The sequence below is a fragment of the Pseudaeromonas sharmana genome (assembly GCF_042649925.1).
In the GTDB taxonomy this organism is placed as follows: Bacteria; Pseudomonadota; Gammaproteobacteria; order Enterobacterales; family Aeromonadaceae; genus Pseudaeromonas; species Pseudaeromonas sharmana.
In genome coordinates this window covers 836545-894215 of the sequence record NZ_JBHSAF010000014.1, presented here as the reverse complement: position 1 = coordinate 894215, position 57671 = coordinate 836545, and the positions used below count along the sequence as shown (strand labels likewise).

Here is a 57671-nt window from a genome sequence, read left to right as displayed (position 1 = left end):
GGGCCACGTTTCTTGTCCAACACCATGTCGGTGCCAATGTAACCCAAGCCAGACATCTCGTAGCAGCTGGCTGCCAGATTCAACAGCTTGAGCCAGTGTGGTACCTCCAGCTCGAACAGATCCTTGTTGGTATCCGGATGATAGCGAATGGGCTCGTTGTACTGGACGGCCCGTACGGCGCGCCCGGTACGCAGGCAGATACCGACACCGACAGCGCCCTGGTGCAGGTTAGCCTTGCCGTCAGAGGCCGCAGTGGAAAGCCGCATCATCGACATCACAGGAAAGCCCTTGAAAATGATGACGCGGGTATCCGGCACCCCTTCAAACGAGTAGCCATCGAATACGTTGTCGAAATGGATCAGATCTTCAACCATGACAAAGTCAGGCTTACCGCCCAGCGAGAAGAGTCCGGCGAGGATATTCGAGATGTGGCGTTCCAGATCCGCAGCTGAGCTCGGGCTACCATTGGGTTTGAAATACTGGCCATCTTCCTGACGGACAATGACCAAAATGCCTTTACCACCCGAGCCACGCGCTGGTTTGATGCAGAAGCCTGGCCAATCTTTGACCATTTCGGCGATCTTGCCGACTTCATGCTGCTGGGTGATGGTACCGATCAGTTTCGGTACCGTTACCCCCGCCGCCACGGCGATATGTTTAGTCTTGAGCTTGTTATCTACCAACGGGTAGAGGCTACGCGGGTTGTAACGCCCGATATAGTTCACATTCCGCTGGTTCATGCCCATGATGCCCAGGCTGCCCAGCTTGAAGGGTGAGGTATAGCGTTCCCAGAGCCACATATTACTTCTTCAACTCGTCAGCCAGAGGTTTGAAACGCTTCAGCTCGGAGATCCGGTAGCCTGTGTAGTTACCCATCACCAGGACGGCAGCCATGATGATCAGCTGCAAGCCGAGGAAGTTGAACGTCAGGTGCTGGATCAAACCACTGTTCATTGCCAGATAGGCCAACACGGCAACCAGCAAGGAGCCACCACCCTGTTTGACCACCTGCTTGGGACCCTCTTCTTCCCACAGAATGGACATCCGTTCGATGGTCCAGGAGAGAATGATCATCGGGAAGAAGGTAATGCGCATGCCTTCACTCAATCCGAGTTTGTAGGTCAGCATCGACAACATACAGATGATGCCAATGACCGTGATGATGACCGCGGAAATCCGCGACACCAGCAACAGATTCAGGCGCGATAACCAGGAGCGAATCACCAGCCCGACACCGACGATGGACAGGAAGCCAAGCAGGCCGACGACCAGGTTGGTTTGCAGGAACGCGATGGCGATCAACACCGGCATGAAGGTACCAGAGGTCTTGAGTCCAACGATAACACGCAGGAATACGACGACCAGGACCCCGATTGGAATCAGCAAGATCCCCTTGAACAGCGCCTGTTCTTCTACCGGCAAGGTATCGACCGAGAAGTTCAGCATATTGGTGTGTTCAAACTTGGCGCTCAGGGCCTTGGCAACCGCGACCTGCTTTTGAATGATGGAGTAGGTGACACGGGATTTGCTGCCGCCGGTGACATCCAGCAGCGGCTGAGAGTTGTACTCCCACAGCATCAGACGCTCAGGGCGTCCTTGCAGGCCGGTGTTCGGGTCGAACAGGTCATAGCTGTCACCCTGGAATACCTGGATATAGTCGGTCAGATTTTGGCGGCGGCGACCATCTTCCATCGTCAGTGCACGCACCACGCGAGCCGGGATATCCGCCTGGTTCAGCATGTCGACGACGAGCTGGGCACGGGACTTATGGCCGCGCAGCAGTTCGGCATTCTGGTTCTGGTTGCTGAACTCTTTGAGGATTTCACGCGTCAAGGTATAGGCATCTGCCGAACGCTCCTGAGCCCGTGCCAGCAGCTGGCTCATCGCCGTGGCGAAGGGCTCCTTCTCGATCGCTTTCTCGATGGTCGGCACTGTCGCCGGCGCGGAACGGGCGTACGGGTCAGACATCATATCGACACGGTAGTACAGTTCCTGATGGCCCTTGGCATTGCGGATTGACCATTCGGCTCGAGTGGTGCCGTTCTTGTCAACAAACGACAACCCATAACCAGGGCTCGCGGCGGACTCATCGACCAGAGTAAAGCCAGGCTGCGTCGCCGGAATGGCCAAGGAGGCTAACACCGGCTGATCGTCGGCATCAAATTCGACTTTGGCTTCTACCGACCAAATTTGGCGATATTCGCCAGGCAGCCAAGGCACATCGAAGGCCATATGGCGGTAAATCATCAGCCCCAGTCCGAAGATGAACAGCAGGGCTACAACGATGTAAAACGGGCGACGGGAGACCATGGCTTATTGCGCATCCTTGGCTGGTTCGGTCTGTGCGACAGGTTTCTTGACGCTGCTGGTATCACTCTTGGCGCTGTCAGCTTTGCTATCGCTCTTCTTGGCCTCGGCCTTCTTGGCGTCGGTCTTCTTGGATGAAGCTTTCTTGGTTTGCTCGGCCTTCTTGGCTTCAGCCGCTTTCTTCTCTTCCTCGGCTTTCTTGGCCGCTTCCGCCGCTTGTTTCGCCGCCTTCTTGGATGCGACATTCAACGCAGCGTCCGGCTTGGGCTGCACAAACTCACGAGCGACATCAACGACGGCCACGTCCTTGATGAATTCACGACCCAGCAGCACTGAGAAGTCCATCTCTGAGCGATCCTTGAGGCTGAATTCGGCCTTTTCGGTCATGGAGCCAATTTGCATGGTCAGGCGGACAACCGGGCGACGGTCTGACGATTCGGCAGAGGCTTGCTTGATTCGGACATAACGAACAAATGGTGCTTCAATGTCCAGGCTCTTGCCGCCATCGATCGGCATCTTGAACTTGACCCAACGTTTGCCTTCGCGCTCAAACACTGTGATGTCTGTGGCACTGATGGATGACGTCGCCGCACCGGTATCGACACGGGTCTGGAAGGCGCCATTGGCCTCATCAATATAGACCCACTCGGATTCACCGAGAATCAGTTTACCATCTTGGGTCGTCAGGCCGGGTTCGATGATGGGGCAATTACCCTTATCTTCACTGCTCATGGTGCCTCTCACCACTTGTTGCATCTGCTTGCTCAATTGCTGTTGTAAGCTCTTGAGCTCCTGGATTGACTGACGGGTCTTCTCCTGCTGGGCTTGCAGCAGTTTGAGCTCGTTATCCATCTGATAGCCATTATCAAGCAGCTTCTGCTGGCCCTGAATGACAGTTTGCTGGATTCGGCCTTCGCTGCCGACAAGTTCATTTTTCAATTGTTCGGCGGTGATGTCAGCAAGGGCATTACCGGAGAGCAGAAGCAGGGGAAGCAAGGCACTGCGAGTAAAGGTCATGTTAGTCATGGACGTCGTCTGTTGGGGTTAAAACAAGTTAAGGTCATTGTATCCCAGTCGCATGAGGACGGACTAGCCATCGGCTCGACGGGTAGCGATAATTACGGCTCGTTTCGGCGCCGGATGCCCTTCAATAGTAAGGGTTGAGTCCGTCGGGTCAAGGAATTCAGCAAGGGAATCATTGCGCATCCAGGGTGTTCTTCGCTGTTCTTCCACTGTGGTCACCGATTCATCGACGATGCGAATGTGATCGAAGCCACATTTTTCCAGCCAGATGCTCAGCGCGGCTGCGGATGGAATAAACCAGACATTCCGCATCTGGGCATAACGATCTGGCGGTACCAGCACATCGTTGGCTCCGCCATCGATAATCAGGGTCTCCAGTACCAGCTCACCGCCATCGCGCAACTGATCGCGAAGTTGCAGCAGGTGATCGATGGGCGATGGCCTGTGGTAGAGCACTCCCATAGAAAATACCGTGTCAAAGGCCTCGAGTTTGGGCAATGCCTCAATGCCTAATGGCAGGAAAAAGATATCCTCGGGCCGGCCAGCCAGTTGATGTATGGCGGTAAACTGGCACAGGAACAGCGCGGAGGGATCAATACCCACGACCAGACGGGCCTCTTCGCCCAGCATGCGCCACATGTGGTAGCCACTGCCACAGCCTACATCCAGAACGTGTCGTCCTTTGAGTGGCGAGATATGCGGTATCAGGCGATCCCATTTCCAGTCGGAGCGCCACTCGGTATCGATGTGGATGCCAAACAGGTCATAGGGGCCTTTGCGCCAAGGATGTAACTGTTGCAGCAGGTTTTCGAGTTTACGGCGCTCACCTTCGCTGATCTCGTCGGCACGACCCAGGGTGACGCTCTGCTTGAGCTCGATGCTCTGAGCCTGCAAACCGGCAAACTTGGCCAAGGCCCGTTGCCAGCGTGGAAAATCGCCATGCCGTTGTTCGTTCATCCAGGCGTAGAGTTGCGCCGGCAATACATGCAGCCAGTTTTGTAGTCGGTCTTTGGCAATGCGTTGATAGAAGGGGGCAAAATCGATCATGCAGCAGCCTCATGCGACTTGATCGCAACCAGAGAACCGAAATTGAAGCACTGGAACCATAACTCGGCGTGCTCAAAACCGGCACTGCCCAGTCGTTGCTTGTGCTGGGCGACGCTATCGGCCCGGAGCACATTTTCCAGCAGTGTGCGCTTTTGACTGATCTCGAGCTCGCTGTAGCCATTAGCACGCTTGAAGTCGAGGTGCAGATCGACGATCAGATCGCTGCTTGGCTGGTCATCAAAGCGGAATTTTTCGCTCAGAATCAACAATCCGCCCGGTCTTAACCCCTGATAGATGCGTGTCAGCAGGGCCAGGCGTTGCTCGGGCTCAATGAACTGCAAGGTGAAGTTCAGTACCACGACAGAGGCATTCACGATCTCCGTCTGGCAGATATCGCCCTGGCGTATTTCAACCGGAACCGGTGATTTATAGCCACTGATATGGTTGCGGCAACGTTCCACCATGGCTGGAGAGTTATCGACACCGATGATCTGGCAATCAGAGTAAGGCACGTGGCGGCGCATCATCAAGGTGGCGGCACCGAGAGAGCAGCCGAGGTCATAAAGCACGCTGCCTGGCTGGGCAAAGCGTTCTGTCATCATACCGATGGCTGAGAGGATGTTCGAGTAACCGGGAACAGAACGCTGGATCATGTCCGGGAAGACTTCGGCCACCTGCTCGTCAAAGCAGAAGTCACCCAGTTGGGCGATAGGGGCGGCGAAGAGCTGATCTTTCTTGTGCATGGTTGATGAAGACCCGATGCTGGAAATGCGGGGCGTCAAGGACGAGCGTCGGTGACGCGGAAAGTGGCGGCATCTTACCAGAAATCGGCTGTTTGCACAGAAAATGTGACAGGCATGGCGACTCAAGCGCGCATTTCGTGACACCCGGCCCGGGGGTGTTATCACGACGCCAGATTTATCCTATAATGGCCGCCCTTTGTTTCCGAGTACCATGAATTCAATTCAGTTCGTCTCATGCCAATCTACGAATACGAGTGCCAGCAGTGTGGCCAGCAAATTTCGCGTCTGCAGAAGTTATCTGATGCGCCGTTGGCGGACTGCCCGGTTTGTCAAAGACCGGCGTTGAAGAAACTGCTCTCGTTACCAGGCCTTCGTTTTAAAGGCAGCAGCGGGTGTGAGACCGGCTTTAAACTTGATACTCACCAAAATCTGGCCAAATGTGGCGCCGGCGGCAGCTGCCCAGGCTGTCCAGCCAGCCGATAAATTATGTTAAGGAGTGCTTGATGCGCACTATTTATTGCGGACAGGTCAATGCTAGCCATATTGATCAGCCAGTAACGCTGTGTGGCTGGGTTCATCGTCGTCGCGACCTCGGTGGCCTGATCTTTATTGATATGCGGGATCGTGAAGGTATCGTTCAGGTGTTTTTTGACCCCGATCGTCCCGAGGCCTTCGCGCTGGCCTCCGAGTTGCGCAATGAATTCTGCATTCAAATCACGGGCCTGGTACGTGCACGTCCGGCCTCTCAGGTCAATGCCGACATGGCAACCGGAGCCATTGAGGTGTTCGCGCACCAGCTTGAAATCATCAACCGTGCCGAGCCGCTGCCTCTGGATTTCAACCAGAACAATACCGAAGAACAACGTCTGAAGTACCGTTACCTGGATCTGCGTCGTCCGGAGATGGCGCAGATGTTGAAAACCCGCGCCCGCATTACCAGTTATGTCCGTCGTTTCATGGATCAACATGGTTTCCTCGATATCGAAACCCCGATGCTGACCAAGGCCACGCCGGAAGGGGCTCGCGACTATCTGGTGCCAAGCCGTGTCCACAAGGGCAAGTTCTATGCGTTGCCTCAGTCGCCGCAGCTGTTCAAGCAACTGCTGATGATGTCCGGCTTCGACCGCTACTACCAAATCGTCAAGTGCTTCCGCGACGAAGATCTGCGTGCCGACCGCCAACCTGAATTTACCCAGATCGATGTGGAAACCTCCTTCATGAGCGCCGAACAGGTACGAGCCGTGATGGAAGAGTTGATCCGGGGTCTGTGGCTGGAGGTGGCCGGTGATGATCTGGGCCAATTCCCGATCATGACGTTTGATGAAGCGATGCGCCGTTATGGTTCGGATAAGCCCGATCTGCGCAACCCGATGGAGCTGGTCGACATTGCCGATCTGGTCAAGAGCGTCGAGTTTGCCGTGTTTGCCGGCCCGGCCAACGATGTCAAAGGTCGAGTCGCAGCACTGCGTGTCCCGGGCGGTGCCCAACTGACCCGTAAGCAGATCGATGAATACACCCAGTTTGTCGGCATCTATGGTGCCCGCGGTCTGGCGTGGATGAAGGTCAACGACGCTGCCAAGGGTATCGAAGGCGTTCAGTCGCCGGTAGCCAAGTTCTTGAACGATGACATCGTGCGTGAACTGCTGTCCCGTACGGCCGCGACCGATGGTGACCTGATCTTCTTCGGCGCCGACAAAGCCAAGGTAGTTTGCGATGCCATGGGCGCTTTGCGCCTCAAGGTCGGCCGTGATCTGGCATTGGTCGAGCAGTGCTGGAAGCCGTTGTGGGTGATCGACTTCCCGATGTTTGAGGAGGACGGTGAGGGCGGTCTGGCGGCCATGCACCATCCCTTTACCGCGCCAAAGGATCTCTCTGCGGCTGATCTGGCCCAGAACCCCATTTCCGCCTACGCCAACGCATATGACATGGTCATCAACGGCTATGAAGTGGGTGGCGGCTCGGTGCGTATTCACCGCGGCGACATGCAGCAGACCGTGTTCAGCATTCTCGGCATCAACGAACAAGAGCAAAAAGACAAGTTCGGCTTCCTGCTGGATGCTCTGAAGTTCGGTACGCCACCCCATGCCGGTCTCGCGTTCGGCCTGGATCGTCTGACCATGCTGCTGACCGGTACGGACAACATTCGTGACGTAATTGCCTTCCCGAAGACCACCGCAGCGGCCTGTTTGATGACCGATGCCCCGAGCTTTGGCAATCCGGCATCGCTGGCAGAGCTGGCGATTCGCACCACGGTAGAAGCCTGATTGAAGGCCGACGGCCTTCTCGAATTATGATGACCTGTGAACGCACAGGTCATGACAACCATGTTGATGGAGAGACTCTATGGCAGGTCACAGTAAATGGGCCAACATCAAGCACCGCAAAGCGGCTCAGGATGCCAAGCGCGGTAAGATATTTACCAAGTTGATCCGCGAGATCACGACTTCGGCGCGGATCGGTGATCCCGATCCGGCATCAAACCCGCGCCTGCGTGCCGCCGTGGCGGCCGCCCTGTCGAACAATATGACCCGCGATACCATCAATCGTGCCATTCAGCGTGGTGCCGGTGGTGGCGATGGGGCTGAGCTGGAAACCATTATTTACGAAGGCTATGGCCCGGCAGGTACGGCAGTGATGGTTGAGTGCATGACCGATAACCGCAACCGGACTGTATCTGAGGTTCGGCATGCCTTCAGCAAGTGTGGCGGTAATCTGGGGACTGATGGTTCGGTTGCCTATCTGTTTACCAAGAAGGGCGTGCTGACCTTCAACAGTGCCAACGAAGATGCGCTGATGGATGCCGCCTTGGAAGCCGGTGCAGACGATGTGGTCACCAATGACGATGGCAGCATTGATGTCTACACCACGCCGAACGAATTCGGTAACGTGTTGGATGCGCTGGAATCAGCCGGCTTGAAGCCGGATAACGCCGAAGTGACCATGATTGCTTCTACGGAAGCAGATCTGGATGTCGACACAGCACCTAAGCTGTTGCGTTTGATCGATATGCTCGAAGATCTGGATGATGTGCAGGATGTCTATCACAACGGCGCCATCTCGGACGAAGTGGCTGCCACCCTGTAAGGCACCCGCATCACTGATGTAAAGGGAGCTGCGGCTCCCTTTGTTTTATCGATACCGGAGGGCAGTTGTGAGCATAGTGCTAGGTATTGATCCCGGATCGCGAGTGACCGGATATGGTGTCATCCGTACTTTGGGTGGCCGTATTGAATATCTTGGTTCGGGCTGCATTCGTATGCGTGATGGTGATCTTGGTCCTCGTCTGAAGCAGATTTATGACGGTGTCAGCGAAGTGATACGACAGTTTTCACCGGATCTTTTCGCCATTGAACAGGTTTTCATGGCCCGAAATCCGGATTCGGCCCTCAAGCTGGGCCAGGCGCGCGGTGCAGCCATTGTCGCGGCGGTGAATGCCGGGCTGGAGGTGGCCGAATATGCAGCGCGGCAGGTTAAACTGTCGGTGGTGGGGACCGGTGCGGCGGATAAAGAACAGGTGCAGCACATGGTGCGCCAGATTCTGAAGCTGCCGGGTAATCCGCAAGCCGATGCTGCCGACGCCCTGGCGGTCGCCTTGTGCCATGCCCATACCTTGCAGAGTCTGGTGCGCATGGCGGGGCGGGGAGCGGGAGGCGTCTGCGCCAAGACCGGCCGTTCGCGCTAGCAAGACTGGATACTTATCCAGTTATTCATTATGCTAGCGCCATTATTTATGTCAGGGAGTCGGCACTGTGATTGGACGTTTACGTGGGACTATCATCGAGAAGCAACCACCGGAAATCCTGTTGGAAGTGCATGGTATCGGTTATGAGCTGCAATTGCCGATGACCTGTTTTTATGAACTGCCGGTAGTTGGCGAAGAGGTATGCCTCTATACGCATTTTGTCGTCCGTGAAGATGCCCAGTTGCTGTATGGCTTCAACGACAAGCGCACCCGTACCCTGTTCCGCGAATTGTTAAAAGCCAACGGTGTCGGGCCTAAGTTGGCATTGGCCATCTTGTCTGGCATGTCGGCTTCGCAATTCGTAACCACGGTAGAACGTGAAGACATCAGCAGCCTGATCAAATTGCCTGGCGTGGGCAAGAAAACGGCTGAACGGCTGGTAGTTGAGATGAAGGATCGCCTGAAAGGCTGGAGTGAAGGGGCATTGTTCACCCCTTATACCGATGCTGTTTCCGTGACGGCAGCCAACCAGCCATCTTCTGCATCAGGCGTCGAGGAGGAAGCCATCTCCGCTCTGCTGGTGTTGGGCTACAAGCCGCAGCAAGCCAGTGCCGCCGTCAGTCGCGTCTACCAGGCTGACATGAAAGTGGAAGCGGTGATCCGCGACGCATTGCGAAGTATGGCCTGAGTAAACAACGATGATCGAAGCCGACCGCCTTATCAACACCGCCGAGACCCGAGAGGATGAACTCCTGGATCGGGCGATACGCCCTCGCCAGCTCGCTGATTATCAGGGGCAGGATCATGTACGCGGCCAGATGGAAATATTTATCGAAGCGGCGCGCCGTCGCGGGGAAGCACTGGATCACCTGCTCATCTTCGGCCCTCCAGGGCTGGGGAAGACCACGTTGGCCAACATCGTGGCCAATGAAATGGGAGTCAACATCAAAACGACGTCAGGACCTGTGCTGGAGAAGGCCGGGGATCTCGCGGCGTTACTGACCAATCTCGAGCCCAATGATGTGCTGTTCATCGATGAAATCCATCGTTTAAGCCCGGTCGTTGAGGAGGTACTCTATCCGGCAATGGAGGACTACCAGCTCGATATCATGATTGGCGAAGGCCCGGCGGCGCGTTCTATCAAGTTGGAACTTCCCCCCTTTACCCTGATCGGGGCAACCACCCGTGCCGGCTCGTTGACTTCGCCATTGCGCGATCGCTTTGGCATCGTGCAGCGGCTCGAGTTCTACAAGGTCGAAGATTTAGCAGAGATTGTCTCTCGCAGTGCCCGTTGTCTCGGTCTATCGATGGTGCCGGCTGGGGCGACAGAAATTGCGTGCCGTGCACGCGGAACCCCGCGGATTGCCAACCGCCTGTTGCGCCGGGTGCGTGACTATGCGGAGATCCGCGCGGATGGTCATATCAGTGCTGAAGTTGCAGCCAGCGCGCTGGACATGCTGGATGTGGATCAGCAGGGTTTTGACTACATGGATCGCAAGCTGTTGCTGGCAGTTATAGACAAGTTTATGGGTGGTCCCGTTGGCCTGGACAATCTGTCAGCGGCAATCGGCGAAGAGAAAGAGACGATTGAGGATGTAATCGAGCCTTTTTTGATCCAGCAAGGGTTCTTGCAACGTACCCCAAGAGGGCGCATCGCAACCCAACGTGCTTACCAGCATTTCGGCCTATCCCGCCCCGACAGCCTCTAGAAGGTGGCGCTGACAAGCTGGTCAGCGCGTACGCGTGTCATCGGGCTAGCTGATGCGACGTTGGCCAACTGGCGTGCTCTCACAGCCTGATGCCATACACGAACAATCCAAACGGGATTTTCGATAAAAAAAAGCCTGCCGACGAGGCAGGCGACACTTCAAAGTTGTGAGTTCACGTCTGTGAATAACAAACAGGATAATCCGTTAATCTCAGCACTGGGGTAATTCTAGGTACTCGGCCGCCGTGGAACAAATGATATAAATCACGGCTTATCAATTAGAAAAACTAATATGGTTTTTTTGACGGCCGTTACCAAGAGATGTGACCTGGAATAAAACAGCATAAGAATTAGGGTTATAATATCTAAGTGGTTGCAAATTATTAACATTTGTCACTCACTTGTGATCAGATGTCGGGTACGCTTTATTGCAGCGGTAACACCCAAAATGGTATAAAGTTACCGTTAAAATACAGCTTTAGAGATTAAATGTTGTAATTTTGTTGCATTTGATCTGGTCTTGTTAATGCGTTGTTAATTTCGGCTTGTGCGAGACCATACCAATGCATGGAGGCGGTATTCCTGAGAGTGGGGTACCAGAGGTAGCAATCGGTGAGGACAAATCATGATTAATGAGACTGTGGTCGAACTGTCGCGGATCCAGTTTGCCGCAACAGCGCTCTATCACTTTTTATTCGTGCCCCTGACGCTTGGCATGACATTCCTGCTGGCGATCATGGAGTCGGTCTATGTGATGACCAACAATCCTATTTACAAGGACATGACTAAATTTTGGGGCAAGCTGTTTGCCATCAACTTTGCGCTGGGGGTGACGACCGGCCTGACGATGGAATTCCAGTTTGGTACCAACTGGTCCTATTACTCTCACTACGTAGGCGATATCTTTGGTGCACCGCTGGCGATCGAAGGGTTGATGGCCTTCTTTCTAGAATCAACCTTCGTTGGCATGTTCTTTTTTGGCTGGGATCGCATGACCAAGGTGCAGCATCTGGGGTGTACCTGGTTGATGGCCATCGGTACCAACTTGTCAGCACTGTGGATTTTGGTGGCGAATGGCTGGATGCAGTTCCCGGCGGGTGCTGAGTTCAATTTTGAAACCATGCGTATGGAGATGGTCAGCTTTGGCGAGCTGATTTTCAACCCGGTAGCACAGGTCAAGTTTGTTCACACCGTCGCAGCTGGCTATACCACAGGCGCCATGTTTGTGTTGGGGATCTCCTCCTACTACCTGCTTAAAGGCCGTGATATTCCATTCGCTCGTCGCTCTTTTGCGATTGCTGCGGCATTTGGCATGGCATCGATTCTCTCCGTACTGGTGCTGGGCGATGAGTCAGGCTACGAGATCGGCGACTTGCAGAAGGTAAAACTGGCCGCGATTGAAGCGGAATGGCATACCGAAGAGGCACCGGCAGCGTTTACTGTCATCGGTATTCCAAACCAGGAAGCGATGCGTACTGACTATGCCATCAAGATCCCCTATGTGATGGGCATCATCGCGACTCGCTCTCTGGATAAGCAAGTGACTGGCCTGACTGATCTGGTCAAGCAGCACGAAGAGCGTATTCGTAGTGGCATGCAGGCCTACGATTTGCTGAACAAATTGCAAAGTGGTGACAAATCTGAGGCGACGGTTAACGCATTCAATGCAGTAAAGAATGATTTGGGCTATGGGCTCTTGCTCAAGCGTTACACCGCTAACATCAGTGATGCGACTGACGAACAGATTGCGCTGGCGGCCAAGGATAGTATCCCGAATGTCGCACCTGTGTTCTTCTCGTTCCGCATTATGGTCGGCGTAGGCATCCTGATGCTGGTGCTGATCGGCATCGCTTTCTATGACAGCACCCGCCATCGTATCGGTGAACGCAAGTGGTTGCTCAAGGCACTGTTGTGGGGGATCCCGTTACCGTGGATCGCTATCGAATGTGGGTGGTTCGTCGCTGAGTATGGTCGTCAACCTTGGACTATCGCAGAGGTATTGCCCACGTTCATGTCGGCATCAACCTTGACCGAGGCAGATCTTTGGTTCTCCTTGATCGGCATTTGTACCTTCTACACCGTACTGCTGGTCGTCGAGATGTACCTGATGTTCAAGTTCGCCCGCAAGGGACCAAGCAGCCTGAAAACAGGCAAGTATCACTTCGAAACTCATAGCGCATAAGGAAAGCAGACATGTTGGACTATGAAGTATTACGCGTGATCTGGTGGGTCCTGGTTGGTGTCCTGCTGATCGGTTTCGCCGTCACTGATGGTTTTGATATGGGGGTTGGCGCCCTGTTGCCGGTAATCGGCAAAAACGATACAGAGCGTCGCGTGATCATCAACACAGTGGCTCCCCATTGGGATGGTAACCAGGTTTGGTTAATCACCGCTGGGGGCGCTATTTTTGCCGCTTGGCCAACCGTCTATGCCACGGCGTTTTCGGGCTTTTACGTAGCCATGGTATTGACGCTGATGGCCCTGTTCTTCCGGCCTGTTGGTTTTGACTACCGTTCGAAAATCGAAGATCCGCGCTGGCGCACGACGTGGGACTGGTGCTTGTTTATTGGTGGTGCTGTTCCGCCGATCGTCTTCGGTGTGGCATTCGGTAATCTGTTGCAAGGTGTACCGTTCTCGCTCGACCAGTATCTGCGCTCAAGCTACGAGGGCAATTTCTTCGGTTTGTTGAACCCGTTTGGCTTGTTGGCCGGTTTCGTCAGCCTGTTCATGATTGTCACTCAAGGGGCTACTTGGCTGATGATGAAGACCGAAGGTGATGTGCTTGCCCGTGCGCGCAATGTCGCCTCCATCACAGGGTTACTGACGGCCATTCTGTTCGCCGCTGCGGGCTATTGGGTGGCGAATGGTATTGATGGCTACGTTATTACCGCGTTCCAGGGCGTTGATGCGGTCTCCAACCCGTTGCAAAAGAGCGTGGTGGTTGAGGCTGGCGCGTGGTTGCAGAACTATGAAAGCTATCCATGGATGATGGTGGCGCCAGTGTTGGGTGTCGTTATGGCCCTGTTTACGGCGCTGTTTGCCCGCTTTGGTAAAGGAGCCTTGGCATTCACAACATCGTCTCTGTCTATTGCTGGCATCATTTTGACCGCGGGTTTCAGCATGTTCCCGTTCATTATGCCTTCTAGCCTGAATCCGGCGCAGAGCTTGACCGTATGGGATGCCACCTCATCGCAAAATACCTTGTCGGTGATGCTGGTGGCGGCGGTGATTTTTGTACCCATCATCCTGGCCTACACCCTGTGGACCTATTACAAGATGTTTGGTCGCGTCAACAAGCAGTTCATCGAAGCGAACAAGCATTCTGTTTATTAAGGAGCGACAACATGTGGTATTTCACCTGGATCCTTGGCCTGTTGCTGGCTTGTGCCTTCGGGATTATTAATGCTCTTTGGTTGGAGCATACGGAAAATCTCGATCGCAAGCTCGATTGATTTCCATGCCATGCAGGCCACTTCGGTGGCCTGTTTTTTTTATATCACTATCTGCTAGTGAGGCAGATCACCTTCTTTCCCAATTTTACCTGCGGTACACTAGGCGCACTTTTCCAACGGTGGAGTGTGTTCCCCCAAATGCAACCAGCAGATTTTAGGTACCCGGTCCGCGTCTACTATGAGGATACGGATGCCGGTGGCATCGTCTATAACGCCAACTACCTGAAATTTCTGGAAAGAGCTCGCACTGAGTGGCTTCGGGAACGTGGTGTGGAACAAGATGAATGGTTACGCCAAGACGTTGCCTTTGTCGTTCGCCATATCGATATCGATTTTCACCGTGCCGCACGTTTTAACCAGATGCTCTCGGTTACCTGTGTTATTCAGGAACTGAAACGAGCATCGGTCATTTTTACGCAACAAATCCAAGATGAGCGCGGCCAGCAACTGGTGTCTGCCAGGGTAACCATTGCCTGTGTCAGCCTGAGTCAGATGCGGCCAACCGCTTTTCCAGAAGTGATTAAGGGAGTTTTTAGCAGTGGAACCCACTCAACTGTCGTTTACTAATTTAATTTTCGAAGCCAGTCCCCTGGTACAGATCGTCATGCTGATTTTGTTGAGCATGTCGATTGCCTCTTGGGCCATCATTGTGCAGCGGACTCGTTTGTTGCGTGAAGCGCGCTCAACCTCTGAACAATTTGAAGAGCGCTTCTGGTCTGGAATTGATCTGAATCGCTTGTATCAGGAGTGTTCATCGCGCCGTGATGAGTTGAGTGGGCTGGAGCAGATCTTCTTCTCCGGCTTCAAGGAGTTTGCTCGTCTACACAACACCGGGTTGCGCAGCCAGGAGATGGTTATGGATGGTACTTACCGTGCCATGCGTGTCTCACTCTCGCGTGAGGTTGATGATCTGGAGACCAGTCTGCCGGTCCTGGCCACCATTGGTTCCATCAGCCCCTATATCGGTCTATTTGGTACTGTGTGGGGCATCATGCACGCCTTCGTTGCCTTGGCTGCGGTCAAAAATGCGACGTTGGCGATGGTGGCTCCGCCTATTGCTGAGGCGTTGATCGCCACCGCGATGGGGCTGTTTGCCGCTATCCCGGCCGTGGTCGCCTTTAACCGCTTTAGCACCAAAGTCGAGAAGCTGGAAAACGCCTATATCAATTTCATGGACGAATTTTCCACTATTCTCAACCGCCAGTTGGTCAACAAGGGTGAGTAAACATGCAAGTGCATCAACGCAGCAAGAAGCGGGCTGTCGCCGAGATTAACGTCGTTCCGTATATCGACGTCATGCTGGTCTTGCTGATCATCTTTATGGCTACCGCGCCCGTGATCATGCAAGGGGTGACAGTGGATTTGCCGCAGGCTGATTCACAACCGATCGATGAGGACATGAAGACCCCTGTCGTGGCCTCGGTGGATGCGACTGGGCGTTATTTCCTTGATATCGGTGATACCCATAAAGAGACGCTGGACTTGGTCGACCTTGCTGGACAGGTTGCGCAGTATCTGAAGATGAATCCAGAGTCACCCGTGGTCGTCCAGGGGGATGCCAAAGTTCCCTACGACGCTGTAGTTCAGCTGATGGCTGCCTTGAAAGAGGCGGGCGTCCCTTCAGTTGGCTTGATGACAGAACCTGTCGGAAAGAAGAAGTAATCGGAGTAGTCAGACGGTGAAACGCAGTATGACCGGTCCGGTCGTGGTGTCTCTGGTATTGCACGCCTTGCTGATCCTGGCCTTTGTCCTGAAATGGAATCTGGATAAACCCAAGCGTCCAGGAGGCGGCGGTGGCGGCGGTGTTGTTCACGCTGTGGTGATTGATGAACTGCAATTCAAGCAACATGCTGAGTTTGTCAAACAACAGAAAGTGCAACAGCAACAGGAGCAGCTCCAGAAGCAGGAAGAGCAAAAAAAGGTATTAGAACAGACTCGTCAGCTGAAGGAACAGGAAACCATTCGTTTGCGTCGTGAAGAAGAGAAGAAGCAGGCGGAAAAAGAGGCGGTTCGCAAGAAAGAGATTGAGCGGCAAAAGCTGGAAAACGAAAAGAAGATTGCACTCGAGAAGAAAAAGCTCGAAGAGAAAAAACAAAAAGAGCTCGAGCAAAAGCGCCTTGAAGAAGAGCAGAAGAAAAAACAGGAAAAGGAGAAACAGGATGCCGAGAAGAAGCGTCTTGATGATCTGAAAAAGAAAGAAGAAGAGTTGAAAAAGAAAGAAGAAGAGCTGAAAAAGCAACAGGAATTGAAGAAACAAGAAGAGCTGAAGAAAAAGCAGGCTGAAGAGAAGAAAAAGGCGGAAGAGCAGAAGCAAGCGGCGGCAAAGAAGAAAGAAGAAGAGAAGAAAAAAGCCGAGTTGAAGCAAAAAGCCGATGCAGCCGCGCGTAAAAAGGAAGCCCAGCAGCTGGAAGAGGATCTCTTCAGTGATCTAGACAGTGACACTCCGGGCTCCGCCGGTAATAAAGCTGGGCCTGGTAGTGGTAACGGAGACGATCAATACAGTGGTCTGGTTGCCGACATGGTTAAACGCAACATGCTGATCGACCGAACCATGTTTGGTAAGACAGCAGTACTGAAAGTGCGGATCGCACCCGATGGCCTGGTGATCTCCGCAGGGCCTTGCGATGGCAATCCGACAATCTGTAATGCCGGTATTGCTGCGGTAAACCGGATAGGGAAGTTCCCGAAGCCGCCACAAGATTACGGCGTTCTTTCGTTAACGCTGGATCCTGGTGGTCAGTAAGGTGAATAGCAAAGGGTGCAGCGGTGTTGTCTGCACCCAGGCTAAAGTGTGTACACAGCCCCGGTTTCAGGTGTTAGGCTGGGGTCGTTTAAATGGGTATCGAAATCTCCCTGTCTTGTCGGGGGATGGATTCAATTTTTGTTACTCACGTTGCAACCTGGAAAGTAGGTGAAGATGAAAAAACTGATTGGTGCCTTGTTGGCTTATCTGGCATTAAGCCAGTCGGCCATGGCCGAATTACAGATACTGGTAACAGGTGGTATCGATAGCGGCCGTCCTGTCGCTGTTCCGCAATTCAAGTCCTCAGCGTCTGGCTTACCCGAAGATGTAGCCAATGTCATCAGCTCGGACCTGATGCGCAGTGGCAAGTTTGCCCCTTTGGCTCGAACCCAGATGCCGCAGTCTCCTTCTACGGCTACCGAAGTCAATTTCCCGATTTGGGCAAATATGGGCATCGAAGCCATGGTGATGGGACAGGTCGAACCTGCCGGTGACGGTCAATACAAAGTCAGCTTTGAGCTGGTTGATGTCATGAAGGGCAAGGCGGGTGATGCCAATACCGTGCTGACAGCAGGTAGTAGTGTCGTTCCTGCCAAGAAATTGCGTCAATTTGCGCATCGTATCTCGGATATCGTCTATGAGAAGCTGACCGGTGAGCGTGGCGCCTTTTTGACCCGTATCAGTTATGTTTCCTTCCATCCGGGAACTCAGTATCCGTACCATCTGATGGTGGCAGATTACGATGGTTACAACGAGAGTGTATTGTTGCGTTCTCCCGAACCATTGATGTCACCCTCTTGGTCACCGGATGGGCGCAAGCTGGCATACGTCAGTTTTGAAAAGCGTACTCCAGCCATTTATGTCCAAGGCATCTACGATCGTTCCCGCACCATGGTTGCCTCCTATCCTGGTATCAACGGTGCTCCTGAGTGGTCACCCGATGGCAGCAAGCTGGCGTTGGTTCTTTCCAAGGATGGTCAACCGGATATTTATGTTCTGGACATCGGTAGTCGTCAATTGACACGTGTTACTGCCGATCGGGCCATCGATACCGAACCCTCCTGGGCACCTGACGGCCGGAGCCTGGTGTTCACCTCCGAGAGGGGTGGCAAACCACAAATTTATAGAGTAGATTTGGCCTCAGGTCAGACCCAGCGTCTGACGTGGGAAGGCGATATGAATCTGGCGGCATCCATGAGCCCGGACGGTAAGTCAGTGGTCATGGTCAGCCGGGTGAATGGGCAATACCGTATTGCCCGGCAGGATCTGGAGTCAGGTGCTGTCTATGTGTTGACCCAGACATCACTGGACGAATCACCGAGTGTGGCTCCAAACGGAAGCATGATTATTTATAGCACCATCTACCAAGGTAGAAAGGGATTGGCTTTGGTTTCGGCCGACGGTCGTTTCAAGGCAAATCTACCTTCTACCAATGGAGAGGTTCGCGCGCCAGCTTGGTCGCCGTTCCTGAACTAACCCTCAATAGAATATGCAAGGACATAAGATGCAACTCAACACTCTGCTGAAAAGCTTGATGATCGCTCTGCCGATGTTCACACTGGCTGCTTGCTCTAGCACCGAAGATTCCGGTGCTGGTGTACAAGAACAAGGTATGGAAACATTGGGTACTGCTGATCAAGGTTTGTCCGCTGATGAGCAAATGCGTCAGAAGTATGAAGCTCTGCGTCAAGAGAACACTATCTACTTCGGTTTCGACCAAGATGCTATCGAAAACCAATATGCAGAACTGCTGCAAGCTCACGCCAATTTCCTGCGTGAACATGCCAACATCAAGGTATTGGTAGAAGGCCATACTGACGAACGTGGCACCCCGGAGTACAACATCGCTCTGGGTGAGCGTCGTGCTAAGGCTGTTGCCAAGTATCTGCAGAACCTCGGCGTTGATGCCATGCAGCTGTCCGTTGTCAGCTATGGCGAAGAGAAGCCGGCAGATCCTAACCACTCTGACGATGCGTTCGCCAAGAACCGTCGCGCTGTTCTGGTCTACTAAGGTTTAGCGGTTGATGAATACCGTAATGATAAAAGCGGCCGTTATGGCCGCTCTTTTTTCATGTGGCGTGTCTTGGGCTCATGCAGATGATCTATCTGTTGAGGAACGCCTTGATAAGCTCGAGAAGTTAGTCAATTCCCGCAACATGATGCAGAATGATTTGCAGCAACAAATTGACTCCCTGGCTGAAGAAGTCCGTCAACTTCGAGGTAGCCTCGAGGAAGCCAATTACAAGTTGCAACAGGCTACTGATCGCCAAAAAGGGTTGTATCAGGAGCTGGATAAGCTCAAGAGCTCACCACCGACAGCAGTAGCCAGTGGTGCGGGGGCAACCGCTGCTAACACCACCGCCTCGGCTGCATCGCCACAAACCACAGTAACTCCAGCGCCTGCAACGAAACCAGCGTCAGCTGAAGAGACACAAGCGTATGAAGCGGCTGTAAATCTGGTGATGAAGGACAAAGACTTTGCGAAAGCCGTTCCGGCATTTCAAAGTTTCATCAGCAAGTATCCAGACTCCAGTTTGGCTTCAAATGCGCACTATTGGCTGGGTCAACTGCTGTATAATCAGGGTGACAAGGATGGAGCCAAGACCAACTTTTTAGTCGTGGCTCAAAAATTCAAAGATTCCGCCAAGCGGCCTGAGGCTCTGCTCAAATTAGGTATGATCAGTTTGAGTGAAGGTGATAAGGATAAAGCCAGTAAGTTCTTCCAACTGGTCATGAAGCAGTATCCGGACACCCCGTCGGCGCAACTTGCGCAAAAAGCACTCAATGCGAAGTAGAACGCTGCTGGATTGAGCGAAAAATAGCAGTATTGGATGAAGCCTGACCAAACAGACAAAAAACTTGAAGTTTCTGTTGCGTCAGGCAGTCAAATCCGTAATATAAGCCGCCGTCAGCGCCAGGAAGCGAAAGCGGAAAAGTGGTGACAAAATGAGTGGGTCGTTAGCTCAGTCGGTAGAGCAGTTGACTTTTAATCAATTGGTCGCAGGTTCGAATCCCGCACGACCCACCAGATATTCCCAGGTCGCTTAGCTCAGCTGGGAGAGCACCTCCCTTACAAGGAGGGGGTCACTGGTTCGATCCCAGTAGCGACCACCAGTTTCAAAATGGGTTGTTAGCTCAGTTGGTAGAGCAGTTGACTCTTAATCAATTGGTCGAAGGTTCGAGCCCTTCACAACCCACCAGATATCCCAGGTCGCTTAGCTCAGCTGGGAGAGCACCTCCCTTACAAGGAGGGGGTCACTGGTTCGATCCCAGTAGCGACCACCAGTTTTAAAATGGGTTGTTAGCTCAGTTGGTAGAGCAGTTGACTCTTAATCAATTGGTCGAAGGTTCGAGCCCTTCACAACCCACCAGTTTAGTGTGTTAACAAAAACACAGTGTTGTCGGAGATGAGTTCGCGGCGCGAACCATTTACGCAACCCACTAGTTAGTCCCAGGTCGCTTAGCTCAGCTGGGAGAGCACCTCCCTTACAAGGAGGGGGTCACTGGTTCGATCCCAGTAGCGACCACCAGTTTTAAATGGGTTGTTAGCTCAGTTGGTAGAGCAGTTGACTCTTAATCAATTGGTCGAAGGTTCGAGCCCTTCACAACCCACCAGTTTAGTGTGTTAACAAAAACACAGTGTTGTCGGAGATGAGTTCGAGAAGCGAACCATTTACGTAACCCACTAGTTAGTCCCAGGTCGCTTAGCTCAGCTGGGAGAGCACCTCCCTTACAAGGAGGGGGTCACTGGTTCGATCCCAGTAGCGACCACCAGTTTAAGATGGGTCGTTAGCTCAGTCGGTAGAGCAGCGGACTTTTAATCCGTTGGTCGAAGGTTCGAATCCTTCACGACCCACCATCATATCAAGGGTTGTTAGCTCAGTTGGTAGAGCAGTTGACTCTTAATCAATTGGTCGAAGGTTCGAGCCCTTCACAACCCACCATTGAAAAGGCCCGCAGCAGCGGGCCTTTTTGTTATGCGGGCAGGTCAGGTTCTGAGTCTGCTGAGTTGTTGCTCCAGGCGACGGACCTGATCTGCAAGGCCATGACCGCCACTACTGGCACGACGAGCCAGCTGAGCCAAGTCGGTCGCGGCATCACCTATACGGGTCAGATTTTGGTTGATCTCCTCACTGACGGAGCTCTGCTCTTCTGCGGCTGTTGCAACTTGAGTAATGTGATCGTTCATCCCCTGAATCTGGGCAACCACCTCCATCAATAATTCGTAGGCTTGGTTGGCGCTGCTGACGGTTGTGCCTGTTTTGGTCACGCCGGAATTGATAATACCGGTCGTTTTGTTGACCTCTTGTTGCAGGTCGCTGATCAGATTGCCAATTTCGTCTGTTGACGCGCGAGTTTTATTTGCCAATGCTCTAACTTCGTCTGCAACGACCGCAAAACCCCGTCCCATGTCACCGGCTCTGGCAGCCTCAATGGCGGCATTGAGTGCCAATAGATTGGTTTGTTCAGCAATGTTGCGGATAACTTCAAGGATATGATTAATGTTATTACTGCAGGCGGCAACTTGACCGATTGCGGCATTGGCGGTGTTCATATCGACGGCCAATTGTTCAATCTGGCCACGTGTTTCAGCCATTGCTTGTTGAGAACCATGTGTCAGTGCTGTTGCCTTGTCAGATTCGGATGCAGCCTCCGCAGCATAACAGGCAACATCACGGGCAGTCGTACTCATTTGATGCATGGCGGTAACAACATTATCAACCTCCCGGTGTTGCATCTCGACACTGGCATCGATCTCGATGGCAATTTGACTGACCTGTTCAGCCTCCTGAGACACATCCTGTTCAATGTGTTTCAATTCGAGCACCATGACGCGTAGTTTATTAATAAACTGATTCAAGCTATTAGACAGCGCGATCAACTCAGCATGGCTGTGGACCGTAATCTGGCGGGTCAGATCACCTTCTGCAGAGGTCAGTTCGGCAACGTGCTGGGTAATTGTTCGGATTGGTGAGGCAATGCTGGCTAGCAGAACCATCAAGACAATCAGTGACATGACAGTAATTGTTGCACCGATCAGGATCTGCCTGCTGCCAACACCGGTCACTAATGTATCCAGTTCGGTCGCGATCTTATTGGCCTGCGCCAGAGCCTCTTGTTTGGGGACAGAGACCAACAAGGTCCATTGTTGCGAGGAAAACGGGATCGTGACGGGATATTGGGCAAAAAGCCTATCCGTGGATTGCCACTGTGTTTTTTGGGAATCAAGGCCTGCAGACCAGGCTGCCTGTTCCTCAGCTGGCAGCTCGCGGAATGGTCGTCCCAGTTTGTCCTTGTGGTCGCTACTGGCCACAATGAGCTTTTTGCTGCTCAATAATAACACCTGACTTTTACCCTGATAGAGGGAGCCAGCGAGCTGTTCGGTCAATGATTGGAAGTTAGGCAGGTTCAGGTCGACCCCCGCGACGCCAACAAATTTGCCAGTGCGTAGAATGGGCACCGTCAGACTGGTCATCAGTTCGCTGTAGCCTGGACTAATCTCGTATAAATAAGGCTCCATCAAGCAAGGCCTGAGGGTGTCTTTTGCACAGAGATACCATTCGGCATTTCGGATACCAAACTCATTGAGGCTGGTGTCGTATTTTGCCGCACTGGTTGCCTCATCAATCGCCTGTTGCACCACTGCGCCTTCACGGTCGTGGATGAAGTAAATCTCCAGGGATCCTTTACCAGATACCGAATGAGAGGTATCACCAGCTAGCCACTGCTCGTCCTTATCGATATAGCCATTAGCCTCAAACTGGGTATAAATAGAACTGATAGTCGGATTGCCGGTAATGATTCCACGAAGCTGATTTTCCAGCTGTGGTCGAGACAGGGCCAATTCCGGTACCGCAAAACCTTGAGCTAGCGACTGACTTACCATCATCGGAACTTGATAGGCCTGGTTTATGAATGTCGCTATTTGTTCCCCATAAATTCCGCTCGTTCCTACCAAACTGTTATTAACTTCCTGGGCCTGAGCCGTGGTTACTGTAGTAACAATCTGTGTATTGGCTTTATGAAGTGATTGCCAGAGGATGGCGGTGGTAATTGCGCTGCTAAGCAACAGAATCAGCGTTACAAACAGGAATAATTTGGTTCTCAAGGATAGTTCGCGCATTGCCACCTCCGCTGTTTTTATCAGCGTAGTTGATTCTGTTCTTGTTGGTGGGCGCGGATGCAATGTTTGGGGATCTCAAAGGCTATCGGTATAATCAGGTCAGAAAAAGCTTTTATGGACGTTGGAAGATGAGCAGTATTGAAGTCTCCGCCTTGGATTACCCATTTCCCCCAAAGCCAATCCCGTTATCCACTGAGCAGCAGGATGACTACAAGGCCAGGATCCGGGCATTATTGGGACAGCATAATGCTGTTTTGATCGCTCATTACTATACCGACCCAGAGATCCAGGCCTTGGCTGAGGAGACCGGTGGTTTTGTCGGTGACTCTCTTGAGATGGCTAAGTTTGGTCAGCAGCATCAGGCTGATACCTTGATCATCGCCGGTGTTCGCTTCATGGGAGAAACCGCCAAAATTCTCAGTCCTGAGAAACGAGTGTTAATGCCAACACTCAAGGCGGAATGTTCACTGGATTTAGGTTGTCCTGCTGAGGCCTTCTCTGCCTTTTGCGATGCACATCCAGATCACACTGTGGTTGTCTATGCCAACACCTCGGTTGAGGTGAAAGCCCGCGCGGATTGGATTGTCACTTCGAGTATTGCTGTTGAGCTAATTGAGCACCTGGATGCTGAAGGTAAGCAGATCATCTGGGCTCCCGATCGTCACCTCGGCGCGTATATCGCCAAGAAGACAGGGGCAGACATGCTGCGCTGGCAGGCGGCCTGTATCGTCCATGATGAGTTTAAGTCGCGGGCACTGCTCGAATTAAAGGCTCGCTACCCTGATGCCGCTGTGTTAGTGCATCCCGAGTCGCCTGAGGCGGTTATAGCCATCGCCGATGCTGTCGGTTCAACCAGCCAACTTATCAAGGCCGCTCAAGTTTTACCGCACAAGACACTGATTGTGGCCACAGACCGCGGTATTTTTTACAAGATGCAACAAGCCTGTCCAGACAAGGTGATGATAGAAGCTCCGACAGGGGGCGATGGCGCCACGTGTCGCAGCTGCGCGCACTGCCCATGGATGGCAATGAATGGGCTGGTAGCTATTCATTCGGCATTGAGTGAAGAGGGTGGACACGAAATCTTTGTTGAAGAGTCGGTACGTCAACGCGCATTGGTGCCCCTGCGTCGTATGTTAGATTTTGCGGCCCAATTGCAGCATAAGGTCAGCAGCAATATTTAAAAGGCCCATCAGGGCCTTTTAACTTGGTATCGCTCAACCGTTGCGCTTGATGGTCACGCCCAGCAAGTGCTGTTCATCGGGGGCGACCTCGACACCATCGGCCGCAGTGATGGCCGTTTCCACGCAGATCATCGTTTTCCAGCCCTCGTTATCGAAGTCTACCATGCCAGCTGCGCCCTGGTGCCACGGGTTCCAGACGACAATGGAGTCTGCATTGTGGTTATCCAGTAGGAGGTCGGTTGTGCCAGTGCGAAGGAGTACCTGGTGCTCGGGGTGCAGATAGACGCGATCTACCGGTCCCGTTAGAGCGAATGCCTGCTCTTCGCACTGTTTTCCTTGCTGCAGCTTGTCGGCATAGATAGCGCCGATGCCATCGATGTGAACCTGCTCGGTAGCGACTGACTCAAAATAGGTGTGTAGCGCGCCGGAATAACACCATGATGTGCTATCTGTGTTGATGGAGTTGAGCAGCAGTGTGAGTTCGTTACTGATGCATATATCCAGTTCGAGCGTAAAGTTATGAGGCCAGATAGCACGGCTTTCGTCGCTTGCGTGCAGTGACATATGCAGCAGGGTGCTCTCTTGTAGATCGTTGATGCCGTCCAGTTGCCAGTGCATGCTCCGGGCAAAGCCGTGTTGGGGTTTACCTGCGCCCACCCGTGCAGGTGCCGGACCGAACCAGGGCCAGCAAAGAGGGATGCCACCGCGAATACCGCGACTGCCATCAAGAATGGCGTCCTTGCTCAGCCAGAGCCAGGGGCTTTCACCAGCAGGGGCATAATGCAGCACGTGCGCGCCAAACAGACTGATGATGGCTTCGCTTTCCTGACGCTTGACAACGAGGAACTCCATTCCCGCAGCATTGCGTGCGAGAGTGACAGAGGCGGTGAGTTGACGCAGGGTAGTCAGTTGTAATTGTTCTTGCATGTCTCTACTCCACAAACAAAAAAGGCGGCCAATTGGCCGCCTCTATGAGTATGTCTCTCTCAAACTCCAATTACTTGGAGATGTGAGCGATCAGCTCCAGAACCTTGTTTGAGTAACCGATTTCGTTGTCGTACCAAGATACAACCTTAACGAAAGTATCGGTCAGCTGGATACCAGCCTTGGCATCGAATACAGAGGTGCAGGTTTCGCCGACGAAGTCATTGGAAACAACTTCATCAGTGGTGTAACCCAGAACACCCTTCATCGCGCCTTCAGAAGCAGCCTTCATTGCAGCACAGATGTCTTCGTACTTGGCGGGCTTCTTCAGGTTGACGGTCAGGTCAACAACAGAAACGTCCGGAGTCGGAACACGGAAGGCCATGCCAGTCAGCTTGCCCTTCAGTTCAGGGATAACTACGCCAACAGCCTTAGCAGCGCCGGTAGATGACGGGATGATGTTTTGAGCCGCGCCGCGGCCACCACGCCAGTCCTTAGCGGACGGACCATCAACGGTCTTCTGGGTAGCAGTGGTAGCGTGAACAGTGGTCATCAGACCGGATTCGATACCCCAAGTGTCGTTCAGAACCTTGGCGATCGGAGCCAGACAGTTGGTGGTGCAAGAAGCGTTGGAGACGATGTCTTGACCAGCGTATTCGGTGTGGTTAACACCCATTACGAACATCGGGGTAGCGTCCTTGGACGGACCAGTCATGACAACCTTCTTGGCGCCAGCAGTGATGTGCTTGCGAGCGGTAGCGTCGTCCAGGAACAGACCAGTACCTTCGGCAACAACGTCAACACCGATAGCATCCCACTTCAGGTTAGCCGGGTCACGTTCTGCAGTAACACGAACGGTCTTACCGTTAACGACCAGGTTGCCATCCTTAACTTCTACGGTGCCCTTGAAACGACCGTGAGTTGAGTCGTACTTCAGCATGTAAGCCATGTACTCAACGTCGATCAGGTCGTTGATACCGACAACTTCAATGCCCAGATCTGCACGCTCGAAAGAAGCGCGGAATACGAAGCGACCGATACGGCCGAAACCGTTAATACCTACTTTGATAGTCATAGTTGTACCCAACGTTTGTTGTTCAACAGAAAAAATCCGCTAGTAAATTTACAAGAACCGGGGTGTGAGTCAACTGTAAACCCGGTCTAAATTGCGCAATATCATAAAAAGAGCGAAAGATATTTCCGTCAATTACATCTGTTTGAAAATTCATGACAGAAGTGACCAGGCCTTAGTCGAGATAGTGCGCATTGATTATTGTGCACTAATTGAACACTTGTGGTTATTTTGTCTCCACTTGAGCAAAACGGGCTGTTGTGAGTGTCTGCGAGGTCACATTCGTTCAAGGGTTCTTGTGAGAAAATCGAAAACAGGGATGTAATGGGCCATCTTTTTGCAGCGCAATTGCACTGTGCTGGCCCGCCATCCTGATGTTGGAATGGAAGTTCTGGATTCAATACTCAATCAAAAAAGCGTAACAGCGGGAAAATACCAATATGACAACTTTGATTGAACAGTTGGCGGCTGCCAAAGGCATTGCCAACGAATATGTAGATGCCTGGGGTAACCCGGCCGAAGTCACTTTGGAAAGCAAGGCTGCGATGCTTGCAGCCATGGGTTACAAAGTTGACGACGAAACTGCCCTTCAAGCTCAGTTAGAACAAGAAAATCATGCTCTGTGGCAACGTCCGCTTGACCCTGTGTTAGTGGTTCGTGCAGGCGAAGTTATTGGTTTTGATCTACGTTTGCCGATTACTTTGGTGAACGATGAACTGGTTTGGGAAGTCAAGACCGAGGCCGGAGACACTGTCAAGGGAACCTTGGTTGCTGTGAACGGTGAAATGGCTGCAGTGGCTCATATCAACGATGTTGAGTACCAGTCATATCGCGTTAGCATCGAAGCCGAGTTGCCATTGGGCTATCACGAGCTGACAGTGAAAAAAAGCGCCCGCCAGGCGTTGGGTTCGCTGCGATTGATCGTTGCTCCTAAGGCCTGTTACAAGCAGGAGCCGTTTGTTAATGGTCGCAAGGTTTGGGGCCCAAGCATTCAGCTGTACTGCCTGCGGAATGAAAGCAACTGGGGGATTGGTGACTTCACTGATCTGGGCATACTGGTCGAGAATATGGCGCAATGGGGGGCTCATTTCGTTGGTTTGAACCCGATTCATGCTCTTTATCCGGCTAACCCGGAAAGCGCCAGCCCGTACAGCCCGTCATCCCGCCGCTGGCTCAATGTCATTTATATCGATGTCGAAGCCGTTCCGGAATACCAGCAAAATGCAGCGGTCAAAGCTGAGGTTGCTACCGTCGAATTCCAGCAGCAACTGGCACAGTTGCGCGCCAAGGAGTGGGTGGATTACACCGGCGTGACGCAGACCAAAGTAAGTGTTCTGCGCAAGGTGTTTGATGGTGCCAAGCTCGGCAAAAACACCAATCGTGGCAAGGCATTTGCTGCCTTTATTGCCGCTGGCGGCGAGAGCCTGAAGCAACAGGCGATCTACGACGCCCTGCAGGCGGCTTTGTATGGTCAAGGCATGAATGCATGGGGCTGGCCGGCATGGCCGGAAGAGTATCGTGAGTATCACAAGCCTGCCGTGGCTAACTGGGCGGCTGAGCACGATGCGGATGTGCGTTTCTACATGTACTTGCAGTTCCTGGCTGACGAGCAATTGGCTAACGCCGATGCCAAGGCTAAGTCTTCTGGCATGATCATGGGTATTTACCGTGACCTCGCGGTGGGCGTTTCGGAAGGTTCAACAGAAATTTGGGCCAACAGCGAACTCTATTGTCCTAAAGCCAGTGTTGGTGCGCCACCGGATGTGCTTGGCCCGTTAGGTCAAAACTGGGGTCTGCCTCCCATGGATCCAGCCAAGTTGCTGGAAGCCCAGTATCAACCGATGATCGATCTTTTCCGTTCGAATATGCGTTCCTGCGGTTCGTTACGCATCGATCATGCCATGGCCTTGTTGCGTCTGTGGTGGGTACCGCCTGGAGCCTCAGCGGCGAAGGGGGCTTACATCTATTATCGCGTAAATGACCTGCTGGGTATCCTGGCGCTGGAGTCTGTGCGCAACCAGTGTCTCATCATCGGTGAGGATCTGGGCACAGTGCCAGATGGTATGGATGTGCTGCTGAAGGAAAATGGTGTGCACTCCTACCGTATTTTCTTCTTCGAGCGTTCGAAGACGGATGGCGGATTTATCTCTCCGGCTCACTATCCTGAGCAGGCTATGGCGGCGTTGACGACACACGATATGCCGACGCTGCGTGGTTACTGGCATTGTGATGACTTGACGTTGGGTCGTGAGCTGGGTCTCTATCCTGACGATGCCGTGCTCGACAGCTTGCGCGCAGATCGCCACCAGGCCAAGCAACGCATCCTCGATAGCTTGCATGGCCACGGTGTACTGTCAGATTCGGTGCCGCGTGATGTCAACTGGGCAGGCATGAGCCGTGAGTTGAACCATGGCATGCAGATTCACATGTGCCTCGGTAATTGTGCGTTGTTCAGTACCCAGCTTGAGGATTGGCTCGAGATGGACAAGCCTGTCAACGTTCCGGGTACCAGCACTGAGTATCCAAACTGGCGGCGTAAACTGACTCGTAACCTGAGCGATATTTTTGCCGATCCGGCGCTGGCTGAACTGGCCAAACGCATGACCGACGCTCGCTATAAGGCTGGTAGTCACTAACGTTTTTTTGTCAGTGACAATGTCTGGCCCGGTTCGCCGGGCCAGACGATAACAACAAATAAAATAGCAAAAAAAAGGGTGTAGGCATGCTGATAAAAGAATTGACTGGAGCCCGTTGCGGGCAACCGTTTGATCATCTGGGGCTAATGGCCAATCCACAAGGTAATGGATTAGTGCTTCGTGCCTGGTTACCTGGCGCCTTGACTGTTGATGTCAAAGAACTCGGAAGCGACAAGGTCGTGGCGAGCCTGACCTGTGTCGATAAGCTTGGTTTGTTCGAAGCCCAATTTCCCCGTCACAAGAAGCTTTTTCCCTATTCCCTCTCCGTTCAATATCCTGATACCAGCACCACTGTGATCGATCCTTATCAGTTTAGGGATACCGCCTATGCTGGCCTGGCTGAAATGACGCAGGATGCGGCGAATCTGTATCGCACGCTGGGTGCGCAACTGGTGACTGAGGTTGTGAATGGAGTAGAGGTTTCCGGCGTTCGTTTTGCTGTATTCGCGCCGAGCGCCTCGGCAGTGAGCCTGATTGGCGATTTTAATTTTTGGGATGGACGTCGTCACCCGATGCAGCGCAGTTTGTGCGGTCATTGGGTTCTTTTTGTTCCGGGCCTGACGGCCGGAGAGCGTTATAAGTATGAATTGAAAGATCCGATGGGTAACCGCCTGCCACATAAAGCGGATCCGGTCGGTTTCTATTCGGAACAATATCCGTCATTCGCTTCGGTAGTCTACGATCAGAGCCAATTTGAATGGCATGATGAGTCTTGGCGTGTTTCACAGCTGAATGACAAGCTTGAACAACCCCTGACTATCTATGAGCTGCACTTTGCCTCATGGAAGCGTCACGATGACGGTGCCTCGCTGAGCTATCGAGAGATGGCGGCGGAACTGATTCCGTATGTCAAAGAGATGGGGTACACCCATATCGAGTTGATGCCGATTTCCGAACATCCATTCTCTGGCTCATGGGGTTATCAACCTGTTGGAATGTTCGCGCCGACCAGCCGTTTTGGCTCCGCGGATGACTTCAAGTACTTTGTCGATCAATGTCACCTGGCGGGCATCGGCGTTATTCTGGACTGGGTTCCAGCGCACTTCCCGTCGGACTCTCATGGTCTGGCGCGATTTGATGGTACCCCCCTGTATGAATATGAGGATCCTCGCCGTGGCTGGCACCCGGATTGGAACTCTTACATCTATGACTTTGGTCGGGATCATGTGCGCCAATTCCTGGTGGCTAGTGCTTTATATTGGCTGGATCACTTCCATATCGATGGTCTGCGGGTAGATGCTGTCGCCTCGATGCTTTACTGGGATTACTCTCGCAAAGAGGGCGAGTGGGTACCGAATATCCACGGTGGTAACCACAACTATGAGGCTATCAGCCTGCTGCGCTGGTTCAACGAAGAAGTCTACAAACATTATCCGCACGCCATGACAATCGCCGAGGAATCAACCGCCTTTGCCGGTGTCTCGCGCCCGACGTTTACTGGTGGGCTTGGATTCGGATTTAAATGGAATATGGGGTGGATGCATGACTCGCTGGAGTACATGAAAAAGGATCCCCTCTATCGCCGTTATCACCACAACGAATTGACGTTCTCGATGGTGTATCACTACGACGAGAACTTCATTCTGTCGTTGTCCCATGACGAGGTCGTACACGGCAAACACTCATTACTCTACAAGATGCCGGGTGATGAGTGGCAACAGGCGGCCAACCTGCGCGCTTATATGGGCTACATGTATGCTCATCCTGGCAAGAAGCTGAACTTCATGGGCACCGAATTCGGTCAGTCTAATGAATGGAACCATGACGCCCAATTGTCATGGTGGTTGTTGCAGTTTGACAAGCACAAGGGCCAGCACAATCTGATCAGGGATTTAAACCATCTCTACCGCAGTGAGACGGCGCTATTCGAAACGGATTACCAACGCGGGGGTTTCAGCTGGCTGGATCACAATGACAGTGAGCGTAGCACGTTTGTCATGCTGCGCCGCAACAAGGATGCGTCAAGCCAAATCCTGATCGTCAGCCATTTCACGCCGACGCCCGTAGCAGGTTACCGTCTGGGTGTGCCTGAAACAGGCACCTACCAAGTGGTGCTGAATACCGACAGCCAGTATTACTGGGGCAGCGATTATGACACCGGTGGGCTGGCTTTCCACAGCCAGGATGTACCGGCGCATGGACAAGCGCAGTCAATCGTGCTTAATCTACCTCCGTTAGCTACCGTATTTATCAAGCGTATCGGGGATTGATGCATGGGCGCGAGCTACACGCTGTTGCCTGGAAGAGAGGCCCCTTTAGGGGCCTCTCTTGATGAGGGCGGTTGCAATTTTGCACTCTGGGCGCCAGATGCCTCGGCAGCCTGGCTGTGCTTGTTCGATGCCGCTGAGCGAGAGATTCAACGCTTTAGCCTGCACGAGCGGCGTGGTCAGGTTTGGTACGGGTATGTTTCCGGAGTTAAAGCCGGGCAGCGTTATGGCTGGCGCCTTGAAGGGGTCAATGATCCGGCGCAAGGACTCCTGTTTGATGTCAACAAGTTGCTGTTGGATCCCTACAGCCGGGCATTGAGTCGGCCGCTGATCTGGAATCATGTTTTGTATGAGGGTGATAGCCAGCAGATGGTCAGCAAGTCAGTCGTAACGGCAGAGGACTTTGACTGGCAAGGCGTGGCTAAACCCGGATACAGCGATGCCCAGACGCTGCTGTATGAAACGCACGTTAAAGGCTTTACCCGGCTGCACCCCGAGATACCCGAGACCCTGCGTGGGACCTATTTAGGCTTGTCCCATCCTGTGGTCATTGCTTACTTGAAACAGCTTGGGATCACCACGCTGCAGCTGATGCCGATTGCCAGTTTTATGAGCGAGCCAAGGTTGGTCGACATGGGGCTGGTCAACTATTGGGGCTACAATCCCATCTGTTTTATGGCTCCCGATCCACGCTACGCCGTCCGTGATGCCGTTGTCGAATTCAAAACCATGGTCCGCGAGTTACACCGTGCCGGCATCGAGGTCATTCTGGATGTGGTGTTCAACCACACGGCTGAGGCGGGGGCAGGTGGGCCAATTCTCTGCTTTAAGGGAATTGATAACCGTAGCTACTATGCATTTGAAAATGGTGGCCACGGCCCTGATTATCAGCGCTATCTGAACGTCGCAGGTTGTGGCAATACCGTCAATGTGGATCATCCAACGGTATTGCGTTTGGTGATGGACAGTCTTCGCTACTGGCTGACCGAGATGCAGGTCGACGGATTCCGATTTGACCTGGCCGTCACATTGGCCCGTGAAGGCAATGAGTTTGACCCCTGTGGCGGCTTCTTCAAAGCGATCATGCAAGATCCGGTTATCAGTCGTGCCAGGTTGATTGCCGAGCCCTGGGATATTGGTCCCTTTGGTTATCGACTGGGACAGTTTCCAAGCCAGTGGCATGAAACCAATGATCGTTTTCGCGATACGGTGCGTTCGTTTTGGCGTGGTGACACGGGGCGCATGGCTGACTTTGCAACCCGATTGCTGGGTTCACGAGACGTGTTTCCCAAGTCACACCGCTCAATTCACTCCAGTGTGAATTTTCTGTGTTATCACGACGGCTTCACGCTGGAAGACCTGGTCAGCTATAACCAGCGTCACAACCAGCCGAATGGTGAGGAAAATCGGGATGGTCACGGTCATAACCTATCGGCCAACTATGGTGTCGAGGGGCCGACCGCTGATCTGCGGATTAGCACCATGCGTCAGCAGCAAAAGCGCAATTTGCTGACGACATTGTTTCTGGCCCAAGGGATACCCCATATGCTGGCCGGAGACGAGATCGGCCGCACCCAGATGGGCAACAACAATGCATATTGTCAGGACAACCAAATCAGTTGGCTCAGCTGGGAGTTACGCGAGGAAGATGAGCGTCTGCTCGAATTTGTGCGCAAATTGATTCAGATCCGGCAGAGCTCCGATGTGTTTTCCGGGCTCAAACTGGTGGATGATCACTATTTGGGTAAACAAAATGCCGTACATCAGGTCGTCTGGTATCACCCGGATGGCCATATTTTGTCAGATAGCGACTGGAACTCGCCGGTATCGCAAGTGTTTGTCATGGATATTGGTGATTTGAGCCATGGTGGGGAGCGCTGGTTGGTAATGTTCAATGCCAGTGGCTATGACATCCATTTCCGCTTACCCGCGGCGGCCGCAGGGATGGAGTGGGAAGAGGTCATTGATACCGCCTGCCATGATGGCATGCCATTTTTACCGGATGATGTCAGTGTGCACATGACGTTGGGACGGGCACATGCAGTCAAGTTGCTACGTCAGCGAAAATGTGAGCCTGGTGTGGTTTCTTCTGCCAAGGCGTGAGTCTATTTCATCGTTAAGGTATGATTGTTACAACTTGATAACATGAGTTGTAACCATGGTAACAAATGAGCATTCTGTGTGGCGTGACAAGCTCAGCGATGAGGCATATCACGTTTGCTGGGAAAAGGGGACTGAAGCGCCGTTTTCAGGCGCCTTGCTGCACAATCGCCAAAGTGGTGATTACCTTTGTATCTGTTGCGGGAACGTGTTGTTCGATTCGGAACACAAATTTGATTCCGGCTGTGGCTGGCCCAGTTTTGATGCGGCGCGTCCTGGTGCCGTGCGCTATGAGCGGGATCGTTCCCATGGCATGGTTCGCACCGAAATTCTCTGTAATGAGTGCGGAGCCCACTTAGGTCATGTGTTTGATGATGGCCCGACACCGAGCGGTCTGCGTTATTGTGTCAACAGCGTTGCGATGCAGTTTAACCAAAAAGAGCCTTAGTGATGCGCAGTGCTGTTGAGGGCGGGGCCTCAACGGGGGCGCGATAGCCCCCTAACCACTTGTGGTGGTGCATCTGCTATCCTGCGCTGAATGGTGAGCCGTTGGATACTCGCTTGAGCATATGGGGAGCCGGATGATGGCTATGCCGTCAGCTCGCCACGCAACGATTGCTGCATCAACATGCGGATCTGATCGCAAGGCAACGGCTGGCTCAGCAAGAAGTGCAGCTTGGCCAACACCGCTTCAGTTGTCATATCATAACCGGAGATGACGCCTGCTTCGGCCAATGCATTGCCCGTGGCGTAGCCCCCCATATTGACCCTGCCGCGCAGGCATTGGCTGAGATTGACAATGATCACGCCGCGTCCCGAGGCCTCACGCAACTGACTCAGTAATCTGGGATCCTGCGGTGCATTGCCTACGCCGTAAGTCAGCAGGATCAATGCTTTGACCGGTTGCTGCAACAAGTTGGCGATGACCTCAAACGATATCCCCGGATAAAGGGTAACCACCCCGATCGGTTGCGGCTGGATAGAGTGCAATTGTAATGGTCGGTTGCTGGCTTGTCCGAGTTCACCTGCGTGCAGTTCAATGTGAATGCCGGCCTCCAGTAACGGGGGAAAATCCGGCGAATCAAATGCCTTGAACCCGTCGGCATCGACCTTGGTCGTGCGATTTCCCCGAAACAGCTGGTTATTGAAGAACAACGTCACTTCATGGATCGGATAGTTGGCTGCCAGATACAGGGCGTTGAGCAAATTCTGCTGTCCGTCCGAGCGCAACTCGGCCAACGGAATTTGAGAGCCTGTAATGATAACCGGCTTGCTCAGGTCTTCCAGCATGAAGGAGAGTGCGGAAGCGGTGAATGACATGGTGTCGGTGCCATGCAGGACGACAAAACCATCAAAGTCGGCATAGTGATCACGGATATCTTCGGCAATCCGTTGCCAGTCTGCCGGTGTCATATCAGAAGAGTCGATCAGCGGTGCATATTCATGAATGACGTAGTCAGGCATTTCAGGGCGATGAAATTCCGGCATGGCCGCTAGAGATTGCTGCATGAAGCCGGCTGCCGGTACATAGCCTTGCTCGGAGCGCTGCATGCCGATCGTGCCGCCAGTGTAGGCGATGTAAATACGCTTTCTGTTCACCCTGTACTCCACAGCGAGAGGTCATTTGACGGTGATTATACGAAGGGGCGACTAACCGACCAAGCGATGTCTAGATTCTTCTGATGGGTATGAGTTGCGGTAATCCGTGTCGCGTGCTGTTACCTTGCTGGTGAGGTCGGCGCTAACCACGTTAGCGGCGCCGGCTGTCGTGAGCAGGCTGATCCGCCGCATCCTTGCGGCTGGTTTTCACACAGGGTCCTGTAGCGAGTCGTGGATGAGATCACCAGAAGTGAGACGTGAGCAGGGCGGAGGCCTGGCCTCCGCCCTGTGTCAATCAGGGGGCTGTTATCGGAGCAATCAGGTATTGGCCCTGCGGATCATCCAGGCTCTGAATCTGTTTCAGTGCTGGTGAGCCAAATTTCAACCATTGCGCAAGCCAGCGTTCACTATCGGATCCGAACATCCAGGCGCCTCGTTGCAGCAGTTGGCGCATCAATTTTTGCGCCGGCGGCAGTTCTGCCTCGACATTGACGACATCGTAATCATCCAGTTTTGCCAACCGTGCGGCGGCGGCCATGGCATCCTCAACGCTGCCTAACTCATCGACCAGTCCCAGCGCTTTGGCGTCACTCCCGGTCCAGACATGCCCTTGCGCGACCTTGTCGACGGCGGCCACAGACATCTTGCGACTGGCGGCAACCAAGGTAATGAAACGCTGATAGGTGTTGTTGATATTCATCTGAATAACTTGCTGCACGTGCTCTGGCAATGGGCGGCTGGGATCGATCCCGGCAAAATCTGTGCTGGCAACGCCATCACTGTGAATTCCGACATAGGCCAACGCATTTTCGATGCTGGCAAATAAGCCAAAAACACCGATAGAGCCGGTCAGCGTGGTCGGTTCGGCAATGATGCGATCCGCAGCCGTGGCCATCCAGTAGCCGCCTGACGCTGCCAGGCTGCCCATGCTGACGACGACGGGCTTGCCTTTTGCCTTGATGGCATCGAGTTCAGTTCGAATTTGTTCAGCAGCAAAGGCACTGCCGCCAGGACTGTCGATACGCAGCACCAGGGCTTTGATGCCATCATCATTGGCAACCTGACGCAGCAGGTCGCTCAAGCTGTCACCGCCTATGCTGCCTGCGGGCTGCTTGCCGTTCTGAATGGAACCAGAGGCAACAATCCAGGCGATCTGCGGTTTATCGTGCCGAGCATAAGGGTCCGGCAACTGTTGGAGGTAATCGGCAAACAGGACATGGCGAAATCCCGGCTCTTCATCGCTGGCTCCGGCAAATTTCACGATCTCGGCGATGCGTTCAGCGCGGACAGCCAGTCTATCCACCAGTTTTTGCTGGAGCGCATATTGTGCCGCGTTACCTTCGGCTGCGGCCAATCTGGTCAGCAGTTGTGATTTGTCCGGTGAAACCACATCGGCCTCGAGATGGCGGGCCTTGGCAACATCGCTGACAAAATACTGCCACAACTGATTCAGCCAGCGGCTATTGGCTTCTCGGGCCTCCGGTGACATGTCGTCTCGCGTGAACGGTTCGACGAACGACTTGTAGGTGCCGACGCGAAACACATGCGGTGTGACATTGAATTTCTCAAGTGCAGATTTGTAGTAAAGGTTATAAAGGCCAAAACCTTGAACCATCACGGCTCCTGCCGGGTCAAGCAAGATGCGGTCGGCATGGGCGGCCAGTAAATATTGATGTTGCTGGAAGTAGCTGCCGGTCGCGATAACCGGTTTGCCGCTTTGGCGGAATTGGTCGAGGGCGTCGGCGATGCGCACCAGTTTACCCAGATTACTGGTCTGTAAATCCTGCAGAGACAAGACGACCCCTGTAATCCGGCTATCGGTACGCGCCGCATCCAGGGCGCGAATCACATCGGCGACCAGTGTTTCCTGAGGCGGTTCATCGCTGGCTAACCAACTGCGCAGCATCTGGCTGGAGGCCTCTTCTTCACTCAGCTGATCTACCAGCTGGCCTGAGAGATTAAGCACCAGGGCTCCCGCTATCGCCGGCTTTTGTTCTTCGTGGTTCAGGGCAATGACAAGGAGTAATACCAGTAGTAAAAACAACAGGTTCAATACCAGTAGCCGGGTAAAATTCAGCAGTTTCCAGCAGCTTTGCAGCAACCATTTGAAGGGGCGTATCAGGGTCGACATGGGGGATCCTATCATCACTGGATGAGCGCTCATTATGCGATGGCACAGCGCAAATACCAAGGATGCGTTTGCGACTCATCCTGGCTGCAAGCGGCGGGGTATTCGTAACGCGTTGCTTCCTAGCGCTGAGGTGGCTTGGTTTTGGGTCTGGTCAGCCAGTGTTGCAACAGGGCGATGCAGCGTTCCGGTTGCTGAGCAAACAGCTGGCGCAGTAGCGCCGGCCCTGTTGCGGCGTCGACCTGTTGCTTCGATGTCGTTTGTCCGCCGGGCATTTTCTTGCCGTTGGGTTTCATGGATACTGCACCTGTTAGCAAAATGTGAATGTTAGCGTCAGCTCAGGAGAATCAGGATGGATGCATTGACATTATTACTGCAACGGCAGTCGGTTGGCCAATTGAGCTCTCCAGCTCCGCAAGGCGAGGTGTTGCAGAGGATTCTGCAAGCCGGACTGCGTGCACCGGATCATGGCGCCCTGCACCCCTGGCTGTTTCTGATTGCCGAGGGCGAGGGGCGAGCTCGGCTGGGTAACATGCTGGCCGAGGTGGCCACTGAGCGTAATGAGAGTGCTGAGAGTGTCCTCAAGGCACGGCAAGCGCCACTGCGGGCACCGATGGTCATCACAGTGGTTGCCAAGGCGGTGGCTCACCCCAAGGTCCCGCTTTTTGAGCAGCAGCTCTCCGCTGGCTGTGCGGTCATGGCGATGCAGATGGCGGCGCAGGCTCAGGGGTTTGGTGGTATCTGGCGCTCGGGTCCCTTGATGTTCGAACGCAGTTTGCACCGTGCGCTGCAGCTGGCAGAGCAGGACCAGATTGTCGGATTCCTCTACTTGGGGACGCCGTCGGTAGACCTGCGCCGCGAACCCTACGCGGATCTGGCAGCCCACGTTCGCTCTTTGTGAGCCTTACGTTTTATTGTTATAAATCTCGGTTTGTTTTATAACCAAAGACGATTGTTTATGCGCTTTGTGGCTTGATCCGATGATCTGAAACAGGCAAGGTGGCTGCCTGTCTTCGTATGACTTTTCCCTAGCATGTCAACACGCAACACCGCCTCAGATTTCACCCTGTTGTTCGGCCTCTGGCTGGTGTGGGGATATAGCTGGGTGGCCAGCAAGATCGGTCTCGATTTTGCGACCCCCTTGCAGATGGCCGCCTATCGGCTGACGTTGGCAGTATTGATTCTCGGCGCCCTGTTATGGTGGCGTCGGGGTCAGTGGTGCGTCCCGCCATTGTGGCCAACGCTCTGGCTGGGTCTGACGCAGACCACCGGTTTTACGTTGTTGTCGACTTTGGCGTTATTACAAGCGGGGACCGGCAAGGTCACCATCTTGTGCTACACCATGCCGTTTTGGACCTTGATTCTGGCGCGCCTGTTCTTGCGCGAGCATTTACGGCCCATTCAGTGGTTGGCGGTAGGCTTGGCTCTGGCGGGGTTAGTGTGTGTCTTGTCCCCTTGGCATGGGCGTGCGGGTTGGCAGGGTGAGCTGTTGGCTTTGGGGGCCGGTCTGGCGTGGGCAATATCGGCCATCATCGCCAAACGAATGCGTGAATCACATCAGGTGGATACCTTGGGGCTGACGTTCTGGCAATTGTTGCTCGGTGTCGTGCCACTGCTGGTGTTGACCTTGGTCTGGCCTCAGCCGGCCGTGACCTGGAAGATCGAATTTGTCGTCATTTTGGTCTTCAACGGCTGTATTGCTGCCGGTCTGGGGTGGTTGGCATGGTTACACCTGCTTTCACGTTTGTCAGCAGGAACGGCGGGTTTGAATGTGCTGGCGATCCCGGCCGTCGCCTTGATTTGCGCCTGGTTGCAACTCGGCGATGTGCCCACCGTGTTTGAATGGATCGGTATCGGTTTGATTGCCATCGCTCTGGGTCTGCTGGCAACCCTGAATTATCTGTTTGAACGCCAGGGCCTGACCATGCAGTGATCAGGGTAGCCAATTGCTTTTCTGCCGGATGTTGGCTGGCAGTTGGAGCTGGCTGTGTCGTAGCGCGCTTTGGCTGAACAAATATTCGCCGCGTTCGGCCGTGCGAGGGGCAAAAGTCTGTGCCGGTTTGTCAGAGGCGAGGATAGCCAACGCCAAATCAGCCGCGGCAAAGCCCTGCTCCCTGCCACTCAGTACCAGACCACCAATAGCCCGGCCTTTGCCGATGCTGAAATCCCAAAATCCGAACAACGGCATGCGAGCGTGGCGGCCGGTCCAGTCGATGACGGTTTCCGGCAACGTATACTGACCCAACTCATCGTGCAGGGTGTGATACAGCCCGATAAAAATCATATCGGTTCCGTCCTGATTGGCCGACTCCACCGCCTGTTTCCAGAGCGAAAAATCACCTAATAGCTTGATTTCAACCGTCAGGTTACCAAGTTTGAGCGTGGTTTGGTTGCGGAACTCATCCTCGACGGCCGTCATTGAGACGTCACTCGAGTCAAAAAGAATCAAGGCTTTACGCGCATCCGGCACCATTTCTGACATTTCGCGGATGTTGCGTTTCATCAGCGGGCGTTCCAGTACGCCGGTCAGATTAGGTTGTCCATACAGATTGTTACGGCGCGGATTGTCATTCATGCCCAAATAGACAACGGGAGTACCATTGGCGGCGATACGCTGCGCCAGCAACGAGATGGCGTTGTCGTCACCAATCACCACCAGATCAGGCTTGATTTGCAGATAGGATTGCCAGATTTTTTCTGCCTCAATCTCAAATAGCTCACGCGGAATGCGCTTGGTATCCAGATGCTGCAGTGTCAGATGATGCTTGGGCTCCAATCGCTGCCTTAGTGCCTGCAGGTAACTGGCGTCCCACGGATGGGTTGGTTCATAGCTTTCAATAACCAGAATTTCGGCCGCTAGCAACGGTGACTGGCTGAATAGCCAGCAGGCGAGGAATACAGACAAAACCCGTAGCACACCGACTCTCCCATGGTAAGCAGCCCTGGCTATGTCATAGCAAAGATGGCATGACGTTACCTTGCGTCGCCTCGCGTTGCTGCTTATTTGCCCGCATCGGCGTGGCGTTCTGTGACCATGACGAGCAATTCACCGTGCTGCAGGCGGGTAGTCAGGGATTCGCCGATGCTGACTTGCTGACTGTCGGTTACCACGTCGCCATTGCTGCGTTGGGTGATACTGTAGCCGCGTGCAAGCGTCGCCAGAGGGCTGATTGCATCCAGTCGCGTCAGCGCCAGCCCTAAATGGTGCTGGCGCCGGGCATGCTGACGTTGCTGGGCCGTAAGCAGCCGCTGCTCCAGTTTGTCCAGCTGGTGGGCCGCGTGTTGTATTCCCTGGCGGGGATCTCGGGTTTGCAGGCGTTGATTCAGGCGTTGCAGAGCCTGGTTCGCCTGTTGTAGCAACATCCCGGGTTGACGCTGCAAGCGGAACGTCAACTCATCCAGCCGCTGCTGGCGATGCTCCAGGCGACGTTGTGGATGCTGGTGTGTCAGTCTCATCTCCAGCAATCGCAACGTGTGCCCCGCGGTTTGCTGGCGCTGTAACCAACTTTGTTGCAAACGATCTGTCAATTGCTGCAGCTGACGTTGCATGCCTTGCTGGTCTGGCGACACCAGCTCGGCGGCGGCCGAAGGGGTTGGCGCGCGCAGGTCGGCAGCAAAATCGGCCAGCGTCACATCACTCTCATGTCCCACGGCACTGACTACCGGTAGTGAGCTGTCCGCGATGGCCCGCACCAAGGCTTCATCGTTAAATGCAGCCAGATCTTCGCTGGCCCCACCGCCCCGACCAAGAATCAGCACATCACACTCCTGACGCCGGTTAGCACAAGCCAGGGCCGAGATCAGGTGAGCGGGAGCCTGTTCTCCCTGCACCTGTGCCGGGTAGAGGATCACCGGGATCCCCGGGGCCCGGCGGCCAAGAACGGTGAGCAAATCATGTATTGCCGCCCCGGTTGGCGAGGTGATAAGACCGATGGCGCGAGGCATCAATGGCAGAGGACGCTTGCGCTCGGCCGCGAACAGCCCTTCGGTTTGCAGGCGTTGTTTGAGTTGTTCCAGTTGCAGTTGCTGCATCCCGGCTCCAGCAGGGCGCATGCTTTCGAGTACCAACTGGTATTCACCTCTGGGTTCATACAGCGACAGACGTGCCTGTACCAGTACCTGCATGCCTTGCTGGGGGCGAAAACTGACAAGCCGGTTGCTGCCGCGAAACATGGCGCAGCGAACCTGAGCACCTGCATCCTTCAATGTCAGGTACCAATGCCCCGAACTGTGCAATGTGAGATTGGAGATCTCGCCGACTAACCACACCACCCCCATCTCTTGCTCAAGAAGTATCCGCACCGCGCTATTGAGACGGCTGACGGTGAAAATCGTTTGCGGGCTAGTCGGCACAGGCAGTTTCCTCGGAGCATGAATAGTGCGGAATTATCAGCATGTTGAGCAGAGCAGCAAAGGCTTTTCGTAAAAAAACTACAAAAAGAGCTTTACCGATAGGGGTGAACTGCCTAGAATCTCGCTGCAATATTTTACCCACCCCCAACTTCCCTAACGGTGAGATATTGCCATGTTGCGAATTGCCAAAGAAGCCCTGACCTTTGACGACGTTCTGTTGGTCCCGGCACACTCTGAAGTTTTACCTCATACCGCTGATCTGCGTACTCACCTGACCAAGGATATTGTTCTGAATATCCCTATGGTCTCTGCTGCCATGGATACTGTTACCGGCGCCCGTCTGGCCATTGCACTGGCTCAGGAAGGTGGTATCGGCTTCATCCACAAGAACATGTCGATTGAACAACAGGCCGAGAAGGTCCGTCGCGTCAAGAAGTTCGAAAGTGGCATCGTCGCCAATCCGGTGACCGTCAACCCCGAGATGAGCATCGCCGAAATCAAGGCGTTGACTCAATCCTGCGGTTTTGCCGGTTTCCCGGTGGTGACCGCGGTGGGTGAGCTGGTTGGTATCATTACCGGCCGTGACGTCCGTTTTGTCACCGATCTGAGCCTCAAGGTTCACGAGGTGATGACGCCGAAGGATCGCCTGGTGACGGTTCGCCAGAATGCGTCCCGTGAAGAAGTCCAGAGCCTGATGCAGAAGCATCGTATCGAGAAGGTGCTGATCACTGACGATCAGTTCCACTTGACCGGGATGATCACCGTCAAGGATTTCCAGAAGGCCGAGCGCAAGCCGAATGCCTGTAAGGATGCTCTGGGTCGCCTGCGTGTCGGTGCCGCCGTGGGTGCCGGTGCCGGCAACGAAGAGCGTGTCGCGGCGCTGGTGGAAGCCGGTGTTGACGTGTTGCTGATCGACTCCTCCCATGGTCACTCCCAAGGTGTGCTGGATCGGATCCGGGCTACCCGCGAAGCGTACCCGCATCTACCGATTGTCGGTGGGAACGTGGCGACGGCTGCCGGCGCGTTGGCGTTGGCGGAAGCCGGAGCCAGTGCCGTCAAGGTGGGTATTGGCCCAGGCTCCATCTGTACCACGCGTATCGTCACGGGTTGCGGCGTGCCGCAAATCACAGCCGTGGCCGATGCCGTTGAAGCACTGAAGGGCATGAACGTCCCGGTTATCGCCGACGGCGGTATCCGCTTCTCCGGTGACATTGCCAAGGCCATCGCCGCCGGCGCCAGCCTGGTGATGGTGGGCTCCATGTTTGCGGGCACCGAAGAGTCTCCAGGTGAGATCGAACTGTTCCAGGGGCGGGCATTCAAGTCCTACCGTGGCATGGGCTCACTGGGCGCTATGTCCAAGGGCTCTTCCGATCGTTACTTCCAGTCTGACAATGCGGCCGACAAGCTGGTGCCGGAAGGCATCGAAGGGCGAGTACCGTACAAGGGCCTGCTCAAGGAGATCATCCACCAACAAATGGGTGGTTTGCGCTCCGCCATGGGTCTGACCGGCAGTGCTACCATTGAAGACATGCGCACCAAGGCCGAGTTCGTGCGCATTACCGGCTCTGGCATCAAGGAGTCTCACGTTCACGACGTGACGATTACCAAAGAAGCTCCGAACTACCGCCTCGGTTAAGGCGATGACAGGGCGCATGGCGCCCTGTCTGTTTTTACCCGTTTATTGATGCGGCTGCGCGCCGTATTGAATTTTGAGCAGGAAAAGCATGAGCAAGAATATTCACGATCAACGTATTCTGATCCTGGACTTCGGTTCCCAGGTGACCCAGCTGATCGCCCGTCGCGTACGCGAAATCGGCGTCTATTGTGAACTGTGGGCCTGGGATGTCACCGAGGAGCAGATCCGCGAGTTCAACCCGAACGGCATCATCCTCTCTGGCGGTCCGGAATCGGTAACCGAAGCCGGTAGCCCACGTGCGCCGCAGTATGTGTTCGAAGCCGGTGTGCCAGTGTTGGGCATCTGCTATGGCATGCAAACCATGGCCGAACAACTGGGTGGCAAGGTCGAAGGCTCAACCAGTCATCGCGAATTTGGTTATGCGCAGGTTGAAGTCAAACAGGCCTGTGCGCTGTTTGATAAAATCGAAGATGCACTCAGCGCCGATGGCCAACCGTTGCTGGATGTATGGATGAGTCACGGTGACAAGGTGGTAGCGATTCCATCCTCGTTTGTCACCACGGCGACCACGCCGAGCTGTCCGCATGCGGCCATGGCTGATGAAGGGCGCCGTTTCTATGGCGTGCAGTTCCATCCGGAAGTGACGCACACCCGTCAGGGGGCGCGCATGCTGGAAAACTTCGTCAAGAACATCTGTGGTTGCGAGGCGTTATGGACGCCGGCCACCATCATCGATGATGCGATTGCCCGCATTCGCGAGCAGGTCGGTACGGACGAGGTTATCCTCGGCCTGTCCGGCGGGGTCGACTCCTCGGTGGTCGCCATGCTGCTGCACCGTGCCATCGGCAAGCAACTGACCTGCGTGTTCGTCGATAACGGTCTGCTGCGCCTGAACGAAGGCCAACAGGTGATGGAGATGTTCGGCGATCATTTCGGTCTGAATATCGTTCACGTCAAAGCCGAGGAGCGTTTCTTGTCTGCCCTGGCAGGCGTGGCGGATCCGGAAGCCAAACGCAAGATCATCGGTCGCGTGTTCGTTGAAGTGTTCGACGATGAGTCCAAGAAGCTGACCAACGTCAAGTGGCTGGCCCAGGGCACCATTTATCCGGACGTCATCGAATCGGCCGCCTCCAAGACCGGCAAGGCGCACGTCATCAAGTCGCACCATAACGTCGGCGGTCTGCCGGAAGATATGAAGATGGGCTTGGTCGAGCCGCTGCGCGAGCTGTTCAAGGATGAGGTCCGCCGCGTTGGTCTGGAGCTCGGTCTGCCGTACGACATGCTCTACCGTCACCCGTTCCCGGGTCCGGGCCTGGGTGTGCGCGTGCTGGGCGAAGTCAAAAAAGAGTACTGTGACCTGCTGCGTCGTGCCGATGCCATCTTCATCGAAGAGCTGCGCAAGGCCGACCTGTACCACAAGGTCAGCCAGGCGTTCGTGGTGTTCCTGCCAGTGCGGTCTGTCGGCGTGATGGGCGACGGCCGCAAGTACGACTGGGTTGTCTCGCTGCGCGCCGTGGAAACCATCGACTTCATGACCGCTCACTGGGCACACCTGCCGTATGAGCTGCTGGGGCACGTATCGAATCGGATCATCAACGAAATCAACGGCATCAGCCGTGTGGTCTACGATGTCTCCGGCAAGCCACCCGCAACCATTGAGTGGGAATAATCCCGCGCAGATTGACTTGAATTAGATTAAAAGCCCATGGAGACATGGGCTTTTTTGTTTCTAATTTTTGCATGCTCACGCCGCTCACCCCATCTTGATCAGATAGCGGGTATTTATGCCGCCTCCTGGCAATTTTTCAATGCAGCCTTTTGCTAGCAAGTCGGCCAGATGGCGAGTGGCGGTGGCCTTACTGACCTTGGCATTAGGCTGTTATGCCGGTAATGAGCCGAATCCCAATCATATTCGGCTCATGGGGTGAGCCGATAGGGTTGGCAATTCGGCTCTTGTCTTACTGATGTCGAAGCATTTATTGCGCTTAGACTCCGGCGAGTTGGTGCAGCCCGTTAGCCCAGCAGTGCCAGGTTCTGCTCTATCCGGCTCTGGATCAGACGTAGCGTTGCGGGGCTAATTGCCTGCGGCAGCAGCCTGTCGGCGATGGTTGAAAACTGACTGGCCACCTCGCTGATGTGGTCAATGGTGCGGTTAGCATTCTGTGCCGGGACTTCCGCCTCCTCGGCGAGCCGCAGCAGCGTGGCGCGATCGACGGCCAGTGCTTCACCCAGCACATCCATCTGGTGATAGCCGCCAGGCCCTTCGCAGAAGGTCACGTCATAGGCCGGGGCTAGCTTCCACTGACCGGTAGATGACATCAGGTAGGCAAAATTCTTGGGATGATCGTCCCGGTTATTGAATACCACATTGAAGACGGTACGCTCGAAGGCGAAGGCCATCTCCCGCACGTCATTGGTACAGAGTCGGGTCGCGCGCAGAAAATTAACGTAGTCCAATGCCCCCGGCGCCCGATAGTCGGCACCGGTAAAGGCGGCCAGACTCTGCATGGGGATGCGCAGGCCGTCCTGGCGGTCAAAGCGTTTGCTGGCAAAGGCTGCCAGCCCGTTGGGCAACGTGAAATATTCAGTGTCAGGCGTCTGGATGCCGCACAGCCGCAAACATTCGGCATAGACCATTTCGATGGCACACACCTCGGCGTGTTCATCCTTGGCCGGGAACTTGATGAGCCAGGCGTCAAAGCCCGGCGTGGCGGCAGTGGTAAAGGTGCCGGTGTGCGGATCGCGATAGATCAGTGCCTTGGGGCGGGCGCCTTGCGGTGAGCCGCCCATTTGCAACAGCCGCTGCAGAAATTCGCCATCTGCACCCTGCAGCACGTCCTGCACCTCAGCGGCGAGCTGGTCGAGCGGGATGTGCTGCTGTGAAAGCTTGCCCTCGGGCGCGACGGGCTCGAATGACATGGCTCCCATGGCATTGCTGCCAATATAGGCCAGTCGCTCCAAGGGGCCGATCCGTGCCGTGATAAGTCCCCGCCGCCGAAATAGTCTGTCCATCAACAGCATGCCCCAACCGTCAGGTAACGCGTCATAGACGGGCCCCGGCAGGCCTAACTGGTGAGAGGGGAAATCCCGGCGTAGTTGAGGACCTTGCAATGGCAGAGCATAGGAGGAGAGTTCCAGGCCGCGGGCTTTGGCCTCATGGCTGTACTCAAACAGGATCTGCGGACGGCCGGTGAGGGTGGTGGTCGACACCAGCGTGCCCCATAGCCAGCGTTCCCCCCAGCCCTCGTAGTAAACCTTGACTTGCTCAAGCATGGCCGGGCTTCCTCTTGATGCGCTGACGGGTGGCACTCTCTTCATAGCGGCGAATATCGTCAAGGCTCTCCAGCTTAGGCAGGAACAGTGCTTCGAGCTCTTTGGTTCGGCCAAGCACCATGGCGACGCGGACCAGGTTTTCGAAGCCGACATTGCGCCCGGCCTCCAGGTTGGAGACGGTATTGGTGCCGATGCCGGCGCGACCGGCCACATCGGCCTGGGTCATCTGTTGGGCCAGCCGCTCCATGCGCAGGCGTTCACACAGGCGCTTGACGATCTCTTCCGGCTTGCTGAAACATAAATCCAACATAATGTGTCTTATCGCGTTTTTGGTTGCTTAATACACAATATTATAGAATTAACAGCAAATTCACTCAATTTATTTAATTCCATTATCTTGTGCTTTATATCCGTTAATAAGCCAGTAACACATAATTAAATGGATTTATGCAGGAAAGGTACTGCGATGGTGGTGCACTCATCGGGTGAGTCAAATCGGGATCAAAAATGATCTTCGAGTGCATTAATAGGGGTGACCATCATTGGTCTCCCTGGCGTGGATGCTCGGCTTGAAACCTACTGACAGTAGAAAAATCTTACATGGCAGCGCCATGGTCAGTCATGAGATAGACACCGATACCATGCAAGGCATGAGAAGTGCCGACATGGTATCGGTTTTTTTGTCTGTGGCGTCAGGCAAAGTTCGTCGCGGTGATGTTCATTTTGACTGTGACGCTCCGGCAAGCCACCGTCCCCACTGACCTCGACGAGCTCAACCCGGCGTGGCGGCCATGAGTTTTGCATTGCTGTTACTCATAGCAACACCCATCGCCAAAGCTTATGATATTAGCTGTGTTTATTGGTCTTATAAAAACACTGCATTAGATTTATTTCTCTCTCGATCCCACTATAAGCGTCAAGCCAGCAAGCAGCACGGTATGAAATGAGCGCTGCGACGCTGAACCCACGTCAACCACGACTCGAGGAATAGATCCATGACCATGAACGCCATCATCTGGCCTGAAGGCTACATCCCCGGCTTTACCGAAAACTATGTATCTAACGAAGTCATCGTTGCAGGGCTCTCTGCGGCAGAGATCTGGCCGCTGCTGAGTACCCCCGCGCTTTGGCCAACTTACTATGCCAACTCCGCCAACGTGCGTTTCTACGATGACAAGGGGCCAGTACTGGCCGTTGGCGACCGCTTCTACTTCGAGACGTTCGGTTTTCCGGTCGAGGCCCAGTGCAATGAATATGTGTCACCCGCCGATGGCCAACCAGGCCGCGTTGCCTGGCACGGCTGGGCTGGCGAAGAGGGCACAGAGGGGCGCCTCGACGTGCATCACGCCTGGCTGGTTGAAGATCTGGAGGGTGGCCGGGTACGCATCCTCACCCAGGAGACACAAAAAGGAAAACCGGCCGAAGAGTTACACAACGCCAAACCCAATCCGATGATCAACGGCCATCAAGAGTGGCTGGATGGTCTGGTGGCGGCTGCCCGCGCCAACCAAGGAGCGAAATGATGAAAGCCATTGTCGTTCGTGCTCCCGGTGGGCTTGAGCAGCTTGAGGTTCGTCATCTGGCCGATCCCGGTCAGCCGGGTCCGGGGCAAATTCGTGTTGCCGTGCATGCGACGTCGCTCAACTTCCATGACTTGCTGGTTGCCAATGGCGCCATTCCCACCGAGGATGGCCGGATCCTGATGTCGGACGCGGCAGGCATCGTCGAGGCAGTCGGCGCGGGGGTTACCGAATTCAAGCCAGGGGATCATGTCGTGTCCTGTTTCTTCCCGCAATGGGCAGATGGTTTGCCATGGGATGCTGTTGGGAACTTCCGCAAGACGCCAGGTGATGGCATAGACGGTTATGCCACCGAGTATGTGGTGCAAGCTGCCAGTGCTTTCACTTTGGCCCCGCAAGGGTGGACGCATGCCGAAGCCAGCACTATCACCACGGCTGGGCTGACGGCTTGGCGTGCATTAGTGGTCGATGGACAACTTAAGGCTGGCGCCAGTGTGCTGCTATTGGGTACCGGTGGCGTATCGATTGCGGCACTGCAGATTGCCAAGGCCATGGGTGCCCGTGTCATCATTACCTCCTCCTCGAATGAAAAGCTCGAACGCGCGCTTGCCCTGGGGGCGGATGCGGTGATCAATTATCGCCAGACCCCGGATTGGGCAAAGCGTGTGCTTGAGTTGACAGGCGGTCGTGGTGTGGATCACATCGTTGAGGTCGGTGGGCCTGGCACCTTGGGCCAGTCGATCAAAGCCGTACGTGTTGGCGGACATATCGCGTTGATCGGTGTCCTGACCGGTCGCGAAGGCGCTCTGCCGACCGCCACCTTGATGGCAAAACAAGCCAAATTGCAGGGGCTAATCGTCGGTAGCCGCCGCGATCAGCAGGAGTATATTGCTGCACTGCAACAAGCCGGCATCCGCCCGGTGATCGATCGCAGCTTTCCGCTGGAGTCTCTGGCTGACGCGTTCGGTTATCAAGAGAGCGGAGCTCATTTTGGCAAGGTGGTGGTCGAATGGTAAGCGGCATTATGAAACGCTCAGTGCTTGGCATGGCGGCGATCCTGTTCGCCTCATGCGCAACAGCTGGTATGCCCGCCCAGGCTACTGCGGCCGGTAACAAACAGAACGCTATTGTCTGGCCAGCAGGCTACTTACCTGGCACCACGGACAACTTCGTATCCAATGAGGTCATCGTCACGGGTCTTGGTGCAGCCGATGTCTGGCCTCTGCTGGCGACCGCCACGAAGTGGCCGAGCTACTACGGTAACTCTGCGGATGTACATTTTTATGACGGTAAGGGACCTGTTCTGGCCCAAGGTGACCGTTTCTTCTTCAAAACTTTCGGCTTCCCGGTCGAGGCTCAGGTGACCGAGTTCGTCCCGCCAAAGCATGGCCAACCAGGCCGTGTTGCCTGGCATGGCTGGGCTGGTAAAGAGGGCAGTGCCGAGCGGCTGGATGTCATCCATGCCTGGTTAGTCGAGGATCTGGAAGGGGGGCGGGTACGCATCCTGACGCAAGAAAGTCAGAAAGGACAACCCGCACAAAAACTCGCCGCCAGCAAACCGAACATCATGATCAACGGTCACCAGGAGTGGCTGGATGGGTTAGTTGACGCTGCGCGCAAGAGCAAGGCTAAGTAACACGCCTGCCGCCGCAAACATCTTGGTATTCGCGGCGGCGACGTGTACCACCGCAGGAGAGATAACGTGAGTAATATTGCCTTTTTAGGCCTGGGTGCAATGGGTGCACGCATGGCCGCCAGGCTCATCAAGTCCGGACATCAGGTGACGGTGTGGAACCGTACTTCTGCCGCTGCCGAAGCACTGGTTGCCATCGGTGCTCGTCAGGCCGCCACGCCAAAAGAGGCGGCAGTCGGCGCCGACTTTGTCATGGCCATGGTGAGGGATGATGACGCCTCGCGTCAGATCTGGCTCGATCCGCACACCGGTGCCCTCGCCGGAATGAGCGCAGGGGCGATGGCTATTGAGAGTTCCACGTTGACGCCGCAGTGGGTGCAGGCGTTGGGGCAGCAAGTGACTGCGCGTGGCTTGGCGTTTCTCGAGGCGCCGGTATCAGGCTCTCGTCCTCAAGCCGAGGCCGGGCAGTTGATTTATCTTGTTGGCGGTGAACAACAGGTATTGGAGCAGGCCAAACCGATTTTGATGGCCACAGGCTCCGCCATTCACCATGTTGGTACTCCAGGTCACGGCGCGCTAACCAAGCTGGCCACCAATGCCTTGCTGGGTATCCAGGTCACGGCGCTGGCTGAAATCATCGGCGTGTTGCAGCGCAACGGTGCCGATGTACCAACCGTATTGGGCGCCATAGCTGGCACCTCGGTCTGGGCGCCCGTCGCTAACTACCTTGCCAGCTCCATGGTCAATGAGCAGTTTGCCCCGCAATTCCCGATTGGGTTGCTCGAAAAAGATTTTGGCTATGCCATCCAGGCAGCCGGAGCCGTTGAACAAGTCCCCACCATGGCGGCTGCACGCAAGATTTTCCAGCAGGCCATAGCGCAGGGGCTAGGTGAGCAAAACATGACTGGCGTGGTCACGCTATTCAAGGCGGACAGTCACGCTTGAGAGCACAGGCGCCGTTAAGGACGGCGCTTGCACCCTGTTGTCATGTTTTGGCGGCCGCGCACTGGGTGAACAACAGCTCTCGCAGCCAGCGATGGGCCACATCACGATGGGTTCGCTCGTGCCACGCTGCCACCTTGGTAAAGCCGGGAACCTCGATGGGTGGGTCAAACACCATCAGGTCATCCATCCCGGCAACCAACCGGCTCGGCAATATGGCCACCATATCGCTGGCGCGCAGGATCTCGGGAAGTATGATGAAACTCTTGACCGACAAGCTGACCTGTCGCTGCTGACCCAGCTTCTCCAGCGCCTCATCGGTCACGCCGCGAAATCCGCCCCCCGTGTAGGAGACCAGCGCATGGTCCAGCTCGCACAACTGGCTAACCGTCAGTTGCTTGCGGCCCTGCATGGCCGGATGCCCCTGGCGCAACGCACAGACATAGTGTTCATCGAACAGGTTTTTGGCGTGCAGATCGGGGGGCGTGCTGGCCGGTGTTAACAGCGCCAGATCAATGTCGCCGCGCTCCAACTGCAGTTGGACCTGCTTATCATCGACCGGCACCAGTGCGATCCGGATATGTGGGGCCTGTTGCTTGAGCGCAGACAGAAACGGCAAGGCGACCGCGCGCAGAGCATAATCCGTTGCGGCTATGGTAAAGGTGATGTTCGCGGTCAAGGGATCGAAGTCGGGAGCTTGCAGCAAGGCGCCAATTTCGCTGATAACCTGCTTGAGTGGCGCGCTGAGCGCCAGGGCGCGCTGGGTGGGCACGATGCCGTGCTTGGCCCGGACAAACAAGGGATCGCCAAAGTTCTCGCGCAACCGGGTCAACATGCCGCTCATGGCGGGCTGGGTCACCCCCAGTCGACTGGCGGCGCGGGTCACGTTGCACTCATCCAGCAATGCATCCAGCGCCTTGAGCAAATTGAGATCCAGCTGTGTTATTTCTTTCAAATCCATACTCCGCTGACATGGTCTGTCCCGTCTTTGCCTCTCGCTCACTACGTGCAGGGCGCGGGGAATTTGCCGCCGGCGATGTCGGTTCCTGACGACAGCCCATTCTTGTCTGCGTTGTGTCGTTGTGCAACAGCTAGTCTTGTTCATCGTCTGGTGATAGCGGCGTTGACTTAAGGGTTGTGGGCTCGGTGCATGGCACCGCATGCCATGTGCGTACTTGCTGGCTGATTATCTTGAGTGCAGGGGGCATCAAGGCCTGCCGATGCGGTTGCGCGAGGTGGCGAACAAGTTGCCGAGCGAGCGGCGTCACATTTCTTTATAATGCGCCAACTTTGGCGTCTGCCGGCTCACACCGCGAGCGTGCCCCGGCCCTGCCAGACTTCCTGATCGAGAACGAGATATGCAAACCCTCCAGCAACTGCGTTCGGGCGAACTGAACGGCGTACGTTATTTGCAACTGTGTGAAAATCTGGCCAGTTTCCCCGCGGAGATATTAACCCTCAAGGATTCGCTGGAAGTGCTGGATCTGAGCGGAAACCAGCTCACTGAGTTGCCTGATGAACTGGCTGAGTTCAGTCAATTGCGCATCCTTTTCTGCTCTGAAAACCGCTTTACACGGCTACCTGCGGTCTTGGGGCGCTGCCCGCGGTTATCGATTGTCGGATTCAAGTCCAATCGCATTCACGAGGTGCCGGCGGCGGCCCTGCCAAGCCAACTGCGCTGGCTGGTACTGACGAATAATGACATTTCGGTATTGCCTCCCGAACTCGGGCGTTGCCACCAACTGCAAAAGCTGATGTTGGCGGGTAACCGGCTGACGAGCTTGCCCGCGACCCTTGCCGCCTGCCAGAGCCTGGAGCTGGTGCGTCTGTCGGCCAATGGCCTCACGTCGCTGCCGACCTGGTTGTTGACCTTGCCAAGGTTGAGTTGGCTAGCATTTGCTGGCAATCCATGTGCGCAGCCCGCCCGCGCGCTCGAACCCGTCAAGCTTATCCCGTGGGCAACCTTGCGCATGGGTGAGCAACTGGGTGAGGGGGCATCAGGTCGCATCATGGCGGCGGAGTGGTCAGCCGGAGTTGAGTCACGACCGGTCGCCGTAAAATGTTTCAAAGGTGAGATGACCAGTGATGGCTTACCGCAAAGCGAGTTAGCCGCTTCGTTGGCGGCCGGACAGCACCCGGCGTTAATTGAACTCATCGGACAGGTTGCGGATCATCCCCAAGGCATGGCGGCGCTGGTGATGGCACTGATCTCACCGGCTTTCAGCAACCTGGCCGGACCGCCAAGTCTGGCGAGCTGTACACGAGATGTCTATGCTGCCGACACCCTGTTATCCGTCCCGGCCATGCTGGGGATTGCCAGCACCATGGCCTCGGTAGCGGCTCACTTGCATGCCCGCGGCATACTGCATGGTGATTTTTATGCCCACAACATACTGCATGATGGCGAGGGGCGGGCGCTGCTGGGTGACTTTGGTGCCGCCTCCAGCTATGAGCCCGGCTCAGCCCTGGGTGACAGCCTTGAGCGGATTGAAGTCAGGGCCTTTGGCTGTTTGCTTGAAGAGCTGGTTGCCTGCTGTAATTTACCCGTCCCGCTAGAGCATGAAATTGCGGCGCTGGTAGCAGCGTGCCTGCAACAGCCCCCATCTTCACGTCCGGATTTTGCAACCTTGCATGCCCGGTTGCAGAAACTGATTGAGACCTGGCGCGCGGATGTGTCCACACTGCCGCTTGCTGCGGTGCAGGCTGAAATGTGATGCAACGTGACGGCCAGGACGGTGTAGTACAAGCGCCGGCAACTGTCAGTCAGGCGGCAGGAAACGCACGCTTTCCTGGAGGCGCTGACACAGACGAGGCGTCAGGCTTGGCTATCCGATGATGAAGCGGGAGTGTCCAGGCCGTCGAGGGGAAGCTGTGATGCGGTGATGGCGTTGGACTCTGTAACCGGTTTGCGTTTGCGGCGCGCCCTGTCACGACACAGGCGCAGCACCTCCTGGCGCTGAGCATTGCTCATTTGCTGCCACTCGAAACGCTCCTGTCGTGAACGATAACAGCCGCAGCAATAACCACGCTCATCAGTCTGGCAAACGCCGATACAGGGGCTGGCCAGTTCGAACAGTTCCAGCTGTTCGTTATGGCGAGATGACAGCCCCCTGACCATGTTTAGCGGACTATGACGGCGGTGCCGCTTACACTGACCATCAACATGCCACCATTGGGGCCGACGACTTCGTAGTCGAGATCGATACCGACCACTGCATTGGCTCCCAGCTCCCGCGCCTTGTCGGCCAGTTCGTCCATGGCAATCTGGCGAGCTTTGGCCAGTTCGCGTTCATAGGCACCGGAGCGGCCACCGATGATGTCGCGCAGTCCGGCAAACAAGTCCTTGAAGATATTGGCGCCAAGAATAGCTTCCCCTACGACAATGCCTCGGTATTCAGTGATTTGACGGCCTTCGAGGGTGGGCGTGGTCGAAAGAATCATATGAGGTATCCTTTATCCAACTGATCATAGGCCAGCATAGCAGTTGGTAATGCAGCGGCAAGCGCCAGCTTCAGAAGGTTAATTTTTTTCCCTGCGGCATTTTCTATTTTCCTAAAGGAGCCGCATGCCGTGATTCCCGAATATTCAGAAGACACTCCATCAATCACCCACAAAACAATGAAAATAATACCTTATTTATCAAGGTCATAGCTTGGTATTTTAATGCCAGGTGGTTCCTGTCTATTCAGTGGAATTGAGCGATGCCTGCACCCGGGAGGCCATATGTATTGCCCTGTCATCGATGACACTAATAGAACTTATTGAACAAACTCGCGCCGACCGGAAATAAAAAAGGCGCAGGCTTTGCCTGCGCCGAAACGGAGTAAAAGGACTTAACTTAATCCAACAGCTTGCGGTGCAAACGTTGAATGATCTCTTCCGCCTGGTCCTCGCCGACCAGGAAGCAGAGATTGTGGGCGCTGGCACCGTAACAGATCAGGCGGATATTCACGTCATCAATGGCTTCGAAGACACGGCTGCCTGCGCCGCTAACGGTGCTCATGCTGTTGCCGATCAGGGCAACCAGCGCGAGATTGTCTTCCACCTTGACCTTGCACAGGGCGCCCAGCTCGGCCAGCACCTCATCGCTCAAGATCGACTTGCCATTGGATTGGCTGCCGGTCTGGTCCAGGGTCAGTGCCACACTGACTTCGGAAGTGGTAATCAAGTCAACCGAGATTCGGTGACGGGCCAGAATCGAGAACACCTCGGCGAGAAAGCCGCAGGCGCCGAGCATGTTTGGGCTCTGCAGGGTCAGCAGGATCTGCTTGCGACGCAGGGCCACGGCACGAAACAGCGGATTGGACTCGGTACTGGAGCGAACCCAGGTCCCTCCAGCAGCAGGATCCTTGCTGGAGCCGACAAACACCGGGATATTGCGGCGAACAGCCGGTTGCAGTGTCGACGGGTGCAGAACCTTGGCGCCAAAGGTCGCCATTTCAGCCGCTTCGGCAAAGCTGATCTCCGGGATCGGACGAGCGCTCTGCACCATCCGCGGGTCTGTGGTGTAAATGCCGGGAACGTCAGTCCAGATTTCCAGTTCGCTGACATTCAGCGCTTCGGCCAGCAGTGCGGCACTGTAGTCGCTACCACCGCGGCCCAAGGTGGTGGTCTGACCCTCGGCATTGGCGCCGATGAAGCCCTGCGTGATCACGTAATGGTTAGCAACCAGCGGTGCCAGCTCTTGCTGGCTAAGGGTACGCAATGCCTCAATGGCCGGCGTGGCTTTGCCAAAACGGCTGTCAGTACGCATCACCTTGCGCACATCGAACCAGACGGCATCATGGCCTTGCTGCTTCATCAATTCGGTAAACAAACGGGTCGACATCAGTTCACCCTGCGCGACCATGCGGTCAACCAGCGAGGCATCGGTGACCACGCTGGCTTGCGCCGCCAGATCGCGGACCTCATCCAGCATGTCGCGAATGGTTTGTACCAGCAGGGTAGGGTGGCCCAAGTCAGCCAAAATATGGAACTGGATGTCGGTCAAGCGTTGCAGCCGCTCTTCGCGCGCCTGTTGATCCAAGGTGCCTGCGGCCAGGTCGACCAACAGGTTGGTGACGCCGGCACTGGCGCTCAGCACCACAACACGGGTCTTGGGATTATTAACGACGATCTGGGCACAGCGGCCCATGGCTTCGGCATTGGCAACGCTGGTGCCGCCGAACTTGGCAACGCAAACCTGGTTCACGGGTAAAACTCCTGAAAGACAGCAAAATCCGTTTAATGTTGAAACCAAGAAGGCGGGCGTTTAAGGCGGGAAAAAAGAATTTCCTGCCAGAAGCACTTCACCCTCAGGTGACAGCCCGAGGGATTCAGCCCTCGCAGCCGACTACCAACACGTTACAGTGTGCAAGCAGTCTCGGCGTTGTACCCCCTGACCGGCCATCGACGGATACTGTCATCCTGCTGCCGGCTACCTGAACAACGCGCCTCTTCTGGTTCCCGCTTGAGGCGGGTCTAACACAAATACCCTTTCTCGGGGGTACCTGTCAAATTTACTACCCAAATCCGGAGCCAGATCAAATGTAAGCGCATACAGAAAGCCGTTTCATTTCGTGATCTGGGCTGGACTTTTTTGTTAAACAGATGAAAACAATGCTTGGTTATGTGACCGGTTCCACGAATCCCCCGATCCTGCGCTGCTATATTACGCCGCGTGGAAACCAGAAATCTCCATTGCCAAAACGGGGCCGGTTATTTTGTCGGCCCCGTCTTTTTTTATATATTTTTCAACAAGATTTTCGATCTGCGCTGGTAGTTATAGAGTTTTTGCTTAGTAACGGGCAGATCCGATACCTCTACCGGCTCAAACCCGCGTTCACGGAACCAGTGGATGGAGCGGGTTGTTAACACAAACAGCTTGTGTATGCCTTGGCGACGCGCGTGCTCTTCAATTTTGGCGACGAGCCGATCCCCACGACTGGAACTGCGATAGTCGGGGTGAATCGCGACACAGGCCATCTCAGCCATGGACTCTTCCGGAAACGGATAGAGTGCGGCGCAGCCAATGACCAGACCATCCCGCTCAATAATACTGAAGTGATCGATCTCCATTTCCAGCTGTTCGCGTGAACGGCGCACCAGAATGCCTTCCTCTTCCAATGGCCGAATGAGATCCAGAATGCCGCCAATATCATCAATTGAAGCGGAGCGAGCCTGTTCCGCACTCTGACGAACAATTTGCGTACCGATCCCATCACGGGTAAACAGCTCCTGCAGCAGGGCACCGTCTTCTTTGTAACTCACCAGATGACTGCGCGGTACGCCACCGCGACAGGAGGCAATGGCAGCTCGGAGGTAACGGGCAGTACCGGAACTGTCGTCGCCCTGTTTTTCCAGGGCCCATAGGTACTCTTCGGCTTGTTCCGGGAACAGCTCCGAGACCACCTGTCCATTTTGATGAATAATCCCTTGCTGCGAGCAAAACGAGATCAACTTATCGGCGCCAAGATGAATTGCGACCTGGGCGGCAATCTCTTCGGCATTGACGCTGAAACTCTCACCCGTGACGGAGAATCCGACCGGAGAGACCAGCACGATGGCCTGCTGGTCCAGCTGGCGACGGATACCGTCACTATCGACACGCCGTACCTTGCCGCTATGGCAGTAGTCGATGCCGTCGTCGACGCCGATCGGCTGTGCGGTAACAAAGTTGCCACTGACGACATTCAACCGTGCCCCTTGCATTGGGGTGTTGACCAGGCCCATCGATAACCGAGAGGTGATCTCCAGCTGTAGCCCGCCGCAGACCTGCTTGATGATACGGAAGCTGTCGCTGTCGGTAACGCGGATACGTTTGTGAAAGCGGGAGCGGATCCCGGCCTGGGCCAAGGCGTTGTCAATCTGTGGACGAGCACCAAACACCAGAACCAGCCGAATGCCCAAACTCTGCAGTAGGGCTATATCGGCAACCATGTCGTTGAAATGCTCATCGGCAATGGCTTCTCCCCCCACCATGATGACGAAGGTCGACCCCCGGTGATGATTTACATAGGGAGTGGAATGACGGAAGGCATTCACCAGTACGGCATCTCTTTCGCGGACCATCAGTTTATCCTTGCTGTGATAGTGGCATCATGATCGTGAAAAACTGCGCCGCATGCAAGTATAAATAATCACTAAAAATGATTTTTTATGTTTATCAATAACGTTGAGGCTGCAGAATTCAGATCTGCATTATTTGCTCTAATTCACCGTTGAACCGCAGGGTAGTCTGCTAAAATCGCTTACCGATTGTTGGATGTGCGGCCAGTATTCGCGTCACTGGATACACCTTGCATGCGACAACAATACACGCACCGGGCTTCCGCCGTGGCGACGTCGCCAGCTTCTCAAATCCACCGTTAAGGCTTGGTTCTGATGTCAACACAAGGCAAACTGAAGCGAGTTTTTATCGCCAGACAAAGGAATTGCGAGGATGTTAGGCAAGCAGGTCAGCTTTATTGTCGATCACAAGGGCAATCGTCAGGCCGCTGTGGTTCCGATTGATATCTTCGATGAATTGATGGCCCTGCAGAAGGCGTTGGCCAGCAGTACGCCGGGAGAGCGGGAGCGCTATTACTTCAGTGTGAA

Annotated in this window: 52 protein-coding genes, 10 tRNA genes and 1 riboswitch (2 of these 63 only partly in view); of the genes, 41 read left to right on the top strand and 21 right to left on the bottom strand. The window is 54.7% G+C overall.

Annotated elements, in window-relative coordinates; all coding sequences use genetic code 11:
- From ACFOSS_RS13795 to cmoA, 5 genes are all read right to left on the bottom strand, one after another.
- A protein-coding gene (locus ACFOSS_RS13795) for an alpha-L-glutamate ligase-like protein (protein WP_377153480.1) crosses the window boundary here: on the bottom strand, nt 1-800 show its 5' portion. The gene continues 172 nt to the left of window position 1, outside the view; the window shows 800 of its 972 coding nt (coding positions 1-800); it begins with the start codon at nt 798-800; its stop codon lies off the left edge, out of view.
- Between the two features lies 1 nt (nt 801).
- Entirely contained in the window at nt 802-2310 is a 1509-nt protein-coding gene (locus ACFOSS_RS13790) for an inactive transglutaminase family protein (RefSeq protein WP_377153478.1), read from the bottom strand.
- Nucleotides 2311-2313: 3 nt separating this feature from the next.
- Entirely contained in the window at nt 2314-3333 is a 1020-nt protein-coding gene (locus tag ACFOSS_RS13785; protein WP_377153476.1) for an ATP-dependent zinc protease family protein, read from the bottom strand.
- A 63-nt stretch (nt 3334-3396) separates the two neighbouring features.
- The gene (gene cmoB, locus ACFOSS_RS13780; RefSeq protein ID WP_377153474.1) at nt 3397-4377 is read right to left on the bottom strand and encodes a tRNA 5-methoxyuridine(34)/uridine 5-oxyacetic acid(34) synthase CmoB; all 981 of its coding nucleotides are present in this window, start codon (nt 4375-4377) and stop codon (nt 3397-3399) included.
- Nucleotides 4374-5120 carry a carboxy-S-adenosyl-L-methionine synthase CmoA gene (gene cmoA, locus ACFOSS_RS13775; protein ID WP_377153472.1) on the bottom strand — a complete coding sequence of 249 codons (747 nt, stop codon included), beginning with the start codon at nt 5118-5120 and terminating at the stop codon, nt 4374-4376. The genes cmoB and cmoA overlap by 4 nt, the downstream gene beginning before the upstream one ends.
- A gap of 234 nt (nt 5121-5354) precedes the next feature.
- Here cmoA and ACFOSS_RS13770 point away from each other — a divergent pair, with 234 nt between their 5' ends.
- The 26 genes from ACFOSS_RS13770 (at nt 5355) to ACFOSS_RS13645 (ending at nt 20649) form a co-directional block, all read left to right on the top strand.
- Nucleotides 5355-5603, top strand: a complete 249-nt coding sequence (locus ACFOSS_RS13770) for an FmdB family zinc ribbon protein (protein WP_377153470.1) — start codon at nt 5355-5357, stop codon at nt 5601-5603.
- A gap of 20 nt (nt 5604-5623) precedes the next feature.
- Nucleotides 5624-7384, top strand: a complete 1761-nt coding sequence (gene aspS, locus ACFOSS_RS13765; RefSeq protein WP_377153467.1) for an aspartate--tRNA ligase — start codon at nt 5624-5626, stop codon at nt 7382-7384.
- A gap of 79 nt (nt 7385-7463) precedes the next feature.
- Entirely contained in the window at nt 7464-8204 is a 741-nt protein-coding gene (locus tag ACFOSS_RS13760) for a YebC/PmpR family DNA-binding transcriptional regulator (protein WP_377153465.1), read from the top strand.
- A 67-nt stretch (nt 8205-8271) separates the two neighbouring features.
- On the top strand, nt 8272-8802 hold the full coding sequence (gene ruvC / locus ACFOSS_RS13755) for a crossover junction endodeoxyribonuclease RuvC (RefSeq protein WP_377153463.1): 531 nt from the start codon (nt 8272-8274) through the stop codon (nt 8800-8802).
- 67 nt (nt 8803-8869) lie between these two features.
- The gene (gene ruvA / locus ACFOSS_RS13750) at nt 8870-9490 is read left to right on the top strand and encodes a Holliday junction branch migration protein RuvA (RefSeq protein WP_377153461.1); all 621 of its coding nucleotides are present in this window, start codon (nt 8870-8872) and stop codon (nt 9488-9490) included.
- A gap of 10 nt (nt 9491-9500) precedes the next feature.
- Nucleotides 9501-10511: a Holliday junction branch migration DNA helicase RuvB gene (ruvB, locus tag ACFOSS_RS13745; protein WP_377153459.1), complete on the top strand. Its 1011-nt coding sequence runs from the start codon at nt 9501-9503 to the stop codon at nt 10509-10511.
- A gap of 624 nt (nt 10512-11135) precedes the next feature.
- On the top strand, nt 11136-12692 hold the full coding sequence (locus ACFOSS_RS13740) for a cytochrome ubiquinol oxidase subunit I (RefSeq protein ID WP_377153457.1): 1557 nt from the start codon (nt 11136-11138) through the stop codon (nt 12690-12692).
- A gap of 11 nt (nt 12693-12703) precedes the next feature.
- On the top strand, nt 12704-13843 hold the full coding sequence (gene cydB / locus ACFOSS_RS13735) for a cytochrome d ubiquinol oxidase subunit II (RefSeq protein WP_377153455.1): 1140 nt from the start codon (nt 12704-12706) through the stop codon (nt 13841-13843).
- A gap of 11 nt (nt 13844-13854) precedes the next feature.
- Complete coding sequence (gene cydX, locus ACFOSS_RS13730; RefSeq protein WP_377153453.1) at nt 13855-13962, top strand: cytochrome bd-I oxidase subunit CydX; 108 nt, start codon at nt 13855-13857, stop codon at nt 13960-13962.
- Between the two features lie 138 nt (nt 13963-14100).
- Nucleotides 14101-14529, top strand: coding sequence for a tol-pal system-associated acyl-CoA thioesterase (gene ybgC, locus ACFOSS_RS13725; protein WP_377153451.1), 429 nt, complete (start codon nt 14101-14103; stop codon nt 14527-14529).
- The gene (gene tolQ, locus ACFOSS_RS13720; RefSeq protein ID WP_449301180.1) at nt 14501-15187 is read left to right on the top strand and encodes a protein TolQ; all 687 of its coding nucleotides are present in this window, start codon (nt 14501-14503) and stop codon (nt 15185-15187) included. Before ybgC ends, tolQ begins: the two co-directional genes overlap by 29 nt.
- Nucleotides 15188-15189: 2 nt before the next feature.
- Nucleotides 15190-15624, top strand: a complete 435-nt coding sequence (gene tolR / locus ACFOSS_RS13715) for a protein TolR (RefSeq protein ID WP_377153449.1) — start codon at nt 15190-15192, stop codon at nt 15622-15624.
- A 16-nt stretch (nt 15625-15640) separates the two neighbouring features.
- Nucleotides 15641-16705, top strand: coding sequence for a cell envelope integrity protein TolA (gene tolA, locus ACFOSS_RS13710; protein WP_377153447.1), 1065 nt, complete (start codon nt 15641-15643; stop codon nt 16703-16705).
- A gap of 174 nt (nt 16706-16879) precedes the next feature.
- Nucleotides 16880-18181, top strand: a complete 1302-nt coding sequence (tolB, locus tag ACFOSS_RS13705) for a Tol-Pal system beta propeller repeat protein TolB (protein ID WP_377153445.1) — start codon at nt 16880-16882, stop codon at nt 18179-18181.
- A gap of 28 nt (nt 18182-18209) precedes the next feature.
- A complete protein-coding gene (gene pal / locus ACFOSS_RS13700; RefSeq protein ID WP_377153443.1) occupies nt 18210-18716 on the top strand; it encodes a peptidoglycan-associated lipoprotein Pal in 507 nt (168 codons plus the stop codon).
- Between the two features lie 13 nt (nt 18717-18729).
- Nucleotides 18730-19500, top strand: coding sequence for a tol-pal system protein YbgF (gene ybgF, locus ACFOSS_RS13695; RefSeq protein ID WP_377153441.1), 771 nt, complete (start codon nt 18730-18732; stop codon nt 19498-19500).
- A gap of 157 nt (nt 19501-19657) precedes the next feature.
- A tRNA-Lys gene (locus ACFOSS_RS13690) sits at nt 19658-19733 on the top strand.
- Between the two features lie 10 nt (nt 19734-19743).
- Nucleotides 19744-19819 (top strand) — tRNA-Val (locus ACFOSS_RS13685).
- Nucleotides 19820-19829: 10 nt separating this feature from the next.
- Nucleotides 19830-19905, top strand: a tRNA-Lys gene (locus ACFOSS_RS13680).
- A gap of 9 nt (nt 19906-19914) precedes the next feature.
- Nucleotides 19915-19990 (top strand) — tRNA-Val (locus ACFOSS_RS13675).
- A gap of 10 nt (nt 19991-20000) precedes the next feature.
- Nucleotides 20001-20076: transfer RNA gene (locus tag ACFOSS_RS13670), tRNA-Lys, on the top strand.
- An 83-nt stretch (nt 20077-20159) separates the two neighbouring features.
- Nucleotides 20160-20235 (top strand) — tRNA-Val (locus ACFOSS_RS13665).
- Between the two features lie 9 nt (nt 20236-20244).
- Nucleotides 20245-20320: transfer RNA gene (locus tag ACFOSS_RS13660), tRNA-Lys, on the top strand.
- An 83-nt stretch (nt 20321-20403) separates the two neighbouring features.
- Nucleotides 20404-20479: transfer RNA gene (locus tag ACFOSS_RS13655), tRNA-Val, on the top strand.
- A gap of 9 nt (nt 20480-20488) precedes the next feature.
- A tRNA-Lys gene (locus ACFOSS_RS13650) sits at nt 20489-20564 on the top strand.
- 9 nt (nt 20565-20573) lie between these two features.
- Nucleotides 20574-20649, top strand: a tRNA-Lys gene (locus ACFOSS_RS13645).
- A gap of 44 nt (nt 20650-20693) precedes the next feature.
- Here the strand turns inward: ACFOSS_RS13645 and ACFOSS_RS13640 are convergent.
- On the bottom strand, nt 20694-22829 hold the full coding sequence (locus tag ACFOSS_RS13640; protein WP_377153439.1) for a methyl-accepting chemotaxis protein: 2136 nt from the start codon (nt 22827-22829) through the stop codon (nt 20694-20696).
- A gap of 128 nt (nt 22830-22957) precedes the next feature.
- Between ACFOSS_RS13640 and nadA the strand changes: the two genes are divergently transcribed.
- A complete protein-coding gene (gene nadA / locus ACFOSS_RS13635; protein WP_377153437.1) occupies nt 22958-24013 on the top strand; it encodes a quinolinate synthase NadA in 1056 nt (351 codons plus the stop codon).
- 33 nt (nt 24014-24046) lie between these two features.
- Here nadA and ACFOSS_RS13630 read toward each other — a convergent pair whose 3' ends face one another.
- Together ACFOSS_RS13630 and gap are read right to left on the bottom strand one after the other, a co-directional pair.
- Complete coding sequence (locus tag ACFOSS_RS13630) at nt 24047-24940, bottom strand: D-hexose-6-phosphate mutarotase (RefSeq protein ID WP_377153435.1); 894 nt, start codon at nt 24938-24940, stop codon at nt 24047-24049.
- A 70-nt stretch (nt 24941-25010) separates the two neighbouring features.
- Nucleotides 25011-26012, bottom strand: a complete 1002-nt coding sequence (gene gap / locus ACFOSS_RS13625) for a type I glyceraldehyde-3-phosphate dehydrogenase (protein WP_377153433.1) — start codon at nt 26010-26012, stop codon at nt 25011-25013.
- Nucleotides 26013-26449: 437 nt separating this feature from the next.
- On the opposite strand from gap, the gene malQ reads away from it, so the two are divergent.
- From malQ to msrB, 4 genes are all read left to right on the top strand, one after another.
- Nucleotides 26450-28645 carry a 4-alpha-glucanotransferase gene (gene malQ, locus ACFOSS_RS13620; RefSeq protein ID WP_377153431.1) on the top strand — a complete coding sequence of 732 codons (2196 nt, stop codon included), beginning with the start codon at nt 26450-26452 and terminating at the stop codon, nt 28643-28645.
- An 86-nt stretch (nt 28646-28731) separates the two neighbouring features.
- Complete coding sequence (glgB, locus tag ACFOSS_RS13615; protein WP_377153429.1) at nt 28732-30915, top strand: 1,4-alpha-glucan branching protein GlgB; 2184 nt, start codon at nt 28732-28734, stop codon at nt 30913-30915.
- A gap of 3 nt (nt 30916-30918) precedes the next feature.
- A complete protein-coding gene (glgX, locus tag ACFOSS_RS13610) occupies nt 30919-33015 on the top strand; it encodes a glycogen debranching protein GlgX (protein WP_377153427.1) in 2097 nt (698 codons plus the stop codon).
- Nucleotides 33016-33070: 55 nt separating this feature from the next.
- Nucleotides 33071-33460: a peptide-methionine (R)-S-oxide reductase MsrB gene (gene msrB, locus ACFOSS_RS13605; protein WP_377153425.1), complete on the top strand. Its 390-nt coding sequence runs from the start codon at nt 33071-33073 to the stop codon at nt 33458-33460.
- A 140-nt stretch (nt 33461-33600) separates the two neighbouring features.
- On the opposite strand, the gene ansA is transcribed toward msrB, so the two are convergent.
- From ansA to ACFOSS_RS13590, 3 genes are all read right to left on the bottom strand, one after another.
- Nucleotides 33601-34611: an asparaginase gene (gene ansA, locus ACFOSS_RS13600; protein ID WP_377153423.1), complete on the bottom strand. Its 1011-nt coding sequence runs from the start codon at nt 34609-34611 to the stop codon at nt 33601-33603.
- 295 nt (nt 34612-34906) lie between these two features.
- Nucleotides 34907-36742: a signal peptide peptidase SppA gene (sppA, locus tag ACFOSS_RS13595; RefSeq protein WP_377153420.1), complete on the bottom strand. Its 1836-nt coding sequence runs from the start codon at nt 36740-36742 to the stop codon at nt 34907-34909.
- A 119-nt stretch (nt 36743-36861) separates the two neighbouring features.
- Nucleotides 36862-37035 (bottom strand): hypothetical protein, encoded by a 174-nt coding sequence (locus ACFOSS_RS13590; RefSeq protein ID WP_377153417.1) that lies wholly within the window; start codon nt 37033-37035, stop codon nt 36862-36864.
- Nucleotides 37036-37091: 56 nt separating this feature from the next.
- On the opposite strand from ACFOSS_RS13590, the gene ACFOSS_RS13585 reads away from it, so the two are divergent.
- Nucleotides 37092-37640 carry an NAD(P)H nitroreductase gene (locus tag ACFOSS_RS13585; RefSeq protein ID WP_377153415.1) on the top strand — a complete coding sequence of 183 codons (549 nt, stop codon included), beginning with the start codon at nt 37092-37094 and terminating at the stop codon, nt 37638-37640.
- A 132-nt stretch (nt 37641-37772) separates the two neighbouring features.
- Nucleotides 37773-38672 carry a DMT family transporter gene (locus ACFOSS_RS13580; protein ID WP_377153413.1) on the top strand — a complete coding sequence of 300 codons (900 nt, stop codon included), beginning with the start codon at nt 37773-37775 and terminating at the stop codon, nt 38670-38672.
- Here the strand turns inward: ACFOSS_RS13580 and ACFOSS_RS13575 are convergent, their stop codons facing one another.
- Both ACFOSS_RS13575 and xseA read right to left on the bottom strand, forming a co-directional pair.
- Nucleotides 38673-39656, bottom strand: a complete 984-nt coding sequence (locus ACFOSS_RS13575; RefSeq protein ID WP_377153411.1) for an ABC transporter substrate-binding protein — start codon at nt 39654-39656, stop codon at nt 38673-38675.
- A gap of 83 nt (nt 39657-39739) precedes the next feature.
- On the bottom strand, nt 39740-41092 hold the full coding sequence (gene xseA, locus ACFOSS_RS13570) for an exodeoxyribonuclease VII large subunit (RefSeq protein WP_377153408.1): 1353 nt from the start codon (nt 41090-41092) through the stop codon (nt 39740-39742).
- 172 nt (nt 41093-41264) lie between these two features.
- On the opposite strand from xseA, the gene guaB reads away from it, so the two are divergent.
- Nucleotides 41265-42728 carry an IMP dehydrogenase gene (gene guaB / locus ACFOSS_RS13565; RefSeq protein ID WP_377153406.1) on the top strand — a complete coding sequence of 488 codons (1464 nt, stop codon included), beginning with the start codon at nt 41265-41267 and terminating at the stop codon, nt 42726-42728.
- 88 nt (nt 42729-42816) lie between these two features.
- Nucleotides 42817-44397, top strand: a complete 1581-nt coding sequence (gene guaA, locus ACFOSS_RS13560) for a glutamine-hydrolyzing GMP synthase (RefSeq protein WP_377153404.1) — start codon at nt 42817-42819, stop codon at nt 44395-44397.
- Nucleotides 44398-44741: 344 nt separating this feature from the next.
- On the opposite strand, the gene ACFOSS_RS13555 is transcribed toward guaA, so the two are convergent.
- Nucleotides 44742-46001, bottom strand: a complete 1260-nt coding sequence (locus ACFOSS_RS13555; RefSeq protein ID WP_377153402.1) for a type II toxin-antitoxin system HipA family toxin — start codon at nt 45999-46001, stop codon at nt 44742-44744.
- The gene (locus ACFOSS_RS13550) at nt 45994-46311 is read right to left on the bottom strand and encodes a helix-turn-helix domain-containing protein (protein ID WP_377153399.1); all 318 of its coding nucleotides are present in this window, start codon (nt 46309-46311) and stop codon (nt 45994-45996) included. Before ACFOSS_RS13550 ends, ACFOSS_RS13555 begins: the two co-directional genes overlap by 8 nt.
- 685 nt (nt 46312-46996) lie before the next feature.
- Between ACFOSS_RS13550 and ACFOSS_RS13545 the strand changes: the two genes are divergently transcribed.
- The 4 genes from ACFOSS_RS13545 (at nt 46997) to ACFOSS_RS13530 (ending at nt 50099) form a co-directional block, all read left to right on the top strand.
- Entirely contained in the window at nt 46997-47524 is a 528-nt protein-coding gene (locus ACFOSS_RS13545; protein WP_377153397.1) for an SRPBCC domain-containing protein, read from the top strand.
- The gene (locus ACFOSS_RS13540) at nt 47524-48537 is read left to right on the top strand and encodes a zinc-dependent alcohol dehydrogenase family protein (protein ID WP_377153395.1); all 1014 of its coding nucleotides are present in this window, start codon (nt 47524-47526) and stop codon (nt 48535-48537) included. The genes ACFOSS_RS13545 and ACFOSS_RS13540 overlap by 1 nt, the downstream gene beginning before the upstream one ends.
- Before the next feature lie 8 nt (nt 48538-48545).
- Nucleotides 48546-49157: an SRPBCC domain-containing protein gene (locus tag ACFOSS_RS13535; RefSeq protein ID WP_377153393.1), complete on the top strand. Its 612-nt coding sequence runs from the start codon at nt 48546-48548 to the stop codon at nt 49155-49157.
- A 66-nt stretch (nt 49158-49223) separates the two neighbouring features.
- A complete protein-coding gene (locus ACFOSS_RS13530; protein ID WP_377153391.1) occupies nt 49224-50099 on the top strand; it encodes an NAD(P)-dependent oxidoreductase in 876 nt (291 codons plus the stop codon).
- 40 nt (nt 50100-50139) lie between these two features.
- Here ACFOSS_RS13530 and ACFOSS_RS13525 read toward each other — a convergent pair whose 3' ends face one another.
- Nucleotides 50140-51051, bottom strand: coding sequence for a LysR family transcriptional regulator (locus ACFOSS_RS13525; protein ID WP_377153389.1), 912 nt, complete (start codon nt 51049-51051; stop codon nt 50140-50142).
- Nucleotides 51052-51454: 403 nt separating this feature from the next.
- Between ACFOSS_RS13525 and ACFOSS_RS13520 the strand changes: the two genes are divergently transcribed.
- Nucleotides 51455-52810: a leucine-rich repeat-containing protein kinase family protein gene (locus tag ACFOSS_RS13520; RefSeq protein WP_377153387.1), complete on the top strand. Its 1356-nt coding sequence runs from the start codon at nt 51455-51457 to the stop codon at nt 52808-52810.
- 101 nt (nt 52811-52911) lie between these two features.
- On the opposite strand, the gene ACFOSS_RS13515 is transcribed toward ACFOSS_RS13520, so the two are convergent.
- From ACFOSS_RS13515 to argA, 5 genes are all read right to left on the bottom strand, one after another.
- Nucleotides 52912-53214: a DUF1289 domain-containing protein gene (locus tag ACFOSS_RS13515; protein ID WP_377153384.1), complete on the bottom strand. Its 303-nt coding sequence runs from the start codon at nt 53212-53214 to the stop codon at nt 52912-52914.
- Nucleotides 53215-53216: 2 nt separating this feature from the next.
- Nucleotides 53217-53537 carry a heavy metal-binding domain-containing protein gene (locus tag ACFOSS_RS13510; RefSeq protein ID WP_377153382.1) on the bottom strand — a complete coding sequence of 107 codons (321 nt, stop codon included), beginning with the start codon at nt 53535-53537 and terminating at the stop codon, nt 53217-53219.
- Nucleotides 53534-53704: a hypothetical protein gene (locus tag ACFOSS_RS13505; protein WP_377153380.1), complete on the bottom strand. Its 171-nt coding sequence runs from the start codon at nt 53702-53704 to the stop codon at nt 53534-53536. Before ACFOSS_RS13505 ends, ACFOSS_RS13510 begins: the two co-directional genes overlap by 4 nt.
- 230 nt (nt 53705-53934) lie before the next feature.
- Nucleotides 53935-55287: a lysine-sensitive aspartokinase 3 gene (gene lysC / locus ACFOSS_RS13500; protein ID WP_377153378.1), complete on the bottom strand. Its 1353-nt coding sequence runs from the start codon at nt 55285-55287 to the stop codon at nt 53935-53937.
- Nucleotides 55288-55369: 82 nt separating this feature from the next.
- Nucleotides 55370-55542, bottom strand: a riboswitch (Lysine riboswitch).
- Nucleotides 55543-55817: 275 nt separating this feature from the next.
- Entirely contained in the window at nt 55818-57146 is a 1329-nt protein-coding gene (gene argA, locus ACFOSS_RS13495; protein WP_377153376.1) for an amino-acid N-acetyltransferase, read from the bottom strand.
- A gap of 370 nt (nt 57147-57516) precedes the next feature.
- Here argA and ACFOSS_RS13490 point away from each other — a divergent pair, with 370 nt between their 5' ends.
- Nucleotides 57517-57671, top strand: the start of a protein-coding gene (locus tag ACFOSS_RS13490) for a DUF4357 domain-containing protein (protein ID WP_377153374.1). Its footprint extends 313 nt past the window's final position; the window shows 155 of its 468 coding nt (coding positions 1-155); the start codon lies at nt 57517-57519; its stop codon lies off the right edge, out of view.

Excerpts from the sequence above, each read along its gene's own strand:
- ACFOSS_RS13790 (WP_377153478.1), bottom strand. The coding sequence starts at position 2,310 with ATGGTCTCCCGTCGCCCGTTTTACATCGTTGTAGCCCTGCTGTTCATC.
- ACFOSS_RS13785 (WP_377153476.1), bottom strand. The coding sequence starts at position 3,333 with ATGACTAACATGACCTTTACTCGCAGTGCCTTGCTTCCCCTGCTTCTG.
- cmoB (WP_377153474.1), bottom strand. The coding sequence starts at position 4,377 with ATGATCGATTTTGCCCCCTTCTATCAACGCATTGCCAAAGACCGACTA.
- cmoA (WP_377153472.1), bottom strand. The coding sequence starts at position 5,120 with ATGCACAAGAAAGATCAGCTCTTCGCCGCCCCTATCGCCCAACTGGGT.
- ACFOSS_RS13770 (WP_377153470.1), top strand. The coding sequence starts at position 5,355 with ATGCCAATCTACGAATACGAGTGCCAGCAGTGTGGCCAGCAAATTTCG.
- aspS (WP_377153467.1), top strand. The coding sequence starts at position 5,624 with ATGCGCACTATTTATTGCGGACAGGTCAATGCTAGCCATATTGATCAG.
- ACFOSS_RS13760 (WP_377153465.1), top strand. The coding sequence starts at position 7,464 with ATGGCAGGTCACAGTAAATGGGCCAACATCAAGCACCGCAAAGCGGCT.
- ruvB (WP_377153459.1), top strand. The coding sequence starts at position 9,501 with ATGATCGAAGCCGACCGCCTTATCAACACCGCCGAGACCCGAGAGGAT.
- ACFOSS_RS13740 (WP_377153457.1), top strand. The coding sequence starts at position 11,136 with ATGATTAATGAGACTGTGGTCGAACTGTCGCGGATCCAGTTTGCCGCA.
- cydB (WP_377153455.1), top strand. The coding sequence starts at position 12,704 with ATGTTGGACTATGAAGTATTACGCGTGATCTGGTGGGTCCTGGTTGGT.
- cydX (WP_377153453.1), top strand. The coding sequence starts at position 13,855 with ATGTGGTATTTCACCTGGATCCTTGGCCTGTTGCTGGCTTGTGCCTTC.
- ybgC (WP_377153451.1), top strand. The coding sequence starts at position 14,101 with ATGCAACCAGCAGATTTTAGGTACCCGGTCCGCGTCTACTATGAGGAT.
- tolR (WP_377153449.1), top strand. The coding sequence starts at position 15,190 with ATGCAAGTGCATCAACGCAGCAAGAAGCGGGCTGTCGCCGAGATTAAC.
- tolB (WP_377153445.1), top strand. The coding sequence starts at position 16,880 with ATGAAAAAACTGATTGGTGCCTTGTTGGCTTATCTGGCATTAAGCCAG.
- pal (WP_377153443.1), top strand. The coding sequence starts at position 18,210 with ATGCAACTCAACACTCTGCTGAAAAGCTTGATGATCGCTCTGCCGATG.
- ybgF (WP_377153441.1), top strand. The coding sequence starts at position 18,730 with ATGAATACCGTAATGATAAAAGCGGCCGTTATGGCCGCTCTTTTTTCA.
- ACFOSS_RS13640 (WP_377153439.1), bottom strand. The coding sequence starts at position 22,829 with ATGCGCGAACTATCCTTGAGAACCAAATTATTCCTGTTTGTAACGCTG.
- nadA (WP_377153437.1), top strand. The coding sequence starts at position 22,958 with ATGAGCAGTATTGAAGTCTCCGCCTTGGATTACCCATTTCCCCCAAAG.
- ACFOSS_RS13630 (WP_377153435.1), bottom strand. The coding sequence starts at position 24,940 with ATGCAAGAACAATTACAACTGACTACCCTGCGTCAACTCACCGCCTCT.
- gap (WP_377153433.1), bottom strand. The coding sequence starts at position 26,012 with ATGACTATCAAAGTAGGTATTAACGGTTTCGGCCGTATCGGTCGCTTC.
- malQ (WP_377153431.1), top strand. The coding sequence starts at position 26,450 with ATGACAACTTTGATTGAACAGTTGGCGGCTGCCAAAGGCATTGCCAAC.
- glgB (WP_377153429.1), top strand. The coding sequence starts at position 28,732 with ATGCTGATAAAAGAATTGACTGGAGCCCGTTGCGGGCAACCGTTTGAT.
- glgX (WP_377153427.1), top strand. The coding sequence starts at position 30,919 with ATGGGCGCGAGCTACACGCTGTTGCCTGGAAGAGAGGCCCCTTTAGGG.
- msrB (WP_377153425.1), top strand. The coding sequence starts at position 33,071 with ATGGTAACAAATGAGCATTCTGTGTGGCGTGACAAGCTCAGCGATGAG.
- sppA (WP_377153420.1), bottom strand. The coding sequence starts at position 36,742 with ATGTCGACCCTGATACGCCCCTTCAAATGGTTGCTGCAAAGCTGCTGG.
- ACFOSS_RS13590 (WP_377153417.1), bottom strand. The coding sequence starts at position 37,035 with ATGAAACCCAACGGCAAGAAAATGCCCGGCGGACAAACGACATCGAAG.
- ACFOSS_RS13585 (WP_377153415.1), top strand. The coding sequence starts at position 37,092 with ATGGATGCATTGACATTATTACTGCAACGGCAGTCGGTTGGCCAATTG.
- ACFOSS_RS13580 (WP_377153413.1), top strand. The coding sequence starts at position 37,773 with ATGTCAACACGCAACACCGCCTCAGATTTCACCCTGTTGTTCGGCCTC.
- guaB (WP_377153406.1), top strand. The coding sequence starts at position 41,265 with ATGTTGCGAATTGCCAAAGAAGCCCTGACCTTTGACGACGTTCTGTTG.
- guaA (WP_377153404.1), top strand. The coding sequence starts at position 42,817 with ATGAGCAAGAATATTCACGATCAACGTATTCTGATCCTGGACTTCGGT.
- ACFOSS_RS13555 (WP_377153402.1), bottom strand. The coding sequence starts at position 46,001 with ATGCTTGAGCAAGTCAAGGTTTACTACGAGGGCTGGGGGGAACGCTGG.
- ACFOSS_RS13550 (WP_377153399.1), bottom strand. The coding sequence starts at position 46,311 with ATGTTGGATTTATGTTTCAGCAAGCCGGAAGAGATCGTCAAGCGCCTG.
- ACFOSS_RS13545 (WP_377153397.1), top strand. The coding sequence starts at position 46,997 with ATGACCATGAACGCCATCATCTGGCCTGAAGGCTACATCCCCGGCTTT.
- ACFOSS_RS13540 (WP_377153395.1), top strand. The coding sequence starts at position 47,524 with ATGAAAGCCATTGTCGTTCGTGCTCCCGGTGGGCTTGAGCAGCTTGAG.
- ACFOSS_RS13535 (WP_377153393.1), top strand. The coding sequence starts at position 48,546 with ATGAAACGCTCAGTGCTTGGCATGGCGGCGATCCTGTTCGCCTCATGC.
- ACFOSS_RS13520 (WP_377153387.1), top strand. The coding sequence starts at position 51,455 with ATGCAAACCCTCCAGCAACTGCGTTCGGGCGAACTGAACGGCGTACGT.
- ACFOSS_RS13515 (WP_377153384.1), bottom strand. The coding sequence starts at position 53,214 with ATGGTCAGGGGGCTGTCATCTCGCCATAACGAACAGCTGGAACTGTTC.
- ACFOSS_RS13510 (WP_377153382.1), bottom strand. The coding sequence starts at position 53,537 with ATGATTCTTTCGACCACGCCCACCCTCGAAGGCCGTCAAATCACTGAA.
- argA (WP_377153376.1), bottom strand. The coding sequence starts at position 57,146 with ATGGTCCGCGAAAGAGATGCCGTACTGGTGAATGCCTTCCGTCATTCC.